At 58.1% G+C, this 56,844-nt stretch carries 57 protein-coding genes and 1 tRNA gene (1 of these 58 only partly in view); 32 read left to right on the plus strand and 26 right to left on the minus strand.

Features of this window, described 5'->3' with window-relative positions:
* Positions 1-186: 186 nt before the first annotated feature.
* The 5 genes from KORM41_RS11705 to istA form a co-directional block, all read right to left on the minus strand.
* On the minus strand, positions 187-399 hold the full coding sequence (locus KORM41_RS11705) for a hypothetical protein (protein ID WP_068147794.1): 213 nt from the start codon (positions 397-399) through the stop codon (positions 187-189).
* Between the two features lie 59 nt (positions 400-458).
* On the minus strand, positions 459-668 hold the full coding sequence (locus tag KORM41_RS11710; RefSeq protein ID WP_068147979.1) for a hypothetical protein: 210 nt from the start codon (positions 666-668) through the stop codon (positions 459-461).
* 13 nt (positions 669-681) lie between these two features.
* Positions 682-903 carry a DUF2188 domain-containing protein gene (locus KORM41_RS21565; protein ID WP_082719886.1) on the minus strand — a complete coding sequence of 74 codons (222 nt, stop codon included), beginning with the start codon at positions 901-903 and terminating at the stop codon, positions 682-684.
* A 116-nt stretch (positions 904-1,019) separates the two neighbouring features.
* On the minus strand, positions 1,020-1,778 hold the full coding sequence (istB, locus tag KORM41_RS11715) for an IS21-like element helper ATPase IstB (protein WP_068147981.1): 759 nt from the start codon (positions 1,776-1,778) through the stop codon (positions 1,020-1,022).
* Positions 1,775-3,271 (minus strand): IS21 family transposase, encoded by a 1,497-nt coding sequence (istA, locus tag KORM41_RS11720; protein WP_156431962.1) that lies wholly within the window; start codon positions 3,269-3,271, stop codon positions 1,775-1,777. The genes istB and istA overlap by 4 nt, the downstream gene beginning before the upstream one ends.
* A 391-nt stretch (positions 3,272-3,662) precedes the next feature.
* Here istA and KORM41_RS11725 point away from each other — a divergent pair, with 391 nt between their 5' ends.
* Positions 3,663-4,781, plus strand: coding sequence for a THUMP domain-containing class I SAM-dependent RNA methyltransferase (locus KORM41_RS11725; RefSeq protein WP_068147987.1), 1,119 nt, complete (start codon positions 3,663-3,665; stop codon positions 4,779-4,781).
* Between the two features lie 3 nt (positions 4,782-4,784).
* Here KORM41_RS11725 and KORM41_RS11730 read toward each other — a convergent pair whose 3' ends face one another.
* Positions 4,785-5,753, minus strand: coding sequence for an oxidoreductase (locus KORM41_RS11730; protein ID WP_068147990.1), 969 nt, complete (start codon positions 5,751-5,753; stop codon positions 4,785-4,787).
* A gap of 89 nt (positions 5,754-5,842) precedes the next feature.
* On the minus strand, positions 5,843-6,634 hold the full coding sequence (locus KORM41_RS11735; protein WP_197421087.1) for a thioesterase family protein: 792 nt from the start codon (positions 6,632-6,634) through the stop codon (positions 5,843-5,845).
* A 262-nt stretch (positions 6,635-6,896) separates the two neighbouring features.
* Here KORM41_RS11735 and KORM41_RS11740 point away from each other — a divergent pair, with 262 nt between their 5' ends.
* From KORM41_RS11740 to KORM41_RS11775, 8 genes are all read left to right on the plus strand, one after another.
* Positions 6,897-7,508, plus strand: a complete 612-nt coding sequence (locus tag KORM41_RS11740) for a ribonuclease D (RefSeq protein ID WP_068147994.1) — start codon at positions 6,897-6,899, stop codon at positions 7,506-7,508.
* 17 nt (positions 7,509-7,525) lie between these two features.
* The gene (locus KORM41_RS11745; RefSeq protein ID WP_068147997.1) at positions 7,526-8,254 is read left to right on the plus strand and encodes a hypothetical protein; all 729 of its coding nucleotides are present in this window, start codon (positions 7,526-7,528) and stop codon (positions 8,252-8,254) included.
* Positions 8,251-8,778: an LptA/OstA family protein gene (locus KORM41_RS11750; RefSeq protein ID WP_068148000.1), complete on the plus strand. Its 528-nt coding sequence runs from the start codon at positions 8,251-8,253 to the stop codon at positions 8,776-8,778. The genes KORM41_RS11745 and KORM41_RS11750 overlap by 4 nt, the downstream gene beginning before the upstream one ends.
* A 204-nt stretch (positions 8,779-8,982) precedes the next feature.
* Positions 8,983-9,762, plus strand: coding sequence for an LPS export ABC transporter ATP-binding protein (lptB, locus tag KORM41_RS11755; protein ID WP_068148003.1), 780 nt, complete (start codon positions 8,983-8,985; stop codon positions 9,760-9,762).
* 11 nt (positions 9,763-9,773) lie between these two features.
* Positions 9,774-11,357, plus strand: a complete 1,584-nt coding sequence (rpoN, locus tag KORM41_RS11760) for an RNA polymerase factor sigma-54 (RefSeq protein WP_068148006.1) — start codon at positions 9,774-9,776, stop codon at positions 11,355-11,357.
* Between the two features lie 305 nt (positions 11,358-11,662).
* Entirely contained in the window at positions 11,663-12,247 is a 585-nt protein-coding gene (hpf, locus tag KORM41_RS11765) for a ribosome hibernation-promoting factor, HPF/YfiA family (protein WP_068148009.1), read from the plus strand.
* A gap of 74 nt (positions 12,248-12,321) precedes the next feature.
* Positions 12,322-12,783: a PTS IIA-like nitrogen regulatory protein PtsN gene (ptsN, locus tag KORM41_RS11770; protein WP_068148011.1), complete on the plus strand. Its 462-nt coding sequence runs from the start codon at positions 12,322-12,324 to the stop codon at positions 12,781-12,783.
* Positions 12,784-12,917: 134 nt separating this feature from the next.
* Entirely contained in the window at positions 12,918-13,709 is a 792-nt protein-coding gene (locus KORM41_RS11775) for a CPBP family intramembrane glutamic endopeptidase (protein WP_068148014.1), read from the plus strand.
* Here the strand turns inward: KORM41_RS11775 and truA are convergent.
* The 5 genes from truA to KORM41_RS11800 all read right to left on the minus strand — a co-directional run bounded on the left by truA (position 13,706) and on the right by KORM41_RS11800 (position 16,738).
* Entirely contained in the window at positions 13,706-14,449 is a 744-nt protein-coding gene (gene truA, locus KORM41_RS11780; RefSeq protein WP_068148019.1) for a tRNA pseudouridine(38-40) synthase TruA, read from the minus strand. The two genes, KORM41_RS11775 and truA, sit on opposite strands and share 4 nt — an antisense overlap.
* 9 nt (positions 14,450-14,458) lie before the next feature.
* Complete coding sequence (gene fmt, locus KORM41_RS11785; protein ID WP_068148022.1) at positions 14,459-15,373, minus strand: methionyl-tRNA formyltransferase; 915 nt, start codon at positions 15,371-15,373, stop codon at positions 14,459-14,461.
* 13 nt (positions 15,374-15,386) lie between these two features.
* Complete coding sequence (def, locus tag KORM41_RS11790) at positions 15,387-15,905, minus strand: peptide deformylase (protein ID WP_068148025.1); 519 nt, start codon at positions 15,903-15,905, stop codon at positions 15,387-15,389.
* A gap of 89 nt (positions 15,906-15,994) precedes the next feature.
* Positions 15,995-16,336 (minus strand): DUF1491 family protein, encoded by a 342-nt coding sequence (locus KORM41_RS11795; protein WP_156431963.1) that lies wholly within the window; start codon positions 16,334-16,336, stop codon positions 15,995-15,997.
* 57 nt (positions 16,337-16,393) lie between these two features.
* Positions 16,394-16,738: a PilZ domain-containing protein gene (locus KORM41_RS11800; protein ID WP_231727247.1), complete on the minus strand. Its 345-nt coding sequence runs from the start codon at positions 16,736-16,738 to the stop codon at positions 16,394-16,396.
* A gap of 254 nt (positions 16,739-16,992) precedes the next feature.
* Here KORM41_RS11800 and KORM41_RS11805 point away from each other — a divergent pair, with 254 nt between their 5' ends.
* Positions 16,993-18,408 (plus strand): sigma-54-dependent transcriptional regulator, encoded by a 1,416-nt coding sequence (locus KORM41_RS11805; protein ID WP_068148033.1) that lies wholly within the window; start codon positions 16,993-16,995, stop codon positions 18,406-18,408.
* Positions 18,409-18,442: 34 nt separating this feature from the next.
* Here the strand turns inward: KORM41_RS11805 and KORM41_RS22385 are convergent, their stop codons facing one another.
* Positions 18,443-20,749 carry an NADP-dependent malic enzyme gene (locus tag KORM41_RS22385; protein WP_068148036.1) on the minus strand — a complete coding sequence of 769 codons (2,307 nt, stop codon included), beginning with the start codon at positions 20,747-20,749 and terminating at the stop codon, positions 18,443-18,445.
* Positions 20,750-21,027: 278 nt separating this feature from the next.
* Between KORM41_RS22385 and mutS the strand changes: the two genes are divergently transcribed.
* The 7 genes from mutS to KORM41_RS11845 all read left to right on the plus strand — a co-directional run bounded on the left by mutS (position 21,028) and on the right by KORM41_RS11845 (position 31,120).
* Positions 21,028-23,661 carry a DNA mismatch repair protein MutS gene (mutS, locus tag KORM41_RS11815; protein WP_068148593.1) on the plus strand — a complete coding sequence of 878 codons (2,634 nt, stop codon included), beginning with the start codon at positions 21,028-21,030 and terminating at the stop codon, positions 23,659-23,661.
* 23 nt (positions 23,662-23,684) lie between these two features.
* Positions 23,685-26,447 carry a [protein-PII] uridylyltransferase gene (locus KORM41_RS11820; RefSeq protein ID WP_068148038.1) on the plus strand — a complete coding sequence of 921 codons (2,763 nt, stop codon included), beginning with the start codon at positions 23,685-23,687 and terminating at the stop codon, positions 26,445-26,447.
* Complete coding sequence (murJ, locus tag KORM41_RS11825; RefSeq protein ID WP_068148039.1) at positions 26,444-28,000, plus strand: murein biosynthesis integral membrane protein MurJ; 1,557 nt, start codon at positions 26,444-26,446, stop codon at positions 27,998-28,000. Before KORM41_RS11820 ends, murJ begins: the two co-directional genes overlap by 4 nt.
* Before the next feature lie 97 nt (positions 28,001-28,097).
* Positions 28,098-29,096 carry a tryptophan--tRNA ligase gene (trpS, locus tag KORM41_RS11830; protein ID WP_082719889.1) on the plus strand — a complete coding sequence of 333 codons (999 nt, stop codon included), beginning with the start codon at positions 28,098-28,100 and terminating at the stop codon, positions 29,094-29,096.
* A gap of 222 nt (positions 29,097-29,318) precedes the next feature.
* On the plus strand, positions 29,319-29,945 hold the full coding sequence (locus tag KORM41_RS11835) for a DUF4136 domain-containing protein (RefSeq protein WP_068148042.1): 627 nt from the start codon (positions 29,319-29,321) through the stop codon (positions 29,943-29,945).
* A gap of 114 nt (positions 29,946-30,059) precedes the next feature.
* The gene (locus KORM41_RS11840; RefSeq protein ID WP_068148044.1) at positions 30,060-30,581 is read left to right on the plus strand and encodes a hypothetical protein; all 522 of its coding nucleotides are present in this window, start codon (positions 30,060-30,062) and stop codon (positions 30,579-30,581) included.
* 44 nt (positions 30,582-30,625) lie between these two features.
* A complete protein-coding gene (locus tag KORM41_RS11845; RefSeq protein WP_197421090.1) occupies positions 30,626-31,120 on the plus strand; it encodes a hypothetical protein in 495 nt (164 codons plus the stop codon).
* Positions 31,121-31,339: 219 nt separating this feature from the next.
* Here the strand turns inward: KORM41_RS11845 and KORM41_RS11850 are convergent, their stop codons facing one another.
* Positions 31,340-32,233 carry an MBL fold metallo-hydrolase gene (locus KORM41_RS11850; RefSeq protein WP_068148051.1) on the minus strand — a complete coding sequence of 298 codons (894 nt, stop codon included), beginning with the start codon at positions 32,231-32,233 and terminating at the stop codon, positions 31,340-31,342.
* Positions 32,234-32,510: 277 nt separating this feature from the next.
* Here KORM41_RS11850 and KORM41_RS11855 point away from each other — a divergent pair, with 277 nt between their 5' ends.
* Genes KORM41_RS11855 through KORM41_RS11865 form a run of 3 tightly spaced genes read left to right on the plus strand, consistent with a single transcriptional unit; the run spans position 32,511 to position 36,259 of the window.
* Positions 32,511-33,740, plus strand: coding sequence for a D-alanine--D-alanine ligase (locus KORM41_RS11855; RefSeq protein ID WP_068148054.1), 1,230 nt, complete (start codon positions 32,511-32,513; stop codon positions 33,738-33,740).
* 13 nt (positions 33,741-33,753) lie between these two features.
* Positions 33,754-34,536, plus strand: coding sequence for an alpha/beta fold hydrolase (locus KORM41_RS11860; RefSeq protein WP_068148056.1), 783 nt, complete (start codon positions 33,754-33,756; stop codon positions 34,534-34,536).
* Complete coding sequence (locus KORM41_RS11865) at positions 34,529-36,259, plus strand: Mur ligase family protein (RefSeq protein WP_068148058.1); 1,731 nt, start codon at positions 34,529-34,531, stop codon at positions 36,257-36,259. The genes KORM41_RS11860 and KORM41_RS11865 overlap by 8 nt, the downstream gene beginning before the upstream one ends.
* On the opposite strand, the gene KORM41_RS11870 is transcribed toward KORM41_RS11865, so the two are convergent.
* Positions 36,256-37,098, minus strand: coding sequence for a tetratricopeptide repeat protein (locus KORM41_RS11870; RefSeq protein WP_231727248.1), 843 nt, complete (start codon positions 37,096-37,098; stop codon positions 36,256-36,258). The two genes, KORM41_RS11865 and KORM41_RS11870, sit on opposite strands and share 4 nt — an antisense overlap.
* 53 nt (positions 37,099-37,151) lie before the next feature.
* Here KORM41_RS11870 and KORM41_RS11875 point away from each other — a divergent pair, with 53 nt between their 5' ends.
* The gene (locus KORM41_RS11875; protein ID WP_068148066.1) at positions 37,152-38,018 is read left to right on the plus strand and encodes an SDR family oxidoreductase; all 867 of its coding nucleotides are present in this window, start codon (positions 37,152-37,154) and stop codon (positions 38,016-38,018) included.
* 10 nt (positions 38,019-38,028) lie between these two features.
* Here KORM41_RS11875 and KORM41_RS11880 read toward each other — a convergent pair whose 3' ends face one another.
* Positions 38,029-38,532 (minus strand): universal stress protein, encoded by a 504-nt coding sequence (locus KORM41_RS11880; RefSeq protein WP_068148068.1) that lies wholly within the window; start codon positions 38,530-38,532, stop codon positions 38,029-38,031.
* 58 nt (positions 38,533-38,590) lie between these two features.
* Complete coding sequence (locus tag KORM41_RS11885) at positions 38,591-39,613, minus strand: DUF2333 family protein (protein WP_068148071.1); 1,023 nt, start codon at positions 39,611-39,613, stop codon at positions 38,591-38,593.
* A gap of 156 nt (positions 39,614-39,769) precedes the next feature.
* Between KORM41_RS11885 and KORM41_RS11890 the strand changes: the two genes are divergently transcribed.
* The 3 genes from KORM41_RS11890 to KORM41_RS11900 are packed head-to-tail and all read left to right on the plus strand — an operon-like array spanning position 39,770 to position 41,634.
* A complete protein-coding gene (locus KORM41_RS11890) occupies positions 39,770-40,150 on the plus strand; it encodes a DUF6491 family protein (RefSeq protein ID WP_068148076.1) in 381 nt (126 codons plus the stop codon).
* Between the two features lie 58 nt (positions 40,151-40,208).
* Positions 40,209-40,571, plus strand: a complete 363-nt coding sequence (locus tag KORM41_RS11895; RefSeq protein WP_197421092.1) for a DUF952 domain-containing protein — start codon at positions 40,209-40,211, stop codon at positions 40,569-40,571.
* Positions 40,564-41,634, plus strand: coding sequence for a quinone-dependent dihydroorotate dehydrogenase (locus tag KORM41_RS11900; protein WP_068148079.1), 1,071 nt, complete (start codon positions 40,564-40,566; stop codon positions 41,632-41,634). The genes KORM41_RS11895 and KORM41_RS11900 overlap by 8 nt, the downstream gene beginning before the upstream one ends.
* A 4-nt stretch (positions 41,635-41,638) precedes the next feature.
* Here the strand turns inward: KORM41_RS11900 and KORM41_RS11905 are convergent, their stop codons facing one another.
* The 4 genes from KORM41_RS11905 to KORM41_RS11920 form a co-directional block, all read right to left on the minus strand.
* Complete coding sequence (locus KORM41_RS11905) at positions 41,639-42,535, minus strand: putative metalloprotease CJM1_0395 family protein (protein WP_231727249.1); 897 nt, start codon at positions 42,533-42,535, stop codon at positions 41,639-41,641.
* A gap of 68 nt (positions 42,536-42,603) precedes the next feature.
* Positions 42,604-43,185, minus strand: coding sequence for a periplasmic heavy metal sensor (locus KORM41_RS11910; protein ID WP_068148084.1), 582 nt, complete (start codon positions 43,183-43,185; stop codon positions 42,604-42,606).
* 3 nt (positions 43,186-43,188) lie between these two features.
* Positions 43,189-43,668, minus strand: coding sequence for a hypothetical protein (locus KORM41_RS11915; RefSeq protein ID WP_068148089.1), 480 nt, complete (start codon positions 43,666-43,668; stop codon positions 43,189-43,191).
* 10 nt (positions 43,669-43,678) lie between these two features.
* Positions 43,679-44,254, minus strand: coding sequence for a sigma-70 family RNA polymerase sigma factor (locus KORM41_RS11920; protein ID WP_068148091.1), 576 nt, complete (start codon positions 44,252-44,254; stop codon positions 43,679-43,681).
* A gap of 196 nt (positions 44,255-44,450) precedes the next feature.
* On the opposite strand from KORM41_RS11920, the gene KORM41_RS11925 reads away from it, so the two are divergent.
* The 3 genes from KORM41_RS11925 to KORM41_RS11935 all read left to right on the plus strand — a co-directional run bounded on the left by KORM41_RS11925 (position 44,451) and on the right by KORM41_RS11935 (position 47,813).
* On the plus strand, positions 44,451-45,761 hold the full coding sequence (locus KORM41_RS11925) for a UDP-glucose dehydrogenase family protein (RefSeq protein ID WP_068148093.1): 1,311 nt from the start codon (positions 44,451-44,453) through the stop codon (positions 45,759-45,761).
* A gap of 97 nt (positions 45,762-45,858) precedes the next feature.
* Entirely contained in the window at positions 45,859-47,199 is a 1,341-nt protein-coding gene (locus KORM41_RS11930) for an MATE family efflux transporter (RefSeq protein ID WP_068148095.1), read from the plus strand.
* Positions 47,196-47,813 (plus strand): LysE family translocator, encoded by a 618-nt coding sequence (locus tag KORM41_RS11935; RefSeq protein ID WP_068148097.1) that lies wholly within the window; start codon positions 47,196-47,198, stop codon positions 47,811-47,813. The genes KORM41_RS11930 and KORM41_RS11935 overlap by 4 nt, the downstream gene beginning before the upstream one ends.
* A 67-nt stretch (positions 47,814-47,880) precedes the next feature.
* On the opposite strand, the gene arsC is transcribed toward KORM41_RS11935, so the two are convergent.
* A complete protein-coding gene (gene arsC, locus KORM41_RS11940; protein ID WP_068148100.1) occupies positions 47,881-48,228 on the minus strand; it encodes an arsenate reductase (glutaredoxin) in 348 nt (115 codons plus the stop codon).
* Between the two features lie 15 nt (positions 48,229-48,243).
* Between arsC and KORM41_RS11945 the strand changes: the two genes are divergently transcribed.
* Positions 48,244-48,684 (plus strand): hypothetical protein, encoded by a 441-nt coding sequence (locus KORM41_RS11945; RefSeq protein ID WP_231727250.1) that lies wholly within the window; start codon positions 48,244-48,246, stop codon positions 48,682-48,684.
* Positions 48,685-48,704: 20 nt separating this feature from the next.
* Here the strand turns inward: KORM41_RS11945 and KORM41_RS11950 are convergent.
* Positions 48,705-48,778, minus strand: a tRNA-Gly gene (locus KORM41_RS11950).
* A 176-nt stretch (positions 48,779-48,954) separates the two neighbouring features.
* Here KORM41_RS11950 and metZ point away from each other — a divergent pair.
* The 4 genes from metZ to KORM41_RS11970 are packed head-to-tail and all read left to right on the plus strand — an operon-like array spanning position 48,955 to position 52,968.
* Positions 48,955-50,163: an O-succinylhomoserine sulfhydrylase gene (metZ, locus tag KORM41_RS11955; protein WP_068148105.1), complete on the plus strand. Its 1,209-nt coding sequence runs from the start codon at positions 48,955-48,957 to the stop codon at positions 50,161-50,163.
* Positions 50,164-50,182: 19 nt separating this feature from the next.
* Positions 50,183-50,611: a Co2+/Mg2+ efflux protein ApaG gene (gene apaG / locus KORM41_RS11960; RefSeq protein WP_068148108.1), complete on the plus strand. Its 429-nt coding sequence runs from the start codon at positions 50,183-50,185 to the stop codon at positions 50,609-50,611.
* A 50-nt stretch (positions 50,612-50,661) separates the two neighbouring features.
* Complete coding sequence (locus tag KORM41_RS11965; protein ID WP_068148111.1) at positions 50,662-52,107, plus strand: TrkH family potassium uptake protein; 1,446 nt, start codon at positions 50,662-50,664, stop codon at positions 52,105-52,107.
* Between the two features lie 60 nt (positions 52,108-52,167).
* A complete protein-coding gene (locus KORM41_RS11970; RefSeq protein ID WP_156431967.1) occupies positions 52,168-52,968 on the plus strand; it encodes a PIN domain-containing protein in 801 nt (266 codons plus the stop codon).
* A 91-nt stretch (positions 52,969-53,059) separates the two neighbouring features.
* Here KORM41_RS11970 and KORM41_RS11975 read toward each other — a convergent pair whose 3' ends face one another.
* The 3 genes from KORM41_RS11975 to KORM41_RS11985 all read right to left on the minus strand — a co-directional run.
* Positions 53,060-53,473 (minus strand): tellurite resistance TerB family protein, encoded by a 414-nt coding sequence (locus tag KORM41_RS11975; RefSeq protein WP_068148119.1) that lies wholly within the window; start codon positions 53,471-53,473, stop codon positions 53,060-53,062.
* Positions 53,474-53,548: 75 nt separating this feature from the next.
* Positions 53,549-54,493, minus strand: coding sequence for a DUF6492 family protein (locus KORM41_RS11980; RefSeq protein ID WP_068148122.1), 945 nt, complete (start codon positions 54,491-54,493; stop codon positions 53,549-53,551).
* 69 nt (positions 54,494-54,562) lie between these two features.
* Positions 54,563-56,844 carry the 3' portion of an ATP-dependent DNA helicase gene (locus KORM41_RS11985; RefSeq protein ID WP_082719894.1) on the minus strand. Its footprint extends 493 nt past the window's final position, so only the last 2,282 of its 2,775 coding nucleotides appear in the window; its start codon lies off the right edge, out of view; the stop codon is at positions 54,563-54,565.

Consider the following 56,844-nt stretch of genomic DNA (forward strand, 5'->3'; position numbering starts at 1 on the left):
ATAGGCGTTTATGTCAGAAAAATTGGCCACTTTATTGGCCTATGAATTATAAGACAGCTCTATGCTTTTAGCATCGCCCAAAGGACGAGAGATCCCTAGCTACATTATGCCATGAAAACAGACAGCCGGTGAGGATGGTTGACAAGAACACCCACATCAAAAAGAGCGATTTAGTAAACAGGCGGTTTAACGCCGCCTGTTTACATTATCCTTGGTGGAACGATCCGGATTGTCGCGCGCATACTCACGGCCGTTGATTTTGACAACATGTGCATCTGGATGTTCGCCGCGTTTGATTTCAGCGACAACATTCCTGCGCGGTACATCTTTTCGTGCACCAATATCATAGTGTTCATTACGACCTCCAGGGCCGTCATTTTTGCCAACAATTTTTGTCATTTTGACTTCTCCTGCTATTTGGCTTTCTATCAGTTAAGTGAATTGATCACACGCCCGACCTAACGCAAGCGCCGTTTCATCCGTTCGATCTGTTCGGGAGAGCCTTCAGCGTCAAAGCCATTCCGGGTTTTCTTCATTCTAACGCCCGGACCCGCAGCCCTACGGATTCCCTGCTCAATCGTTTTTTCAAACGATCGTTTCATTTCGCGTTCAAGCTGCTGCGAGCTTGTAATGCGTTTACCGTTAAACTTCATATCAATGCGTACCATGTCAGGCCTCCTATTATCCTTTGGGTGGAAAAGGGTCATTGCCGTATGAGTCGCGAGCGCGAATGCGTCCATCGCTACCATGAATCAGCAATTCACTTTGATGGTTACGGGCAATTTCGCGGGCGGCATCAATAGCTTCAGCCTGCGTGTCGTGAATGGATGTTGCCCGGGAGTTTCCTTCGCCCTGGACAGCCCATTGGCCTTGCCTTGGCGTAACATGTTGATTCTTTGACATTTTACTTTGTCAAGGGCGGAGTAAAATTAGGCCAGAGGGCGGCGTAAAAGTGAGCCACTCTGGATATGATGGATAGGATAGCCGGGGGCATGCCCCCGGCTATTCTATCTGGGCGATTATTTTGGGTGTGTTTTTGACCGGCTTTGAGTGAGACGGTAGCTTTCGCCGTTCATCTCCAGGATGTGAACATGGTGGGTCAGCCGGTCGAGGAGTGCCCCGGTGAGACGTTCCGAGCCGAAGGTCTCCGTCCATTCATCGAACGGCAGGTTGCTGGTGATGATGGTGGAACCGCTCTCATAGCGCTCGGAGAAGACCTCGAACAACAGTTCGGCACCGGTCTTTGAGAGCGGCACAAAGCCCAGTTCGTCAACAATCAGCAGCCGGTATTTGGCCAGCTTTTTCTTGTAGCGCAGCAGGGACTTCTCATCCCTCGCCTCCATCAGTTCATGCACCAGGACGCTGGCCGTGGTGAAGCCGACGCTGATGCCCTTCTGGCAGGCGGCCAGCCCGAGACCGAGGGCGACATGGGTCTTGCCGGTGCCACTGGGGCCAAGGGCGATGATATTCTCATAACGGTCCACATACTCTGAGCGTGCGAGCGTGAGCACTAGCATCTTGTTCAGCTCGGGAATGGCCTTGAAGTCAAAGCTGTCGAGGCTCTTGACCGCCGGGAACTTCGCCAACCGGATCCGCCGCTCGATCATCCGCCTTTCCCGGTCGATCAGTTCCAGCTCGGTGAGCCTGGCAAGATAACCGGTATGGTCAACGCCTTCGGACGCACACTGGCGGGCCACCTTGTCATAGTCCCTGAGGAAGGTGGGCAGACGCAGCTTCTTCAGATGGTGGGATAGCAGTATCTGTGGTGCTTCACTCATGACGCAACTCCCACCAGGCACATATAGGTGGATGGCGACGTGGTGCCCACATTGGCCCTCGGGAGGTAGGGGTAAAGTGTCAGGTCAAGCCGGGCCGGGCGGCGCTCAATCCGGCACAATACCAGATGCTTCACTGCATCATAGCCAATAGCCCCCAGGTTCAGGGCATCCTTCACGGCCGCCGAGAGCGTTGCCATATCCACTGTATCCAATAGCCGCAGCACCTGGACATATTCCCGCTTGCCGGCCTTGCCCATGCGGGCTTCCAGAAGCCGCCGCAGCTTGTGTATCTCTTCCGGCAGGTCCCAGCCATCAAGCGGGGCTGCCTGGTCAAGGCTCATGATCTTGCGCTCAATCAGCGGCAGGTAATGCAATGGATTGAAGATCATATCCGCCTCGTCATAGGAGCGCTCGTGGCGGGCGATGATCTCCCCGGCACAGCCAATGACCACCTCGCCGACATAGCCCCGGACCCAGACCTCCCGGTGGGCAAAGGCAACAGGCACCGAATAATCATTGCCCTTGTAACGCACCAGCGACAGGGACGTGACCCGACCGGCCTGCTTGTGGCAGGCATCGAAGAACGCCCCCGGCAAGGGGCGCATTGCCGCCAGATCAGCCTGCAGCCGGTCCCCGATGCTCACCTTGTGCCCTGACAGGATGTCTGACTGCCGCCTGATACAAGCGTCCTCCAGATATGCATTGAAGGCGTCAAAGCTGGCGAAGGACGGAATGGGGACCATGAAGTTGCGCCGAGTATAGCCGACCATGCCTTCAACCTTGCCTTTGTCGTTGCCCTTGCCGGGACGGCCATAGCGGTCTTTTACCAGATAGTGGGACAGAAAGGCCGAGAAGCTGTCGGTCCGCTTGCGCGTGCCGTCCGGCATGATCCGAGCTACCAGGCAGCGATCGTTGTCGTACACTATCGACTGCGGCACAGCGCCAAAGAAGGCAAAGGCGTGGTTATGGCCATCCAACCACGCTTCCGTTGTCGCCCGGGGATAGGCCCTGACATAACAGGCATCGCTGTGCGGTAGGTCCAGCACAAAAAAGTGTGCCTTCTGCTGGACGCCGCCGATGACCACCTGGGCTTCGCCGAAGTCCGCCTGACCGTGGCCCGGGGTATGGCTGAGCGGGACATACACTTCCCGGCTGACACGCTTCTGCTCCCGCACATAATCCTTGATGATCGTATAGCCGCCATCAAAGCCATACTCAGAGCGCAGGCGCTCAAAGATCCGTTTCGCTGTATGGCGCTGCTTGCGCCCGACCTGACGGTCACCCTCAAGAATAGTGTCGATGATCTCTGTAAAACCGTCGAGCTTTGGGCGCTTGACCGGTTCTGTGCGCTGGTAACCCGGCGGCTCTGAATGGTGCAGCATCTTCGATATGCTGGCTCGGGATACGCCAAAACGGCGCGAAGCTTCTCTCTGGCTCAAACCCTCAACATGGCAGGCAAGCCGGACACGTCTGTATAAGTCCACGGTGAATATCCTCTGGCCCTCCCAGAAAATGGAAAAGCCTCAAACTGGCAAACTTTTAGTCCGCCCGCAGCAACACTTTGTCGCCGCTTCCGTGGTTCACTTTTGCACCGCCCTATACACAACATACCTAAATTTACATCAGGTGTTACACCCTGTGATAGAGTCTAACTATTTAATATATATAATTAAATAGGATTGATATACATTTACGTAAATTTATGTACTAGCTTAGGTATAAGCTTCAGGTGCTAGTGTCCGTATGGACGTGGAGGTTCGAGTCCTCTTCTGGGCACCATTCAAAACCCGCCTTTACCGTTTTCGGTCAGGCGGGTTTTTGCGTTTCGGGGTTAGCTGGCTCGAAACAGTCGACGCCTCAGCCCAAACAGGATACCTATAACGCATGACGCAAAATGAGCCCCTTGAGATTTTTCTGGTGACCGTGCCCGGCCTTGAAGCCGCGCTGTGTGATGAAGCGCGCGCGTGCGGGTTTGTGGATGCGAAGCTGGACAAGGGCGGCGTGACGGTAATGGGCAGCTGGGCCGACGTGTGGCGCGCCAACCTTTTACTGCGCGGCGCAAGCCATGTGCTGGTGCGGCTGGGCGCTTTCCGGGTGATGCACCTGGCCAAGCTGGATAAAGCCGCGCGCAAGTTCCCGTGGGGCGACACGCTGCGGCCTGACGTGCCGGTGCGCGTGGAAGTGACCTGCAAAAAGTCCCGCATCTATCACCATAAGGCAGCAGCGGAACGGTTCGAGACTGCCATCGTTGACGAGTTCGGCGGCACGATTTCGCCGGACGCAGGCGTATGCATCAAGGTGCGCATCTTTGATGATATGTGCACCATCAGCATCGATACCTCCGGCGAAAGCCTGCACAAGCGCGGCTACAAGGAAGCCGTGAACAAGGCCCCCATGCGCGAAAACCTGGCAGCGCTTCTGCTGCGCGACTGCGGCTTTAAGGGCGATGAGCCGGTGGTGGACCCCATGTGCGGGTCTGGCACTTTTGTGATTGAGGCCGCGGAAATGGCCACAGGCATGGTGCCGGGCCGGGCGCGGGCCTTCGCGTTCGAGCAGCTGGCGACGTTTGATCTTGAGGCGTTCGTAAACCTGAAGGAAGCGCTGCCGAGTGCCGCTGACACCAGCGCCCGTTTCTTCGGCTTTGACCGCGATGGTGGCGCCATCAAGATGAGCATGGCCAACGCAGACCGCGCGGGCGTGGCGGCGATCACCGCTTTCGAGCGAAAAACCATCAGCGAGCTTGTGGCGCCCGAGGGTGAGCCGGGCCTCGTGATCATCAACCCGCCCTACGGCATGCGGATCGGCGAGGTGAAGAAGCTTCGGAACCTGTATCAGGCGCTTGGCGCGACTCTCACCGCAAACTTCAAGGGCTGGCGTGTTGGCATTGTCACCAACAATGACGAGCTGGCGCGAGCTACCGGCCTCAAGTTCAAGAAAGCCAAGACGCGCTTTTCCCATGGCGGCATCCCGGTAACGCTCTACCAAACACCGCCAATCAAATAGCCATCAGACAGTAGCCAGCATCTCTTCGCTCAGCGCCCACAGCATGTCGGCGTTCGCTTCATCACACGCCCAGGCGCGGACATGTTCCCACCGCTGGCTATCCTCAGTGCCAAGCTGGGCGATGTCACAGTCTTCGCAATACAGCCCGCCCATGCCGTCAAGCTTCGGGCTTGTCGCAGCCCATACGGCTGTCGATGCGCCCTGCTCAGGCGTTTTGAACATGGCCTTCACGCGCTCAGGCACCGTGCCGTCAGCGTTTTTCCACCCCAGCGCGACCATTTCCTCATCTGGCAGGAACCGCTGAAGGTCCGTGAAAATGCCGCCGGGGTGCACGGAAAAGGCGCGGATGCCGTTTGCCGCCTCGCGCCGGTCCAGCGCGTTGGCGAACAGGGCGTCGGCTGTTTTGGATTGGCCGTAGGCTTTCCATTTATCGTATTCGGTGCGCTCGAAATGAATGTCGTCCCAGAGCACATCTGTGAAGATATGGGCCGTGGACGAAAGGGCAATGACCCGCGCCCCGTTCGCACGCCTCAGCGCCGGCAACAGCCCCTTTGTGAGCGCCATATGCCCCAGGTGATTGACGCCGAACTGGGCTTCCCAGCCCGGCCCCACGCGGGTTTCCGGGCAGGCCATGATGCCCGCATTATTGATCAGGATATGAAGCGGCTTGCCCGTGGCTTCATAGTCTGCGGCAAAGGCGCGGACGGAGGCGATATCTGCCAGGTCTATCGCCGCGACCGTCACGCCGGAAGTGCCCGCAAGCGCCTCAGTCGCGGCCTCAGGCCGCCGGGCGGGCACGGTGACAGCAGCACCCGCATTCACCAGCGCGCGCACCATTTCAAGCCCGATGCCGCTATAGCCGCCGGTCACAACGGCGTTCTTGCCCGCGAGGTCTATGCCTTCAAGCACCTCCGCGGCTGTTGATTTTGCGTGAAATCCCGACGCGATCGGTTTCTGGTCTTCGGCTGCCATATCCTGTCCCCTTAATTATCTGTTCCCACATGAGGTAAGGGGCCTTTGCCCCAAGGCAAGGCGGCCCACCTTTTCGTGACCGGAGCCGATTATTCGAAATAGGTCATGCACTGACGCGAAAGCGCCACCAGGTCGCCGTCTTCCGTGAAAATCCGGCCCGACTGCTGGCAGTAGCCGCCTGCGGCAGCGTCCAGGTCATAGTCCAGATAGAACCAGTCGCTTGCCACCTCATGCGCGGGGCGGACAAATTCAAGCGACCAACTGAGCGAGCTGGCCAGCACCCGCTGGTCATAATGAGCCAGGATGATCGGTGGCGGGATATCGGCGATGGCGACAATCTTCTCCAGCGGGAAGACGCTCATGTCCGTCTTGTTACGCACCCACTGCCCAAGCCGCCGGGCGCCGGTGTTGGACATGGGAATGCCGCCGCCGGTCCAGTGAACATCGAAATTGCTGATAAAGGGCGGTACAGGCGCGCGCACGGCCTCGACCGAGGGAACACTGTCGCGCGGCTCCGCGTTGAACTCTGCCGTGGGGGCAGCTGATTTGGTGTCGCGCGCGTCGCCAAAGGCCGCGGCGGCCTGCAGGCACACGGCATCACCCGCCATGATGCGCACGGTTGCCTGGGTGACATTCTTGCCCTCACGCAGCAGTTCTGACCGCACGGTGACATCTTCGGCCGGAATAGGGCCAACGAAGGATACCATCAGCGACCGCATGGGCTTTTCCTCAGCCAGCAGCGTGCGCATGCCCTTGGCCGCCATGGCCGCACCAAGCCCGCCAAAGGCCGCCCGGCCCTGCATCCACACAGGCGACACCCGGGTTGTGGCAACGGGGCTATCAATGTCGGCCAATATTTCGGCCAGCGTTCTGTCTGTCATCTGTCTCAGCCTCACAAAATGCTGCGCGCGCGCCCACAGGGCGCCAATAGCGCCGTACGCACAGGAAACTATGTCGCAATCGTGATAGAGCAAGCTTTCATTCGTGCATGGCACCCATACCCGACCCCATTCAAACCTTTCCGCCATATAGTTCTTTTTTCTGCCACAAGGCTCTTTATAATGTGCAGATGACATGACAAAAGGTGGCAGCAGGGCGCCATGAAGGCACCCCGGCAACCAACCACCATATTCAGGAGCGCATATGGCCATTCACTTTTACGAAGGCGACCTGCCGGACGGGCTGGATTTCGGGTCTTCCGTAGCCATCGACAGCGAAACCATGGGCCTTCTGCCGCACAGGGACCGGCTGTGTGTGGTGCAGCTTTCAAGCGGGGATGGCGACGCCCATCTGGTGCGCTTCAAGAAAGGCACTTACGACGCGCCGAACCTGAAAGCGCTGCTTGCTGACCCGAAAGTCCTGAAGATTTTCCATTTCGCCCGCTTTGATGTGGCTGTGATGAAGCACTATCTGGGGGTCGACACGGCGCCCATCTATTGCACCAAGATCGCTTCCAAGCTGGCGCGCACCTACACCGACCGCCATGGCCTGAAGGACCTGTGCCGCGAACTGGCGGGTGTGGAGCTGGATAAGCAGCAGCAGTCAAGCGACTGGGGCGCAGATGACATCACCGACGCGCAGAAAGAATATGCGGCGTCTGATGTTCTGTATCTGCACAAGGCAAAAGAAAAGCTGGACATGATGCTGGCGCGCGAAGGGCGAACCGCGATGGCCCAGGCGGCCTTCGCCTTCCTGCCGACCCGCGCCGACATGGACCTGGCGGGCTTCGAGCCCATGGACATTTTCTCGCATTGACGGATAGGGGGCGGTTCGTGACCAAAGCCACACGCGATCACTATACAAGCCCCGGCCTGGCCCGCGAGGAAGCCATGGCCGCCTTGTCGCCTGTGGTCATGGGGCCGTCGAACCCCTTTTGGGACAAATTCATCCATACCATGCGGATTGCGCTTCCCATCCTGGCCATTGTGCTTGGCGGGATCACGCTACTCTGGCCCATCCTCAATGAAACGGAAGTGAGCTTCACCCTGTCGAAAGATGAGGTCGCCAAATCGGACGGCGTGATCCGCATGACCAACCTTTCATACGCCGGTACAGACGGCCTTGACCGGCTTTTCCGGGTTGAGGCCGCGTCCGGCCTGCAGGAAAACCCAAGCGCCCCGCGCGTACGCCTGACGGATATCCGCGCGGAAATGGAACTGGACCCCGGCCTGCCCGCGACCGTTGAGGCCCGCACCGGCATTTACCGCATGAAGGAAGGGACGCTGTCGCTTGTGGGCGGTGTCCATGTCAATACATCGAACGGCTACCGCCTGGATATGGCCGGGGCGGAAGTGGACCTCAAGGGCCATAAAGCCACCGGACAAGGCTCCATCACCGGGGTCTCTGATCTTGGTACCCTAGAGGCCGGCCGTATGGAAATTCTGGTGGATGAGCGCGAAGGCCTGTTTGACGGCGGCGTGAAACTTTCCATCACACCTAAGCGCCCAAAAGGCGACCGCACCAAAGAAACACCAGCCGCAAACAGTGAGGCGAAATCATGATGTCAAAAACCTTCAAAGCCGCCATGCTGGCGACAATGCTGCTTGGTGCACCCGGTGCGCTGGCGCAATCGGTTCTCAAGAATCATGATACCTACCAGCCGCTGGATATCTCAGCCGAACGGCTTGAGATGAAACAGCGCGAAGGCCGGGCCATTTTCCGCGGCGCCGTGAATGTAAAACAGGGCAAGATGACCCTGACATCCGACACCTTGACTGTGTTTTACGAAACCGAAGACGGCATCGAGAACCCCAGCATCGACCGGCTTGACGCCCAGGGCAAGGTAACCCTGACATCAGAATCCGAGACCCTGTCTGGCGACTGGGCCGTATATGATGTGGACCGCCGCCTGGTCACCATCGGTGGCAATGTGGTTTTCACCCAGGGCGATAATAGCCTGCGCGGAGAACGCTTGGAGTTTGACCTGGTATCCGGCCTTGCAAAACTGGACGGGGAAGCAAGCAATGAAGGCCGCGTACGCGGCACCTTCAATGTGCCCCCGAAGAAAGACGGCGAGCCCAAATAGCCCGGCCAAACGGGATTTCAAGTCACGTTTCACAGAGATTTCTTTGCCCGCTCTTTTAGGAATTTTCCTACCTAATGGGCTGGCGTAAACATCTTATTCATGATTTATTGACAATGCTTATGCATGAAATGAGCCAACACCCAGGTCGGCTTTAGCAAAGCATGGGGGATGGCCCGGGTTTCGGGCCACATCGAGAGGCAGTTTATGAGTGCAGACACAGACATCAAGGCAGGTAGCGCCCACCCTCTGACAGGCGGGACTGCAGAAGGCCTTATCATCGACGGTATCGGAAAGTCCTATAGTGGCCGCCCGATCCTGCGCGATGTGTCCCTGTCTGTTCACCGCGGCGAAGTAGTCGGGCTTCTGGGCCCCAACGGCGCGGGCAAAACCACCTGTTTCTATTCCATCACCGGGCTGATCGCACCAGACCATGGCCGCGTGATGCTGGACGGCACCGAGATCACCCACCTGCCCATGTACCGCCGGGCGCGGCTTGGCATCGGTTACCTGCCGCAGGAAACATCGATTTTTCGCGGCATGACCGTGGAGGACAATATCCGTGCCGTGCTTGAAGTGGTGGAGACAGACCGCAAGCTTCGCGACGCGATGCTCGACAAGCTGCTGGAAGAATTTTCGATCACGCATCTCAGGAACACGCCTGCGCTTGCGCTTTCGGGCGGTGAACGCCGCCGCTGCGAGATTGCCCGGGCCCTGGCGGCGCGCCCCAGCTTCGTGCTGTTGGACGAACCGTTCGCCGGCATCGACCCGATTGCCATCGCCGATATTCGGGAGCTGACGGCCCACCTGAAAGACCGCGGCATCGGCGTGCTGATCACAGATCACAACGTGCGCGAGACCCTAGATATCATCGATCGGGCCTACATCATCTATGAAGGTCACGTTCTGTTTGAAGGCAACGCAGAAGCCGTCCTGAAAGACCCGGATGTCCGCCGGGTGTACCTGGGCGAAAGCTTCAGCCTGTAGGAGGTGGAGACGTGGCGCTAACGCCAAGACTTGATCTCAGACAAAGTCAACAGCTGGTGATGACTCCCCAGCTGCAGCAGGCGATCAAGCTTTTGCAACTCTCCAACCTGGAACTGGCCGACTATGTCTCGACCGAGGTCGAGCGCAACCCGCTTCTGGAAATGGGCGAGCCCGGTGAGGGCGGCAGCGGCGACGAAGGCGGCAACCCCGGCGAGAGCGATTTCAGCGACTCCAATTTGCGCGAAGGCGGCGACGCCCGCGACGGCAGCGACGGCATCGTTGCAGCCGACAAAAGCATGGATAGCGATTTCGATACGTCATCGGGTTCCGACGGCGCACTGGACGCCAACTTCGAGACCAACATCTACAATAACGACGCAGTCTCCGACCGCGTTCCCCAGGAAGGCGGTGCCGGCAGCGGGTCGCTTTCCTATGAAGGCGGTGGTGCCATCAAGGGTGGCGGCGGTTTCTCAGACGAACGCAGCCTGGACCAAACCCTTGAGGGCGAGGAAAACCTGCATGATTTCCTGATGCGCCAGATGGCCGTGTTGCTGCAGGAACCGGCAGACCGGCTGATCGCGACCCACCTGATCGACCTGGTGGACGAATCCGGCTATGTGAATGCGGACGACGCGAGTGAAGTGGGTGAACAACTGGGAGCCTCCAAGCAAGACATCGAGCGGGTTCTTGAGGCCCTGCAAACCCTCGAACCTTCAGGCTGCTTTGCCCGTAGCCTGTCCGAATGTCTCGCAATCCAGCTCAAGGAGTTGGACCGGTATGACCCCGCGATGCAGGCGCTCGTTGAAAACCTGGAACTTTTGGCCAAGCGCGACATGGCGGCCTTGAAGCGGCTTTGCGGCGTTGACCAGAACGACCTGGCGGACATGATCAAGGAAATCCGCCTGCTGAACCCGAAACCGGGCCTCGCTTACGGCGGGCAGGCGGTACAGCCTGTGGTGCCTGACATTTTCGTGCAAAAAAGCCGTGCTGGCACCTGGGTGGTGGAGCTGAATACCGATACCCTGCCAAAGGTGCTGGTGAACCAGCAGTATCTGACCGAACTGGGCGACGTGGGTGGCGGCAAGGAAGCCAAAGCTTTCGTTTCCGACTGCCTGTCGAACGCCAACTGGTTGGTGAAAGCGCTGGATCAGCGGGCACGAACCATTCTCAAGGTCGCGACCGCGCTGGTGAAAACCCAGAGCCAGTTTTTCGAGCATGGTGTCAGGTTCCTGAAGCCGCTGACGCTGAAGGACATCGCCGACGAGATCGAGATGCACGAATCTACCGTCTCACGCGTAACCAACAACAAGTTCATGTCCTGCCCACGCGGCATGTTCGAGCTGAAATATTTCTTCACATCGGCAATTTCCGCGGGCGATGGCGGTGATGCGCATTCGTCCGAGTCGGTCAAATTCCGTCTCAAGGAGCTGATCGACGACGAGGATCCGAAGAAGATTCTGTCCGACGACAAGCTGGTGATCATGATGAAGGCTGAGGGCATCGACATCGCACGCCGCACGGTTGCAAAGTACCGCGAAGCCATGAAGATCCCATCTTCCGTTCAGCGCCGCCGCCTGAAAAACATGGGCAGCTAGAAAGCCGCAAGGACAGCCCCTTGGAAAACCGCATGCTGAGTCGTTTTCAGCCCTTGCAAAACCGGCCGTTGATCCACACATAAAAACTTGTGGAGATTCAAAAATTTGACACAAATCAAGGTGGATTAACCACACTTAAACCATCTTTTGTGGTAGGCTGAAACTTCCAGCCGCAATGGGTGGAAAGCGGTGCCAGTGTCGGACGGGGACAGACGCTGGAACTCAACGCCGCAGCCGGGCCGCGACGGCCCGTGGTATAGTAGCGGTAGCCTCCCCGGCTACCTGAGAAAGGATGATTGGCTCCTATGGATATCAATGTTACTGGACGGAAAATGAATGTTGGTGAATCTCTGACCCAGCATGTCGAAGAACGCCTCGAAACTGTCGCAGAAAAGTTCTTTAGCCGCACCATTGATGCAAACGCCACTTTTGTCAAAGAAGGACACTTATACCGAGTTGATGTATCGCTTCACGCCAACCAGGGCATCAATATGCAGGCCCACGCGGAAGCGGATGACCCCTATGCTGCATTCGAACTTGCAGCCGATAAAATAGAAAAACAGTTGCGTCGATACAAACGACGCCTTAAGAACCACCACCACGTACCACAGCGCGAGATTGCAGTAGAGGTCGCAAGCGACCTGATACTCGCGCCGGAAGAAGAAGATGCCGAGGGCATGCTGAACGGCGATAGCGCCGAAAGCCAACCGTTAATCATTGCGGAGAACAAGAAAGAGATCCCCCACGTGAGTGTGCGGGACGCCGTGATGTTGATGGACTTGGCCGATGCCAGCGTCTTCATGTTCCGTAATCGCAAGGGCGATACGCTGGACGTGGTTTACCGTAGGCCGGATGGCAACATCGGGTGGATCAGCCCAAGTGCCGCCTAACGCGTAAACAGGTTGGAAACTGACAAGAGGGTAAACCGGGCCCGCCGCTTGTGGGCCCGGATGAGAGAGAGATCATGGAGATCGAAGATCTGCTTTCAGCAGAGAACGTACTTGGTGACTTCAAAGCATCAAGCAAGAAACAGACATTGCAATCCCTGTCCCGCAAGCTCGCTGACTTTGCCGGGGTGGATAGCCGTCTTGTATTCGACAAGCTTCTCGAACGCGAAAAACTGGGCAGCACCGGCGTTGGTAAAGGTGTGGCCATTCCGCACGCCCGCGTCGAAGGCCTGGACGAGATCAAGGGGCTGTTCGCGCGGCTCGCGAGCCCGATTGACTTTGATTCCGTTGATGACCAGCCGGTAGACATCGTCTTCATGCTGCTCGCGCCCACAGACGCGGGCGCAGATCACCTGAAGGCGCTTGCCCGTGTGTCGCGCCTGTTGCGCGACGAAGCCACACTGAAGAAGCTGCGGGCGACATCGGACGACAGCGCGCTTTATGCCATGCTCGCCCAACCTGCCAGCAACGCTGCCTGAGCCCTCGCCCAACAGGGCGTATCACGATCTTGCTGCAAACATCACCCCCAGGCACGCGGTGCTCTTGGGACTGGTATCGCTGTCCTCTATATCTGCTTTCAGAGCTAGAAAAATATAGAGACAGCGAGACCCCAATGAACAACCTGAAAACCTTCCTTCTGAAGCGACCAGTCGTCGGATCGGCATGCCTGATCGCCATCAGCTTGCTGCTTGTCCTTGGCATTCCCTATCTGTTGGGCAGCCAGCCTGAGCTGAAACTGATCGCTAAAACCTCAACCCGCCTGCTGGCCGCAATCGCCGCAGCTTATCTCCTTTGGAAAATGAACTGGGCGTGGGACGCGGGCCTCACGCGGCGGCCATGGCGCAGGCGTTGGTGGATTGCCCCCCTGCCCATGCTTGCCATCGTTGGCATCAACCTTCTGGGCGTGAACTGGTCGAAACTTGCTTTCACACCCACCGCCACAGCCGGCTGGCTGGGCTATAACCTCTCGGTCGGGCTATTTGAGGAACTCCTGCTGCGGGGTGTGTGTTTCTGCCTGCTGGCCACAGCGTGGCGCCAGCGCAAGAACGGCTTGCTTCTAGCGGCCGTCACCCAAGGCGCCATCTTCGGCCTTCTGCACCTGATCAATCTCGTGCACGCGCCTGTGCTGGATACCGTCAGCCAGACTGTCTATGCCACCCTGCTGGGCATCGGGTTCGCGGGCATGACCGTATTCTGCCGTAGCATCTGGCCAGCAGTCATGGTGCACACCGCCATCAATCTGGCGGGCTCGATGAACAGCGACCTGGTGCCGGGCGCCATCCAGGCTGAAGGCTCGCTGGAAGGATATATTGTGGCGACGGTGGTAATTTTGCTGGTGTCGGCCCTGCCGGGCGTGTGGCAGCTCAGAAAAGAACAGCGAGCGCTCGTGGGCGCTTCTGCCTAATACTCTACGCGCTTGAAATAAAGACCGTCCGGCGGGGCATTGAGCCCAAGCGCCTGGCGGTCACGCGCCTCAAGTGCCGCCTTCACGTCATCCTTTGTCCAGTTGCCTTCGCCCACCAGCTTCAGCGTGCCTATGATGGACCTGATCTGGTGATGGAGGAACGACCTTGCGCCAGCAAGCAGCCGCACCTCGTCGCCTTCGCGCTCAACCGTCAGATAGTCCATGGTCTTGATCGGGCTTTTCGCCTGGCAAGCCACATGCCGGAAGGTGGTAAAGTCGTGCTGGCCTACTAGAACCTGCGCCGCCTCGTGCATGGCATCGGCGTCCAGCGGCGTTTTCACATGCCACTTGAGACCAGCATCGAACGTGAGCGGCGCGCGACGGTTGGCAATGCGGTACACATAGTGACGCTTGAGGGCGTCAAAACGGGCATTGAACTCAGCATCCACAGCCTCAACCTTCACAATAGCGACCGTGTTCCTGGGCTGCATATGGTAGTTCAGCGCCCCTTGAACCTGATCCGGTGTCATCTCACGCTCAAGATCAAAATGGGCGATCTGCCCCAACGCATGCACGCCCGCGTCTGTCCGGCCCGAACCGGTCACCCGGACATTTTCATTCGGCGCGAATTTTTTGATCGCATCCTCAATGGTGGCCTGCACTGACGCACCATTGTCCTGACGCTGCCAACCCACAAAGGGGCGGCCATCATATTCAATTGTCAGCTTGAAGCGCTGCATGATGGCTCCTCAGTCGAACCGCGTGCCCTTGGGCACGCTGAAACCGCGCAGCAATTCTTCGCGGTCCATTGCCGCCTTACCCGCACGCTGACCACGGTCGATCCTGTAAGCACCCTGGCCGCACGCGACCAGAAGCCTGTCATCAAGGGCCGTACCCGCGTCACCCGAAGCATCTTCCACGCTTCCCGCAAGGATTTTCAGCCGCTCGCCATCCACCATGGTCCAGGCCCCGGGGAAGGGAAACAGGCCGCGCACCTGCCGGTCAACCGCGTCCGCGCCCAAAGTCCAGTCCACCTTGGCTTCGGCCTTGTCGATCTTGTGGGCGTAGGTCACGCCTTCTTCCGTCTGCGGCTCCGCCGTGTGCGACCCGTCAGCCAGGCCCTCGATCGCCTCCACGATCAGCTCGCCGCCCATGGCCGCCAGCCTGTCATGCAGGCTCAGCGTCGTGTCATTCGGCGCGATGTCGGTTTCCGCGCGCATCAGCACGGGACCCGTATCAAGCCCGGCTTCCATCTGCATGATGCAAACGCCGGTCTTTTCGTCCCCTGCCATAACCGCCCGGTGGATGGGCGCGGCCCCGCGCCAGCGCGGCAAAAGGCTCGCGTGCACGTTGACGCAGCCATGCTTTGGCGCGTCCAGCACCGCCTGCGGCAATATCTGGCCATATGCCACGACAACCGCAACATCGAGACCAAGCGCGGCGAACTCTGCCTGCGTAGCCGTGTCGCGCATCGACTTCGGTGTATAGACCGGAATGCCCTGACTTTCCGCCCAGGCATGAACGGGCGACGGCCGCTCTTTCTTGCCGCGCCCGGCGGGGGCAGGCGGCTGGCTATAGACAGCCACCACGTCATGTGAGGAGGCTGCAAGCGCCTTCAAGGTTGGCAGGGCGAAATCGGGGGTGCCCATAAAGGCAATGCGCATGGGAAGCTCTCCCTTAAAGGACCTTGGTGTCCTTGGTTGCCTTCTGGACTTTCTTGATGATCATATTGCGCTTCAGGCGCGACAGATAATCAATGAATACAACACCGTTCAGGTGGTCGATCTCATGCTGCACGCAGGTGGCCATCAGACCTTCCATCAGCTCATGCTGCTCTTTGCCGTCATAGTCCAGGTATTTAACCTTCACGGCTGCCGGGCGCTCCACCTCGGCATAATGCTCGGGCACCGACAGGCAGCCTTCATTATAAACATTGAATTCTGGCGACTCCCAGGTAATCTCCGGGTTCACCAGGAAAATCGGCTGGCGATCTTCCTCATCCCCTTCGGTATCCAGAACAATCACCCGCTTCGGTACCGCTACCTGAATGGCAGCCAGGCCAATGCCCGGCGCGTCATACATGGTCTCCAGCATGTCGTCCATCAGGCGCCGCAGGTCGTCATCCACCTGACCGACAGGGTCAGACAGGGTTTTCAGAAGCGGGTCTGGCACATTCACGATTTGCAGTTTCGACATGCTCGGTTTCCTTAAAGGATCAATACTCAGTACTTTTCTTATGGGCTTTACCTATGGTTGGCGCCCTTCTCCGTCAAGCTGAAAGCGGCCTAAAACTCCGAAATCGGGGCATCAGGCACATATTTGCTGGTGCTGTCTTCAATCTCGATCACCCAGAGGTCCGGGTCGAAACCGCGTTTCTTGGCGATAAGCGCATCCGCCGCCTGTTCATCCTGGCCTTCAGCCGCACCCAAGCGCCGCCAGATGCGATTGCCGTCGAAATCCAGAGACTGCTCGAAAAGGAGCACACCGTCCTTGAAGCGGTTTACCTTCAGGATAACCCCGCCGCGCTCCGCATCGCCCTTGGCAACCACAAAAGACGGCATGTCTGCGCCAAAACAAGTGCGCAGATGGGCATCAATCCAAAACTTTGTTGAAAGGCGTGCAGTCATGGAAAGGATATGCGCCAAGGAGCGCAGCCCGGTCAAGGGAGAAGAAAAGAGGGTGACTTAATCGTCTTCACTGAGACCAAGCACGTGCAGGCGGTCTTCGAACATGCGCTTGATCACATCCGGGCCCACATTGAAGGCGACCCCCAGAAGCTCACCCTTGGCCCAGGCAACCGTTGCCGGGATTTCACCGCGACCGGTCATGACCAGCTCAATCTCGACACCGTCCTGAAGCGGCAGGTCCACCCGTACCCGGGCACCGCCGAGCGACAGGTTCCATATCTGGCAGGAAAGCTCATGCTTGCCCACCCTGATTTTGGCAGGCCAAAGCACGGACCGACGTTTAAAGCGCCGGCTGTCCAATCCTTCGGCTTGGGCCTCTTCAGCCTCTGCCGTCTTATTCAAAGTGTCTTTTGCCACGTCTTGCGCCACGCCACCAATGAACGATACCTGCAGGTTTGCACAGGTATGCTACCACAATTCCGCATTCAGACTATAGCCTTAACCGGTAAACCAAAAATGACCAAATCCATAGAATTTTCCTAAATTGCCCCGAAGCGCCCACCCGAAGAACCCATACGGGTGGTGGTGCAAGGAGATGCTTGTTTATGGGTACGCCATTCGGTACCAATAGAGAACCGGGGGGTAAGGAGCGCTCTATGGCGTCAAAGGAATTGTCTGAAACAGCTGGGGCTGCGGACCAGCCTCCGATCTTGATCGTTGAGGACAGCCCGACGCTGGCGCTGACCTATCGCGAATATCTGCGCCGTGCAGGCATGGACGCCATCATTGCCGAAACCGGGGCTGCGGCGCTTGAGGCAATCAGCAAGTCAAAGCCCGCGATTATCCTTCTGGATTTGCGCCTGCCTGACATGGACGGACTTGATATCCTCAAGAAGCTCAATGCGGAAAACAACAGCGCGCGCACCATCGTGATCACCGCTCATGGGTCGGTGAAGGTCGCTGTTGAGGCCATGCAGGAAGGGGCGTCCGACTTCCTGCTGAAACCCTTTGCAGCCGAACGGCTGGTAACTACCGTTAACAACAACCTTGAGATCACGCGCCTCGCAGGCCTGGTGCAGCAATATGCCGGCGGCCAGAAGAAGAAATTCGGCCGCTTTATCGGCGTCAGCCCGGCCATGCAGGCGGTCTATCATATGATCGAAGACTGCGCGTCATCGAAGGCGTCTGTCTTCATCATGGGCCAGTCGGGCACGGGCAAGGAACTGTGCGCCGAATCGATCCACAACCAAAGCCCCAGGAAAGACCGGCGCTTTGTGGCCCTAAACTGTGCGGCCATCCCGTCGAACCTGATCGAAAGCGAGATTTTCGGCCACAAGAAAGGCGCCTTCACCGGCGCCACGTCAGACCGGGAAGGTGCAGCCGTGGCGGCAGACGGCGGCACGCTGTTCCTGGACGAAATCTGTGAGATGCCGCTGGATCTCCAAGCCAAGTTACTGCGCTTCATCCAGACAGGTGAAGTGGTGCCTGTGGGCAGCAACACCCCCATCCAGGTGAATGTGCGTTTTGTTTGCGCCACCAACCGCACACCTTGGGAAGAGGTGGAGGCCGGGCGCTTCCGGGAAGACCTTTACTACCGGCTTCATGTGGTTCCCATTCACCTGCCGCCACTTGCGGAACGGGACCAGGACGTACTGATCATCGCACGCCATATGCTGGAAAGTTTCGCCAAGGAAGAGGGCAAGGAATTCACGGGTATCAGGGCGGACGCGGAAAACCGTCTGCTGGCCCACAGCTGGCCCGGCAACGTGCGGGAACTGGGCAATGTGATCCAAAGCGCTGTCGTACTGAACGAGGGCCCAGAACTGACGGGTGAGATGCTTGACCGGCTGATGGGCCCGACACGCAGGCAGGCGCTGAGGCAACCAGCCAGCCCAATCTTGCCTGACGGCATGACATCCACGGGCGCCATAGAGCCGCTTGCAGCAGCCGAACGCCGGATCATCGAACGGGCGATTGAGATTTGTGGTGGGAAAGTCAGGCTTGCAGCCAAGCGGCTTGAGGTAAACCCCTCCACGCTTTACCGCAAGCTCAAGGAATGGGAGGCGGACTAACCGCCCCCGCGTCTATTCAGCCCTTATTCGGCGCTTATTCAGCGTCCTCGTGGCCCAGCTCTTCCCGCGCCTGCTCCAGCGCGAAGGCCGTACTGGCCGCAAGACCGGCCATATTCACAAGGTCGGATGCACTGGCCGTCATGCGCGCCACCTGGATGGAATGTTCCATGCCCAGAAGCATCGGACCGATAATGCGCGCGCCGCCAAGCTCGGTCAGCAGCTTGTAACCGATGTTGGCGCTATGGAGCGCCGGCATCACCAGAACGTTCGCCGGGCCCGAGAGGCGCATGAACGGATATTGTTCCATCAGGTCCCGGTTCAGGGCCACATCCGCCTGCATTTCGCCGTCATATTCGAAGTCCACATCGCGCTCATCCAGAATGCTCACAGCCTTCTGGATATGCTGGGTCTTGTCAGACGGCGGGTTGCCGAAGTTTGAGAAAGAAAGGAACGCGATGCGTGGTTCGTGGCCAAGCCTTTTCACAAAATAGGCCGCGCTTTCCGCGATATCTGCCAGTTCTTCTGCGTTCGGACGTTCGTTCACCGTGGTGTCTGCCATGAAGACGGTGCGGCCTTTGGTCACGACAATCGACATACCGAACGGGCGGTGGCCCGGGATCGGGTCAATCACCCGGCGGATGTTCTTGAGCGCCCGCCAATAGTGGCGCGTCACGCCCGTGATCATGCCGTCCGCATCTCCCGTCGCCACCATGCAGGCGGAGAAAACGTTCCTGTCCCGCTTCACCAGGCGCTGCACGTCCCTGAGCAGGAAACCCCGGCGGTTCAGCCGCTCATAGATATAATCGATATAGTCGCTGGTGCGCTTGGTATTGGCCGCATTCCAGATTTCAAACTGGTCGTCGTCCACGCCCATTTCACGCAGCTTCTCGCGGATCGGCGCCTCATAGCCCACAAGGATCGGGATACCGTAGCCTGCGTTCTTAAAGCCCACAGCCGCGCGCAGAACCTTTTCTTCCTCTGCTTCCGCAAACACGATGCGTTTTGGCTCGCGGCGCTTGAGGTCTTCGAACATGGTCGACAGCGTATCGGCTGTCGGATCAAGCCGGGCGCTGAGCTCCTGCTCGTAAGCTTCCATGTCCTCAATCGGCTTTCTGGCCACGCCTGTGTCCATCGCGGCCTGCGCCACCTTCACCGGAATACGGCGGATAAGGCGCGGGTCGAACGGTGCCGGGATGATATAGTCCGGGCCATAATGCGGCTGCTTGCCGCCATAGGCTGCGGCCACTTCTTCCGGCACGTCTTCGCGCGCCAGTTCCGCAAGCGCAGTCGCCGCCGCAATTTTCATTTCTTCATTGATGGTGCGGGCCCGCACATCCAGTGCGCCGCGGAAGATATAGGGGAAACCAAGAACATTATTCACCTGGTTCGGATAGTCCGACCGGCCGGTGGCTATGATGGCGTCAGGGCGTGCTTCGCGCGCGTCCTCCGGCGTAATCTCAGGGTCAGGGTTTGCCATGGCAAAGATGATCGGCTTGTCGGCCATCTTCTTGACCATCTCTTTACTGATCGCGCCCGCAGCCGCCAGGCCGATCACCGCATCCGCGCCCACAAGGGCCTCTTCAAGCGTGCGCGCGTCGGTCTCAATCGCATGCGCCGATTTCCACTGGTTCATGCCTTCAGTGCGGCCAGCGTAGATCACGCCCGTGCGGTCAACCATGGTCACATTTTCATGCGGCAGGCCCATGGCCTTGATAAGTTCGATACAGGCGATGCAGGCAGCGCCCGCACCCAATGCAACAACCTTGGTATCTTTGAGTTCACGCCCCGTCAGGTCGAGCGCGTTGATAAAGCCGGCGGCGGTAATGATCGCCGTGCCGTGCTGGTCATCATGGAACACTGGAATGTCCATCAGTTCGCGCAAGCGCTGTTCGATGATGAAGCATTCAGGGGCTGCGATGTCCTCAAGGTTGATGCCGCCGAAGGATGGACCCAGCAGCTTCACGCAGTTGACGAACTCGTCAATGTCTTCGCTGTCCACCTCAAGGTCGATGCTGTCCACGTCCGCAAAGCGCTTGAAAAGAACCGACTTCCCTTCCATCACAGGCTTCGAGGCCGCTGCACCCAGGTTCCCAAGCCCCAGGATGGCTGTTCCGTTCGAGATCACCCCCACCAGATTGCCTTTGGTGGTATAGTCATATGCCGTGTCGATATCTTCCGCGATCGCTTTCACCGGCACCGCAACGCCGGGGCTGTACGCGAGCGACAGGTCGCGCTGGGTCGCCATTGGCTTTGACGGGGTGATTTCAAGCTTGCCGGGGCGACCGGCGGAATGGAACCTGAGGGCCTCCGCATCCGTAAATTTGGATGAATTACTCGGCATGGGGAATCCTTTGTTCTTATGACTGATGTCTTATGGTAGCAGTCCGGGCCAGAATGCTCTAAAAGCGTTTTATGCTATGCGGCATACTATGGCATAAAGCGGCTGACAATTGAAATCGGGAAGTTAACCGGGAGTTAGTTAAAAAAATGGAAGGACGCGCTGTTTTGGGCCCTGAAACAGAAGAAAATTTGTCATCTGACGCCCAAAAAGAAACAAAATATCAAAATGGCGCAGAAAACAAGTGGGCGCGAGCGGCCAAGGCCCCCGGCGTGACCCCCATGATGGCTCAATTCCTCGAGATTAAGTCCAACTATCCCGATTGCCTGCTGTTTTACCGCATGGGCGACTTCTATGAACTCTTCTTCGAAGACGCAGAAAAAGCCGCTGGTGCGCTTGATATCACGCTGACGAAACGCGGCAAGCACGACGGCGAAGATATCCCCATGTGTGGGGTGCCTGTGCATTCATCCGAAATGTACCTCTCCCGCCTGATCCGCAAGTCCTTCAAGGTGGCAGTGTGCGAGCAAACCGAAGACCCGGCAGAAGCCAAGAAGCGGGGCTCAAAATCCGTGGTACGGCGCGAGGTCGTGCGGCTTGTCACCCCCGGCACCATCACGGAAGAAAACCTGCTGGACGCCCGGTCAAGCAACTATCTGGTGTCGCTCGGCCGCGCGCAGACTGATTTCTCGCTCGCAGTTGTTGAAATCTCCACCGGTGACTTTTTCATCCTGCCCACCAAGGTCGGACGGCTGGACGCTGACCTCGCGCGCCTCAATCCGGGCGAGATTATCATCCCTGAAGGCCTGATGGATGACGACAAGATCGGCCGCGCGCTGTTTGACTGGCGCAGCGTCATCAGCCCCTTGAATGCGGGCAGCTTCGACAGCAGTTTCGGCGCGCGCCGCCTTGAGGACATTTTCGATGTCGCCACGCTGGACGGCTTCGCCTCGCTGACCCGCGCGGACCTGGCGGCGGCTGGCGCGCTCGTTGACTATCTGGACGACACGCAAAAGGGCAAGATGCCGCGGCTTTATCCGCCCAAGCGCCTGTCCGCCGACGGCACGATGATGATCGATGCCGCCACGCGCCGCAGCCTGGAGCTAACGCGCACGCAAAATGGCGAAACGTCAGGCAGCCTCCTGTCCGTGATCGACTGCACGCTCACGGGCGCGGGCGCACGGCTCCTGACCAAACGCCTGTCCGCACCGCTCACGGACCCGATACGCATCAACGAGCGCCTCGACGCCGTTGAATATATGCTGGAGCGCCCAAGCCTGCGCACGGACCTGCGCACCGCACTTAAAGCCGCGCCGGATATGGAGCGCGCGCTGGCGCGTCTCTCGCTTGGCCGCGGCGGCCCGCGCGACCTGATGGCCATCCGGGTGGGCCTTGAGGCCGCCCGCACCATTGAGCATTATCTGACGGCCCCCAAGGGCGCACTTGAAGATATGGCGGAGCTGGTGGCCGACGCAGTCAGCGACCTTGGCGAACATGAAGCCCTGATCACGGAGCTTGAACGCGCGCTTGTTGACGAGCCGCCGCTGATCACCCGCGACGGCGGCTTTATCCGGCCAGCCTACAATGAAGCGCTGGACGAATACCGGATGCTGAAGGACGAAAGCCGCCGCTTGATCGCCGGGCTTGAGGCTGACTATCAGGCGCTGACGGAAGTGAACTCGCTCAAGATCAAGCATAATAATGTCATTGGCTATCATGTGGACGTAACGGCCAAGCATTCCGAAAAGCTGTTATCCGCGCCACTGAATGAAACCTTCATCCACCGCCAGACGCTGGCGAATTCGGTCCGCTTTTCAACCTCTGAGCTTTCGAAGCTTGCAGGCAAGATATCTGAAGCGGGCGACCGGGCGCTGGCGCTGGAGCAGGAGCTCTTTGGCGCGCTTGTGACAGCAGTGCTGGAAAAAGCAGGCGATATCTCGGTCGCGGCTGAAGCGCTGGCGAACCTTGATGTGGCCGCTGCTCTTGCAACACTCGCGGAAAACGAACGCTGGACCCGCCCTGAGGTGGATGACAGCCTGGCGTTTGAGGTCACCGGCGGGCGTCACCCTGTGGTGGAAAAGGCACTTCGGGCAGAGAACGATACACCGTTCGTCGCCAATGACTGTGACCTGGGCCCGGACGACCGCCTGTGGCTGATTACCGGCCCCAACATGGCGGGTAAAAGTACCTTCCTTCGGCAAAACGCGCTAATCGCGGTGCTGGCGCAGATGGGCGCTTTCGTGCCTGCCGACCGCGCCCATGTGGGCGTTGTGGACCGGCTCTTTAGCCGCGTTGGCGCCTCAGACGATCTGGCCCATGGCCGCTCCACCTTCATGGTTGAAATGGTCGAAACCGCCGCGATCCTAAACCAGGCGGGGCCACGGTCGATGGTGATTTTGGACGAGATCGGGCGCGGCACAGCCACCTATGACGGCCTGTCGATCGCCTGGGCCGCCGTAGAGAACCTGCATAACATCAACCAGTCTCGCGCCCTTTTCGCCACCCACTATCATGAGCTGACAGCGCTCAAGGAAACCCTTGATGCCGTATCGCTGCGGTCCATGAAGGTGCGGGAATGGAAAGGCGAAGTTGTCTTTTTGCACGAAGTTGGCTCAGGCGCCGCTGACCGGTCCTACGGTATTCAGGTTGCCAAGCTGGCTGGCCTTCCGCCCCGCGTGATTGAGCGCGCGCGCCAGGTTCTTGATCATCTGGAAAACAGCGACAAGGGCGACAAGTCCACAGGGCTCGTCAATGATTTGCCGCTTTTCCAATCTACACCATCTTACCATGCACCGGCACCAAGTGGGCCGTCGGAACTCGAGGAAAAGCTGACCGATATAAACCCGGACCAGCTGACGCCAAAAGAAGCGCTCGACCTGATATACGCCCTGAAGGACATGTTGCCTCAAGACTGACGTTTATCGCTTAAGGACACTACATGAGCCCCATCCGCAATCGCCGCGCCATCATCAACCGCAAGAAGCTTGTGGTTGCCTTGAACGAGCTTGCCGAAAATAAGAACCCGGCCGATTGCCAGCAGGATGTTGTGAAAATCCTCAAAGAGGCCCACACGGCGGGCTGGAACGAGGTCAAGCGGCGCTTTGATGAAGAAGCCGAAAACGGGCGCACGGCGGCCAAGTCGCTTTGCTTCCTGATGGATCAGCTGCTGCGTACGCTCTATGATTTTGCGACCGAGCATGTTTATCCGCTTGCGAACCCTACGGCATCAGAGCAGCTCTGCCTCGTGGCCACAGGCGGCTACGGCCGCGGCGAGCTGGCACCCTTTTCCGACGTCGATCTCCTGTTCCTGATCCCCTACAAATCCACGCCGTGGGCTGAAAATGTCGTGGAATATATGCTCTATGTGCTGTGGGACCTGGGCATCAAGGTGGGCCACGCAACAAGGACACCAGAGGAATGCTCGCGGCTGGCCAAGGAAGACCTGACGATCCGCACGTCCCTACTGGAAAGCCGCTATCTGTGGGGCGAAGAAGCCCTGTTCCAGGCAGCCGCCAAGCGCTTTATCCGCCGCGTGGTGGCCACAACCGGCCCAGAGTTTATTGAACTGAAGCTTGAGGAACGCGACAAACGCCACCAGAAAATGGGCGACAGCCGCTATGTGGTCGAACCCAACATCAAGGACGGCAAGGGTGGCCTTCGCGACCTGCAGACCATGTGGTGGATCGCGCGCTATCTCTATGGCGGCATCTCACGCGACAAGATGATCGGCGACGACATGCTGACGATCCATGAAAACCGCCAATTCAAGAAGGCCGAAAGCTTCCTGTGGACCGTGCGCGTGGCCATGCATTTCATCGCGGGCCGCGCCGAAGAACGGCTGACGTTCGACATGCAGCGCCTGCTGGCTGAAAAGCTGCACTATAAAGACCACCCTGGGGCGTCTGGCGTTGAACGCTTCATGAAACACTATTTCCTGGTGGCCAAACAGGTGGGTGACCTGACGCGCATTTTCTGCGCGGTTCTTGAGGAACGCCAGCAAAAGAGCACCTTTCTGGCGCGCTTCCGGCGCACCAAGAAAGTGCAGGAATTTGCCGTGGAAAACGGTCGCCTGACATTTGTTGCGCCAGACGACATTAAAGAAAACCCGGTCCTGATGCTGAAGATCTTCGCTGTGGCAGACGACAAGGGGTTCGATATCCACCCCGATGCGCTTCGGCTGATCAAGCTCAACCTCAGCCGCATCACAGACAAGGTGCGCCGCGACCCTGAGGCAAATGAGTATTTCCTGTCGGTGCTCACCAGCACCAAGGAAGGCGAGATCAATCTCCGCCGCATGAATGAGGCGGGTGTGTTCGGTCGCTTCATCCCGGATTTCGGCCGGGTTGTCGCGCAGATGCAATATGACATGTATCACCACTATACGGTGGACGAACATACCATCCGCGCCATCGGGCTTTTGCCCCGCATTGAAAGCGGCGAACTGAAGGACGACCATCCGCTGTCGACTGACGTGATCCAGAAAGTGATCTCGCGCCGGGTCCTTTATGTGGCGGTGCTCCTCCATGACATCGCCAAAGGCCGCGGCGGGGACCATTCGGTCCTGGGGGCAGAGGTCTGCGAAAAGCTGTGTCCACGCATGGGGCTGACGGCGGCTGAGACGGAAACCGTGGCCTGGCTGGTACGCTGGCACCTGCTGATGAGCAACACGGCCTTCAAGCGCGACCTTTCCGACCACAAGACAATCCTGGATTTCTGCGAGCTGGTGAAAAGCCCCGAGCGCCTGCGCCTTCTCTTGGTGCTGACAGTTGTGGACATCCGCGCGGTCGGCCCGGGCGTGTGGAACGGCTGGAAAGGCCAACTGCTGCGTGAGCTATATTATTCGGCTGAAGAAGTGCTGCTGGCGGGTCACGCCACCAAGGGCCGCAGCGAGCGCGTGAAGGCCAAGCAGGATGAACTGCGCGATACGCTCAAGAATTGGACGAAGAAAGAGTTCGAAGCCCACGTAAAGCGCATGAACGACGCCTACTGGATCGCCGAAGGGCCGCGCACGCTGGCGCAGAACGCCCGCCTGATGAAACGCACGGACGAAACAGGCTCCGCCCTTGGCGTCACGGCGCGGGTCGAGCAGTTCCAGGACATGACCAAAGTGTCTGTCTATACGCAGGACCACCCTGGCCTGTTCGCCCGCATCGTCGGGGCGCTGGGCGTCGCAGGCGCGGCCATCATGGGCGCCAAGATCCATACCTCACGCGACGGCCTGGCGATGGATAATTTCGCGGTGCAGGATCTGGAAGGCAACGCGTTCGACAGCCGCCGCCAGCTGGACAAGCTTGAGGACACCATCCTGGAGACCCTGAAGGGCAACGTGAAGCTGAAGGAGCGGCTGCAGGAAAGACGCGTTTTCGGCGCCAAGGACGGCGCGTTCGAGGTTGAGCCCGTCGTGCTGGTCGACAACAAGGCCTCCAACTGGTCCACGGTCATTGAAGTGAACGCCAAGGACCGACCAGGCCTACTTTATGACCTTGCCTATGCGCTTTACCGGCTGAAGCTGTCGCTGGTGTCTGCCCACGTGGCCACCTATGGCGAGCGGGCCATTGACGTTTTCTATGTACGCGACCTGGTGGGCCAGAAGGTGACCAACAAGATCAGGCTTCGGAATATTGAAGACAAGCTTCTGAAGGCCGCGAAGGGCGAGCCCATCTTTACCCGCAAGAACAAGCATACGGAGACGGCGGCGTGAGCCTGGCGAAACGCATCTCGACCGTCGGCGGCTTCACGCTGCTGAGCCGAATTTTCGGCTTTGTCCGTGACGTGCTGATGGCCCGCTACCTGGGGGCCGGCATGGCGTCAGATGCCTTCTTCATCGCCTTCAAGCTGCCGAACTTTTTCCGCCGCCTGTTCGCCGAGGGTGCCTTTTCCGTTGGCTTTGTGCCGCTGTTTGCGCGCGCACTTGGCAAGGACATAACGCCTGAGAGCCAGCAGGCGGCGCTTGATTTCGCCAGCCGCGTCTTTGCCTGGCTGTTGCCGATCTTGCTTGTATTCCTCGTTATCATGGAAGCCGCGATGGTACCGGTGATGCTGGGGCTCACTGGCGGGTTCGAGGGTGACGCAACCAAATTCGACCTTGTGGTCGAGCTGGGGCGCTACACCTTCCCTTATCTGGCGCTGATATCGTTGGTGACATTTTACGCCGGCATGCTCAATGCCATGGAGCGCTATTCCGCCGCCGCTTTTGCGCCTGTCATTTTGAACATCTTCATGATCGGCGCGCTGATCACCTTCGGTGAGAGCGAAATTGGCGCGGCCCGCGCGCTCGCGGCTGCTGTGTCGCTTTCCGGGATCGCCCAGTTCCTGTGGCTGGTGCGAGCGGCGCACCGGGCCGGGCTCAAGGTCCGGCCGGCACTACCGAAACCCAGCGAAGACGTTCGCGAGCTGATGCGCGTGATTGCGCCCGCAGCCATCGGTGCTGGCATCATCCAGATTAACCTGCTGATCGATGTCCTCTTGGCCGCGCGCTTCCTGCCGGAGGGGTCTGTGTCCTGGCTTTTCTATGCTGACCGGCTCAACCAACTGCCGCTTGGGGTGATTGGCGTGGCAGTGGGTACTGTGCTTTTGCCCAGCATCTCGCGCCTGCTGGCGGGCGGCGATAAGGCCGGGGCAATGAGGCAACAGAATAAGGCGATCGAATTTTCGCTGCTGCTGACCTTGCCCGCGGCCGTTGCGCTGGCGACCATACCGGGGCCGATCATTGCCACGCTATTCGAGCGGGGCGCATTCACGGCACACGAAACCGCACAGACAGCCGCGGCGCTTATGGCCTATGCTTTGGGCTTGCCCGCCTACGTGATCGCCAAGGCGCTTACACCCGGCTATTTCGCCCGCAAGGATACCAAAACGCCGGTGAAGTTCGCGACTGCGTCGCTTGTGGTCAATCTGGTGCTGAACCTGATCCTGATCCAAACTCTAGCGCATGTGGGGCTCGCGCTCGCCACCGCCATCGCCGCCTGGTTCAATGTGCTCTTGCTGTATATCGGCTTGAAACGCAGCCATGGCTTTCACTTTTACCGCGAAACACTGGTGCGGCTGGCGAAAATGCTGGTCGCCAGCGCCCTGATGGCCGGGGGCATTTACCTGTTGGTAGGCCGCTTATCCACTGCCTTCGCAAACGGTGGGATGGAGCGCATCGGTGCGCTTACGCTCCTTGTGGCCGCCGGGGCCGCCCTCTATTTTGCTGCCCTCATCCTGCAGCGGACACTGCCAATGGGCGAAATCCGACGCTTTGTGAAGCGCTAGGCCGCCTGCGCGCTTGACCACCCAGTCTCCGCTTGCCATAAGGTTTGCGCTCGGCGGCCCGTCCAAAGGTGCCGCCTCAATTTATGGAGACAGACAAGTGACCAATCGTGTTTTTTCGGGCGCCCAGCCCAGCGGCAATATGCATCTCGGCAACTATCTTGGTGCCTTCCGCAACTGGGCCCATCTGCAGGACGACTATGAATGCATTTACTGCGTCGTTGACATGCACGCGATCACTGTCTGGCAAGACCCGGAAAGCCTCAAGGACCAGGTGCGCGAAGCGGCCGCCGCTTATATTGCCTCTGGCGTGGACCCTTCGAAATCGATCCTTTTCAACCAGAGCCGCGTGCCCGGCCACGCGGAGCTCGCGTGGATTTTCAACTGTGTGGCACGGATTGGCTGGCTGAACCGCATGACCCAGTTCAAGGACAAGGCAGGCAAGAACCGCGAGAATGCGTCCGTAGGGCTTTATGTTTACCCGAACCTGATGGCGGCGGATATTCTTCTGTATAAAGCCACGCACGTGCCGGTGGGCGAAGACCAGAAACAGCACCTGGAGCTGACCCGTGATATCGCACAGAAGTTCAACAACGACTTCGGAATCGAGCTGTTTCCGCTGACAGAGCCTGTGATCATGGGCGAAGGCGCGCGGGTGATGAGCCTGCGGGACGGCACCAAGAAGATGTCCAAGTCAGACCCGTCTGAGTACAGCCGCATCAACCTGAACGATGACGCCGACACGCTGGCGCTAAAGATCCGCAAGGCGAAAACGGACGCAGAGCTGCTGCCTGCGCTGTCGAAAGACCTTGAGGGCCGCCCTGAGGCCCAGAACCTTGTGGGCATTTATGCGGCGCTGATGGACATGAGCCGCGACGCGGTCTGTGGCCAGTTTGAAGGCAAGGGCTTTGGCGACTTCAAGAAGGCGCTCACTGAAGTGGTGGTCGACAAAGTCGCGCCCATCACCAACGAGATGACACGCCTGATGAACGACCCGGCTTACATCGACAGCATCCTCAAAGAGGGTGGCGAAAAGGCGCAGGCCATCGCAGAGCCGATCCTTGCGGACGTCAAGAAGGCAGTCGGCTTCCTTGCTTAGGATACCCTCCTCGTGACTTGCCACCTGATAGGCGAGTCCACCGCCTGCAACAGCATGAAATATAGATTCGCCGGTCAAACCGGCGAATGACGAAAGCGAGGACGCGCACAGCGTTCAGTTTCCGTTCAGCCAGCCTCTGGTAAAACTGCACCAAGACCTGAGCTCTGTCCTTGCGAACACAGCAAGGCCTGCTAGAGTGACGGTAATTGGAGAGAGAGGCTTATGACTGCATTCATGTCCCGATTGAAACCTGTTCTGGCCGGCGCGATGGCGCTCGCCGTGGCAGCCTGCACCAATACCTTCCGAAGCGACGTGGCCACCTTCCACGAACTTCCGGCCCCGAGCGGAGAAAAGGTTTCCATCCTGCCAATGGACGAGGCGAAGCAGGACAGCCTGGAGTTTCGCCAGTATGCCGCGATTCTTGGCAATCACCTGCGCCTTGAAGGTTATGAGCAAGCCGGCAATGGCAAGCCCGACCTGATCGTGGGCTTCGATGTCATGATCAACGATGGCCGCGAAAAGCTGGACACTCGCATGGGTTTTTCGGGTCCTCGCCCCTTCTATTGGCGCAGCTATTGGCACTATGGCTATTTCTGGGACCCGTATGACCCCTTCTACCGCCACAACACCGAAGTGGTGGCGCGCACGGTTTATACCGCCACGCTGGTGATGGAAGTCCGGAAACCCGACGGCACGCTGCTGTTCGAAGGCCGCGCGGAAACCGAAACCCGCACCAAAGCCGTGCCTGAGGTCGTGCCGCTGCTCGCCGAAGCCCTGTTCGTGGAGTTCCCCGGACCATCAGGCGTGACCCGGCATATCCGGGTCGACCTGGACGATACGGGCAAATAAACCCCGCCAAATGAGATGTCAGAGCCCCGGTCCACCGCCGGGGCTTTTTATTGCCAGGGCTAAAAATACTTTTTAAACAGGTGGGTAGCGAAAGAGGCCAAGGGAACACTCCGCATGGAGCGAAAATCACATTTCTTTCCACTTCAAAGGCCGACATTTTTGGCTTTCAACTGCTTTCTTATCATGTTGGGCATTCTTGCAGTGGCTGCATCCATTCACGCCGGAGTGACTTGGTATGAGCAGGGCACCGAAAGCCTGAACAGGTTCGGACGCTTGTTTCCTATTTCTTTGGCTGGTGGCTTACTCCTCCTTTACATCATTGCAAAGCCACTAACGACGAGTAACGCTGGGCTTTTCGTCTCCGAAGCAATCTTTGGATTTCAAGGCGCGGCGTTTCAAAAACAAAATGTCTACAAAATCGGCGACATAGAAGCGTTGGAAGTGCGATCCCTGAAGCTGATTCCATTTCTTATGTGGACCGACAATCTCCTTAGTGTGACATTGAGGACGAACGGCAAGAGACGGATACTCAATCTCAACTGCGACCAATTCGGCTGCAAGAGTGCAGAAGTTCTGGCTTTGCTGGAAGAAAGCCGCTCACAATTGGCTCCAGCGTCGGGCTTTTTAGGGGAATAAGATTGAAATGAGTTTTGATTCTTCAGAAGACAGATGTGGATTTAATGAGCAAGCAAGAACACTTTTTTAAACTGCGAAAATTGGCATTTATCAGGTTTAATATAATCGTGTACGCGGCAGGCTTTCTGATGTTGGTTGTGTCCTTGGAGACGCTGTTGAAATGGCAAGAAATTGGGTTTTTCAATCTGACGCCGCTAGAGCGCTTAGTGCCTGTGGTTTTGATCGCTGGCGCAGTTTTTCTTTACATATTCGTGAGACCTTTGGTCTGGGGCAATCCGGGATACTGGATCGGCGAGAATGAGTTTGGGTTTAAGGGTGTTGGCTCGCAAAAGTATAATATTCATACTTACCCTGAAATCGAAGGACTGGAGCTATCGTATACTAAATTGGTTCCCTTCTTGATTTGGACAGAAAACGTCTTGCGGATAACCTTAAAGAAAAACGGCAGACGGACGACCATAAACCTAAATTGCGATTACTTTGGCTGCCGTAGTTCAGACCTTCTGAGGCTTCTGAAAGAAAGATGCTCCAAGCAATAGAGTCTATAGCCCCGGGAAATCCGGGGACATAATACTTAATTAGTTTGCGCGGTTAAAAGGGCACATTTTGGGCCCTATGGGTGTGCCCTTTGTGTGCCCTTTTTCCCTATCGAGTGCCCAAAATTCTCACGTTATTTCAGGCTGAAATGCCTTCCTGCAAAAAATGGCCAGGCCGCCCCGTGAGGCGGCCTTTTCAAATGATGTCACACAAAACCCGGCTTACAGGCTTTTATAGATAAAACCCGCAACCTTGCTGGCCCAGCCGTCGCTGAACTGGATCAGGTCATAGTCCTTGAAGGGGTCCATGGCTTCAACTTCCTCAAGCGTTTTGCCGTCCGCCTTCAGCTTCGCCACAATCTCCCTCAGTTCGCCCATCGTCTGGCGGTAGGTCACCAGCCCCGCCTTGTCCGTCACCTGGCCGTGGCCCGGGATCACGATCGTTTCGTCATCCGCAGCTGCGATGGCCATGTCGAGCCCTGCCAGCACGCCGTCGATATCGCCGCCGTTATCGACATCAATGAAAGGGAACATGCCGTTAAACATGATATCCCCCATATGGATCACGTTCGAGCTTTGGAAATGGATGATGCTGTCGCCGTCCGTGTGGGCGTTCTTGACAAAAATGATCCGCGCATCGTCGCCATTCATATGCAGCGACATCTCTGAATTAAAGGTGATGGAGGGCAGCGCCACCTTGGGCTGGGGGTCCATCTTCATGCCAAATGATTTGATAAAGGCGCCTTCGCTCAGGCGCTGGCGAACATTGTCATGCGCCACAATCACTGCCGCATCGCCCAGATTTTCGTTGCCGCCTGTATGATCCCCGTGAAAGTGGGTGTTGATCACATAGCGGATTGGCGCGTCAGAGATTGCCGCGATCGCCGCCTTAATCTTGCCCGTGAGCGGAGCGTACTGGTCATCGATCAGGATGATGCCGTCCTCGCCCACCGACAGGCCAAGGTTTCCCCCTTGACCATAAAGGGCATAAAGTCCGCCACGGAGTGGCTGTGTCTTGATTTCAACCTTGTCCCAGTCCTGTGCAAAGGCACCGCCGGTCAGGCCCGCAAGCAGTGCCCCGCCCACCAGGGCTTTGGCCCAGATCGATTTCTTCATCTCATGCTCCCAAAACTTGTCTAAGTTTGATCTATATCCGTTGGCGGGAAGTTTAGGGTTTTTGCGCCTGTCGTCAATTGACAGCTTGGTGAATGCCGCTGCCCAATCCCAAGTCAGCGCCCCATCCCTGCCATCAAAGTGCCAAGCTTTGCGCTTTTAGTGGCCGCGGGCTTGGATTAGCCTTTGCCCAAAAGCCACTAATTGGCTACATGAATAAGGAGCCCGGTGGCTGATGGCTAGCCGGGCACAGTTTTGGTTTCATCAAGGGGGAGCGCCCGTGGCCCAGAAGAAGGTCATTGCAGTCATTTTTGGCGGAAGAAGCGTGGAGCATGATGTCAGCGTGCTCACAGGCTTGCAGTTTCTTGAGGCGCTTGATCCCGGACAGTATGACGGCCTGCCCATCTATGTGGACCCGCTGGGCCAGTGGTGGACGGGAGATGCGCTCACCAAGCGGGCGCACTATCCGCTCAAAAGCGACAAACACAAGGACCTGCGGCAAGTGATGCTGGACCTGGCAACACCCGCAAACGGTCGGCCGCAGCTGGTGTCCTTCACCAAGGGCCTGATGGGCGAGAAACGCACCGTGGTCCCGTTCGACCTGATGGTGCCTGCGATCCACGGATCAAACGGCGAAGACGGCTCGCTGCAGGGGATGCTTGAGTTTGCCGATATCCCGTTCGCGGGCTGCCGGTCTTTGGGGGCTGCAGCCACGATGGACAAGGTATTCGCCAAATCGGTGGCGCGCGCAGGGGGCATCAACGTACTGCCGGAGCTTGCTCTCACACGCCCGGCGAAGGGTACCTTCCTTGACCCCGATATCCTTGAAGGCCAGCTCAAGGGCGCCTTTGGCGATATCGCTTTCCCCTATATCGTCAAACCCTGCAACCTGGGCTCAAGCGTTGGTGTGGGCAAGGCCGACGATATGGACGGTCTCATCGCCGCACTCATGTCCGCCTTTAGGCTCGACAGCCGCGTGATCGTCGAACCCTTCGTCGCCAACCTGACAGAATATAATATCGCAGCGCGCCGGGAAGCTTCGGGCGCTATTGTTACTTCGGCGATCGAGCGCCCCCTGCGGGAGGCCGAGCTGCTTGATTTCAAGAACAAGTATCTGGCGGGCGGCGAGCCGGGTGGCCCGAAGCTCGACACAGGCCCAAGCGAAGGCATGGCCTCCCTCAATCGGGAGCTGAACCCTGCAGATCTCAAACCCGAGCAGGAGCGCTTCATCCGCGACAGCGCAAGCCGCATGTTCGACCTTCTGTCGCTGGGTGGCAGTGTGCGCATAGATTTCCTCTCGAACAGCGAAAGCGGCGAATTGTGGCTCAATGAGGTGAACACCATCCCCGGTTCCTTCGCCTATTTCCTTTGGGAAGCAGCAGCTGAGCCCATGACCTTCCTCGAGCTCACGTCGGCAATCGTGGAAGAAGGCTTTCGCCTGTCTGCCGACAGGCTTGGCAGCACAGACAAGGGCCTGGGCGGCGCCACGATTTTCATGAGCAAGGACTGACACAGGTACCCGCATGACCGCGAACACCCCAAAGTGGCATTATCAAGAGGTCGGCACAGAAGTGACAGACGGCGAGGGACAGTCCTTCGTATGGCTTCATGGCTGGGGTCAGGATGGCGCGTCCATGATGCGGCTCGCTGACCTGTTCAAGACCGAAGGACGCCACCGGATCTACGACCAGCCGGGTTTCGGCCAGACAGACCGGCTTCCGGACGGTGCTGGGACGGAAGATTATGCGGATGCCCTGGCGCTTGAACTTGAGAAGATCGGTCCTCAGCAACATATTTTTATCGGCCATAGTTTTGGTGGTCGGGTTTCTGTCCAGATGGCCGCAAGGCACCCGCACCTGGTGAAAGCCATCGTGCTGATTGGCGGTGCTGGCCTAAAGCGCCGGCGCTCTCTGGCTTTTCGGCTGCGAGCCGCAACACTTAAACTCATTGGTCGTCTGGCCCGATTTTCCGACAAACTGTTTGGCACCAGTTTCCGTGAAGCCTATGCGAAACATTTTGGCAGCGCAGACTATAAGAACGCAGGCCCCTTGCGCCCAACCTTTGTGAAGGTGGTGAATGAAAACCTGATACAGGAAGCCAAGGCCGTGCGTTGTCCTGCTCTTTTGATCTATGGGTCTGACGATACGGAAGCCCCACCCGAAATCGGGCGCAAGTATGAACAGTTGATGCCCATCGCCCGCTTCACCGAAGTGAAGGGCTTCAACCATTGGGATATCCTGACCCGCGGTGCCTACCAATGTCAGGCACTGATCAAATCCTTCCTAAAGGATGTGCGAGATGATTGACGCGATTATGCCATACCTCTGGCCTGCACTTGCGGCCCTCACAGCGCTCTATTTTGCTTATGAGCGCGGCCTGGCGCTTATGATGTTCTTCCAGCAGGAAGAATATGACGCACCGCGTTTTTTCAACTGGCTTCGTGACAACAAAGCATATGACCGGCGTACGAGTGCATGGCTGGTTCTGGCTGTTCTTGCTGGTATAGTGCCACATCTGCCTGTCCTGTCGGAGATGACGGACCTTGCCACAATCCTGCTGGCAATCGGCTGGGTTCCGATTTTCCTGGGCTTTGGCCACGGTGTTCTGCGCTCCCGCGCTATCCGCACGCAATCCAAAAAGCCGTTGGTGCAGACTGCGCGGGTCAAGCGCATCCTTACGGTCTATATGGGGCTTTCTGCTGCTTTGTTGGTGATTATTGTGCTGGCGGCGCAACTGGCGCCGCAAGGCACCAATTATGCCCTTCAACTGGACCGGTCCGGCATCGGCTTTGCGGCCATGACTTTCAACTGGGAAGCTGTCCTGCTGGCCGTGCTTCTTCTCGGTTTCGTGCAGGCGCCGCCCATGATGCTGGTGCTTGCCAACAAGCTTTTGGAGCCCGCCGAAGAACGTGTCAAAGCCAAATTCAGGCAGGAGGCGATTGATAAGTTTGCTGAGCTGCAACCCAAAGTGATTGCCATCACCGGGTCGTTTGGCAAGACATCCACCAAGCATATTCTGAACCATATTCTGGCAGCGGCCGCCCCAACGCTTGCGACCCCCGGCAGTGTCAACACAGACATGGGCATCACGCGGGTGATCCGCGAACAGCTAAAGCCGGAGCACCAGTTTTTCATCGTTGAAATGGGCGCTTATGGCCCCGGTTCCATTGCGCGGCTGTGCACGCTGACGCCGCCGGATGTATCGCTGATTACGGCTGTGGGTGCCGCGCATTATGAACGCTTCAAGTCGCTTGAGACTGTGGCCCGCGCCAAATTCGAGATTGCCGAAGCAGCTTTCGCGCGGGGCGGCAAGGTTGTGGTGAATTGCGCCGGTATCGAAGACCGTCTGCTGGACGAACGCATGTCGGCTGTCAAAGGCGCCTATACACTGGTGGGTGAGGGCAAGGATGTCTCCTTTGACGGCTTCGACGCCACCAAAGACGGACTTACTGTGCATGTCACTGAAGGCGGTGAAAAACATGCTCTCAAGGTGCCCCTTTATGGGCGCCACCAAGCGGGCAACATTGCCCTTGCAGCCGCGACCGCACGGGCCCTGGGCCTGCCGTGGGCAGCCATCAAAGGCGGGCTGGCAAGCATGCCGCAAATCAGACACCGGCTGGAAGTAAGCCGCAGCACAGGCCAGCCGACGATTATCAACGACGCCTACAACTCAAACCCTGTGGGTTTCGCAGCAGCCCTTGAAACGCTTGATGTACTGGTGGATGAGGGCGGCAGGCGCATCCTTGTGACCCCGGGCATGGTAGAACTGGGCGACAAGCACGAAGAAGAACACGCCCATTTGGGCGCGCTGGCGGCAAGGCACTGCGATATCGTTGCAGTCGTGACGCCGGACCGCATCCCCACCTTTGTGAAAGCGCTGGAGAAAGCCAATGACGGGCATGTCACGGTCATGACTTTCGCAAAACAGGAAGATGCCGAAACATGGGTGCGCAGCCACTGGAAAGCCGGGGACGCAGTTCTGTTTGAGAATAACCTGCCGGACCTCTATGAGGCGAAAGTGAGCTTCTAACCTGCCGGCGTGTCCGCTGCCTGCACATCCATTTTTTCGATATTGGCGCGCGCAGCATCGGCGCTCGGCCCCTGATCCTCAAGAAGCAATACCTTGAGCCACGCCTGCCGGGCGGCTTTCCTGTCAGCCTCCGCGTGCCTCAGGTTTCCGAGTTCCAGATAGCCCGATGCGTTATTCGGGAATACCGCCTGAAAGGCTTCAAGGGCCTGGTTGGCGCGGCCATAATCACCCACGCCACGAGCAGCAGCAGCCACCAGCACCAGAATGTCCTTCCTGCCCGGATCACCCTTCAAGACATAGTCAAGGTCCCTGAGCGCGAGCTGGAAATCCTCGTCCGCAGCTGCAATGCGTGCCCGGTCCAATACCAGTTCATACTCCTGGGGCGTGTTTTTGGGCGCAAGTGTTAGCGCGAGATCAATCGCATCTTCGGCGCGGACCAGTTCGTCCGCGAGCAACCAGGCGTTCGCGGCCTGGCCATACATGTCAGCAAGCATCGGCGCACTGGCAACAATGCGTTTACCCATCCGGATCGGCATGTCGCGGCCAATGCGCATGTCTTCCGCGATTTTCAGGAACCGGGCCGCAGCTTCCGCATGTTCTCCCAAGCGTGCAAGGCCATAGGCTTCACAGTGGCGCGCCGGTACCCCGCCGCCATCGGCAATCCAGGCCAATGCCAGATTGATGCCCTTGTCGGGTGACCGGTCTGCCATATCCATACAATTGGCGTATCGGTCTTCATCCTTGACTGCGGACCGGGCGGCCGCTGCACCTGTCAAAGACGTGATTGCAACCGTACTGGCAACCAGGAGGAAAATGGTTATGCTGGCTTTTGTTTTCATGGCAGGGAAAATGCGCAAAGCGCGTGGCAATTTCAAGGCAGTAAGTGATCCTCATGTCGAATAATCCGCACCTAATGATCTTTGGGCCAGGCTTCAGCGCCCGAGCCATTGCAAAAAAGGCACAGGATGCCGGCTGGACAGTGAGCGGCACCTACCGAAACCCTGACAAGGTGGAAGAGCTCAAGGCACTCAGCATCGCGCCTGTTGCGTTTAACGCTGATGACCTCAAATCGGCGCTTGAAGGTGTGACCCACTGGCTGGTGTCCACCGCACCGGATGCGGAAGGGGACCCTGTCCTGCGGTTACTTAAAAATCACCTGGGCCAACTTAATGCGCCCAAATGGATCGGCTATCTTTCCAGCACAAATGTTTACGGCGATCATGGCGGCGCCTGGGTGGATGAAGACACACCACCAGCCCCCAGCCTGGATCGCGGCAAGCGACGGGTGGAAGCGGAAAACAGCTGGCGGCAGGTCGCAGACACGCTTGGCGCATCACTTCACATCTTCCGCCTGGCGGGCATCTATGGCCCAGGGCGTAACGCCGTACGCTCGCTTCTTGACGGCAAGGCAAGGCGCATTGTCAAACCGGGGCAGAAGTTCAGCCGTATTCATGTGGCTGATATCGCCCAGACCGTTTGGGCTGCCATGAACCGCGCCTGCCCAACCGGCATCTTCAATCTGGCTGATGACACACCATGTGCGCCGCAGGATGTCATCCTGGAGGCAGCGACTGCAATGGGCATCACCCCACCGCCGGAAATCCCACTGGAACAGGCGGATATGAGCCCGATGGCGCGAAGCTTTTATGCGGAAAGCAAGCTGGTAAGAAACGACCGCATCAAAAAAGACCTGGGCATCAATCTGATTTACCCAAGCTTTTCGGATGCCCTGCCGGACCTGATAAAATCGGAAAAATAGAGTTTGAAGCCTAGGCCATGGCGTCGACTTGCTCGTACGTCATATTGCCTGGAATGAGAAACAGCGGGCACGGCAGCTGGCTTGCGAGCTCATTGGTGAAATAGTCCACCAGAGGCCCCGGCCCACCTTCCGAGCCCACGCCCAGCACCAAACCGAAGATATCCTTCTGTTCATCGATGCTTTTCTTGATTTCTTCCTGAGGCTCGCCTTCGGCAATGATGATCTCGGGCGTCACGCCGCAATAAGCATGCAGGCGTTCGGAGACTTCCGCCAAAAGGGCTTCGGCCTCCTCATACGCTTCCTCGCGCATGCGGTCCGCCACAGCCATCCAGTGCTGGAATTCGCCTGGGCGAATGCAGTGAAAGAGGATCAACTCGCCGCCAGTGATGTGGGCAGCACGCGCAGCCGCAAAGCGGATGGCGACCTTGGATTCAGGCGATCCATCCACCACAACCATCAGTTTTCGAACCCGTTTCGTGACTGGCCGTATTGGCCCATGGATTTCTTCTGTCACTCTGCCAGTCCCCCTTTTTTCGTACTCCAGAGTGGCTTATGACCGGTCTATCCGCAAGTTATTTGAGCAAGATATTGCTGACTTCCCTCAGTTGCGTGCGGGCCCGAAGAAGATAAAACCCCTGAACAGACAGATGGTTAGCGATAAAGCCGTCGGCAGCACCATTTGTCACCAGCATGGGATCAAGCGTCGCCGCCGCTGTCATGGACGCAAGCAGCTCATCATACAGCGAACCAAGCTCTCGGCTTTCAATCACATTCGGGAAATCCTGCCTCAGCGCCTTCAGGATCATCAGATAGCCATAAACCTGGCCTTTCACCTGATAAAAGAGATCATCTGCGCCAAAGTCCGGCAGAACGCCGCCGGCATTTTCGCCAACATATTGCTCAAGTGCTGCGGACGATGCGCCAAGGTCGAGCGCAATGCGGTCAAGGGTCGCCAGGAAATTGTCGGACCGGCGTTCGAACACAGCCTCTCCTGAAACCAGTCTGGCGTTATAGGCGTCAAGTTCCTTGATCGCTTCCCTATAGTAGGTATGAGACGGCGTTGTGGGCAGAAGCGACGTGGAAAAATCAATCACCCAGCGGTCAGGTTCCTTGGACAGATCACCCGCAGCTTTCTCCAAATTCTCATCAACCGCGCTGGAGCCGCGCGTGCGCCCGAGCTGGTCTCGAAGCTCAAACGAAAACCGCGCAAGCGCTCCCATCATGCCCTTCTGGTAGTTCGGCGTATTATCAAGCCACCAACCTGGCAAGAAAGCAGGGTCATTTGGTGTCCAGTTATTATCGACCACCTCGCGCCGCACGAGATAAGACACCGTATTCACCACATGCGAGCCACCGGGCGCGACATTTGGGCCGCCGTCAAGGCTGTCATCCACACGGTGAACCACCATCATGCCGATAACGATATAGAGGAAGAACAGGACAGGCACAGCGACAGCGACCTTGCGCCAGGTGCTGCCCGATACGGTCGACAGCCAGCCAGCAAGATAACGCCACAGCTTCTTGAGCCAGCGACCAAGGCCGCCGACCGCCTTGCCTGCCAATTCCTTGAGCCAGAGCCATATCTCTTTTGCCATCCGGTTGCCTCCCTGACGGAAATTCGTTGCCTGAACCCTTAATGTCGTCACTAATTGGGGTCAAAACAAGTGCTATCTGGCGAAAGACTGTGTAAATTCATGATCGGTTCAGCTTGAATTTCACAGCATGAACCAAGCCTGAATCCGAGGAACGCGATGCCTGACGTTAGCCGACTGTCTTTGTTTTTCCCAATCGCCGGTGTGTTGGCCCTAGTGTCGTTTACTGTTGCACAAGCGCAGGAAACCACTGATGCCAAGCCTATTGATGACAAGCAATGCATCAACGCTGATAAAATAAGTGGCTACCGCGTCGTGTCGGACGAACTGGTACGTCTTGAGATGCAAGGCCAGAAAGACATTCTTTTGCGGCTGAAAAGACATTGCCCGCAACTCTACTATCACAAATATATGTCCTTCACCCCGGTGAACGGTAAGCTTTGCGCCCGGTTTGATGATATCATCACCCGGAGCGGCACTCCTTGCCGCATCGAGTCTTTCTCGGATGTTTCAAAGGAAACCACAGAACGCGCCAAGTAGCGCGTTCTGGTGCGACTATTCGCTTGAAAGCCGCCGTCGAAGCGCCTATTCAAACCACATGTCAGCCATGATTTTTAAAATTCTGCGCCCAGGCGAATGGCAAGAAGCCGAGCATGCCGACACCTTCTGCGGCGCGCCGATCGACCATGAGGACGGATATATTCACTTGTCGTCCGACACCCAGGTCGCAGAAACCGCCGCGCGGTATTTTTCGGATGAAACAATCATTCACGTGCTTGCTGTTGACCCGGAACGCCTACCCAAAGGTGAGTTGAAGTGGGAAACGTCACGCGGCGGCGACTTGTTTCCCCACTTATACGGCCGTCTGCCTATGGCTGCTGTAGCAAAGGCTTGGCCCCTAGAGAAGTCTGCTGACGGGTTTGATTTTAGCCCCATATTCAAGGACTTGCGCAATGATTAACCTATTCCCGCTTGCACGCCCGTTCATCCACGCGCTGGATCCTGAAAAAGCCCATAACCTGACCATTAGCGCGCTCAAAGCAGGCATCACCGGCTGTTTCGGCAGTGCGGCCGATGACCCAGTCTTGGCAACGGAAGCCTTTGGCCTCAAGTTTTCCAACCCCGTTGGCCTTGCTGCCGGTTTTGACAAAAATGCAGACGCCGTTATGGGTGCACAGAAAATGGGGTTCGGCTTCACCGAGGCCGGTACGGTTACGCCAAAACCCCAAGCAGGCAACGACAAACCGCGGCTGTTCCGCCTTTCCGAAGACAGAGCAGTGATCAACAGGTTTGGCTTCAATAACGAGGGCCTCGACTATTTCGAAAAGCAACTGAAAGCTTTGCCAGCAACACGTCAGCCTGTCGGCGCCAACGTGGGCGCCAACAAAGACGCCGAAGACCGAACCGCAGACTATGTCACAGGCATCAATCGGCTTTATGGTCTCAGCGACTATTTTACCGTCAATATCTCAAGCCCGAATACGCCGGGCCTTAGGGCGCTTCAGTCAAAGGCCGCGCTTGAGGACCTGATCGGCCGTGTGCTTGAAGCCCGCGCCACGCAAATAAAGGGCGGCAAGCCTTATATCCCGATGCTGGTCAAGATCGCGCCAGACCTTCTTGAGGCGGACATCGCAGACATCGCAGACATCGCGCTGAACACAGAGATCGATGGTTTGATTGTCTCCAACACAACGATCACCCGCCCTGACACGCTTGTCTCAAGCCAAAAGGGCGAAACCGGCGGCCTTTCCGGTGCCCCACTAATGAGCCTATCCACCGAAACCTTAAGCGCCATGTATCAGGCGACAGATGGAAAAGTGCCGCTTGTCGGCGTTGGTGGGATCGCAAGCGGGCGGGATGCCTATGCCAAAATCAAGGCTGGCGCGTCACTGGTGCAGCTTTATTCCATGCTTGTCTATGAAGGCCCGGCGCTGGTGCATCGGGTGAAAAAAGATCTGGCAGCGCTTTTGAAAGCCGACGGGTTCAATTCTGTTGGAGAGGCCGTTGGCTCAAGCCACCGCTGAAGTATCAGGCGATCAAGTCAATGCTGATTGCGGTTGGTTGCTGAACCTCTGGCCGCGGCGCATTGACGCCAAATGCTGGGCCTTCGGGCGCCAACCCAGCCTCAGTTTCATTCTGTTCGGCTAAACCAAAAGCGTCAGCTGGGGCCTCGCCCGGCCCATCACTGCCTTCAAGCTGTTCCTGCTGTTCTGCAGCGCGTTGTTCCTGCAGTTCCGCCTGCGCAGCTCTCAGCGACTGCTCGGCCGCGGACGCCACGGCCCTGTCCTGACCAGACGGACGGGCCGGAGCAAGTGCTGCCTGGCGAACGACTTCCATCTTGGCAACAGTGGCTTCCGGGTCATCCGGCACAGTGCTCGTGTCGATACTCACATGGCCGCCAACCGCATACTGAACCCCGTCGGGGCCCCTGACATATTCAAAATTGGGAGAACTGGTGTAGCCGCTGCCCGCGGTGGCGTGTGCTGCTTCATGTGCCCGCACTTCCCTGTCGCGGGCTCTAAGCTCGCGCACATATGCCTTGTCTTCTTCTGAGAGCTCACCAGAGAGCTTGATATCCTGAGACCTTGATTGCTGTTCTTCCAGCTTGGGCGGAGCCACAGGCCTGTTGTTAGCCCCTTGAGCAACAGTCGCGGCAGCTTGCTGGCCTTCCAGCACCTGAAGCGCAACGGCGGAATTGTTGCCTTGGGGTTTTTGGCCCGGCCCTGCAGGGCCTTGCTGAACCCCTGAAGCTGCCTGCCTGGGTTGGGGTTCTGGTGAGGCTTCGGGGGGCGCACGATAAATGGCCGGGCGCGAAAGCTCTTCCGCCCGGGTGGCAATCTTTGGTTTCAAGTCCTCCGGCACATTGGGTCGCCGCATATTCGGCGGCGGTGGACCAACCGAAGGCAACGTGCTAGCGCTTGTCATGCGTGCATTTTAGCATGAAACCCGCACCAGCGCTAATTTTCGTGAATTCTTTACGAAAATGTGACCGGCTAGGCGCCAGGTGGTGGTGGCGGCCTGTCATCGGGTTCGAAGTCTTCATCACCCCGCGGCGGGGGTGGTGGGCGCCTGCCGTCCGGGGAACCACCCATGCCGGGGCGGTGCAGCGGGCGACCTTCCGGGCCAGGCCCACGGCGCTCAAACAGGTCCTCTGCAAGAGCCTTGCGGGTCTCCTGGTCCAGCTTGGCAACAACATTCAGGATGATGTCACGCAGCGGGGCCTTTAGTTCTTCCGCCTTGGCCTGATGGCTCTCAAGCGCGGCTTCAAGGGCAGGCAAATCAACGCTTTCCGCACCCAGAAGGTCCTTGATGCGCTGTTCACTCTGCCGCATATCGCGGAAGTGGGTTCGCAGGCTACGGCGATGATCCTGAAGGATTTCCCTGAGCGCGCCCTGTTCCGATTCCGGCAGATACGCCGCGAGACGCCTGAGGTTGAACTCTACACGCTCACGCGGAGCACCTCTTGGGCCGTCTTCGGCGCGGAACTGGCGCCCAAGGATCACGCCGCCAATGAACAGGTTAACCGCAAGTGAAGCGGCCAGAAGAACCAATATCCATTTCATTTTGCCGGTCATATCTTATTGATCCCCAACGTAAAAATCTGCACTGCTTGAGAAAAGCGTGCTGCTTAGATCAAGCGAGCTTTCTTCATCATAGGGCTGTTGCAGCCCGACAAAAACCCCAACAACCAGAACAAGGGCATAGGCGACACCCTGGGACAAAACCCCAATAGGTGAAAACAGGTTGCGAAAATCTCGGTAAAGGCCTGTGAGCGTGGACAGGAACCCGGCATCACCCCACTCAATCACTTGGGTATGCTGCGCCGGTACGTCCAGCAGGCGATCAAGAAAGGCGTCGGCGCCAGCGTCTGCATCCATCGGCGCAGCCATATCGGCCAACTGGGCATCCAGCGACAACTCGGCAGCCGCGAAAGCCGCGCCTTCCTCTGTTGTCAGGAACTGCCGGGCGCGCTCGGCAAGATCAGCGGGCCATTCGGCCATGTTTGCCCCGTACGCGGCCCTTGCCAACTCAAACTCTTCAATTGTGATGGGCTTCATCTTTGCCCTCCTATCCTAAAACCGCAAGTAAACCGCTCTTGCTGCCTTCTAGCTCGTCCCTGAGCTTCGCCCGTGCCCGCACCAGCAGGCTTTCATAGGCCTTCAACTTCAAATCCATCACCTCTGCGGCCTCTATGTTCGACAGGCCGTCAAAATAGCTCAGCGTAACCGCCACCCTCTGGCGCTCCGGTAAGTTTGAGACCGCGTTCCTCAGCACATGGTTAGCGCTGTCGGTGACCATGATGTCCTCGGCATTGTCAGCCTCATCCTGCTGGTCAAAACCCTCCGGCAACGGGTCAGGGGTGCGCTTGCGCTTTTCGTCCAGGCACCTGTTCACCACAATTCGGTGAAACCAGGTGGTGAACTTGGCCTTCTTCGCATCAAACCTGTCCGCGTGGGTCCATAGTTTGACAAAAGCTTCCTGCACTAGATCTTCCGCCAGCGCCAGGTCGCCCAGCATACGGTAGGCAAGGGCCCTGTACCGGAGACCATGGCGGTGCACCAGCACGGCATAAGCCCCCCTGTCGGCCGCGGCAACATGGGTCACCAGCGTTTCGTCATCCAGTTCTTCACTCTTTTGCCGCAAGCTCTTACTCTTCAGGCAGATCACATTCTCTGATCCAGATACGGATGTGAGGCACGCCACCCTTCGCAAAATTTCGAGGTGACGGATCAACCCTATCACATTAGCGTAATATGGCCACGCTATGGCATGCGCCATTGACGAAGCCGCCGCTAGCTGCAATGAACATCAGCTAAGGCATTGATCCAGGGAACGCATCATGAAAATTGCAGTCATTGGCACCGGCTATGTTGGGCTTGTTTCAGGCACTTGTTTTTCCGAATTCGGTCATACGGTCACCTGTGTGGACAAGGACCCGAAAAAGATAGACGCGCTGAATCAGAATATCATGCCAATTTATGAGCCTGGGCTCGACAGTATGGTTGCCAAGAACCGGGCGGCCGGGCGGCTGCATTTTACCACCGACCTGGGTACCGCCATGAAAGAGGCTGAGGCCGTGTTCATCGCTGTTGGCACCCCAAGTCGCCGCGGCGACGGCCAGGCCGACCTGCAGTATGTCTTTGCCGCAGTCGAAGAAGCGGCTGACCACATCAAGGACTATACGGTGGTGGTCACCAAATCGACAGTTCCGGTAGGCACCGGTGCCCGGATCAAGGACATCCTGTCCGCCAAACTGAACGCCTCCCTGTTTGACGTGGCATCAAACCCGGAGTTCCTGCGTGAAGGCGCCGCGATTGAAGATTTCATGCGCCCAAACCGGGTTGTGTGCGGCGCCGACACCGAGCGCGCGCAGGCGGTCCTGAGGGAGCTCTATCGCCCGCTGTTCCTCAACGAAACACCGGTATTGTTCACCAGCCGCGAGACGGCAGAGGTGATCAAATATGCCGCCAATGCTTTCCTGGCCACCAAAATCAGCTTCATCAACGAGATGGCCGACCTGTGCGAAAAAGTAGGCGCGGACGTGCAGGAAGTCGCCAAGGGTATTGGTCTCGACACCCGCATCGGCGGTAAGTTCCTGCACGCGGGTCCGGGCTATGGCGGCAGCTGTTTCCCCAAGGATACCAGAGCCTTGGTGAGCACGGCGGACCAACACAAGGTTCCCATGCGGATCGTGCGGTCCGTGGTTGAGGTGAACGAAGAGCGCAAGCGGGCAATGGCCGACAAGATCATCCGCGCCTGCGGCGGATCAGTTGACGGCAAAAAGATCGCCATCCTCGGCCTGACATTCAAACCCAACACCGACGACATGCGCGAAAGCCCCTCGCTCGACATCATCCCGGCGCTGCAGGCAGCAGGCGCGAGCGTGGCCGCCCATGACCCGAAAGGCATGGAAGAAGCGCGCGAACTGCTTGAAAACATGGAGTTTTGTGACGACCCCTATGACGCCATGACAGATGCCGACGCGCTGGTGATCCTGACAGAATGGAACCAGTACCGCGCGCTTGACCTGGGCCGCGTCAAAGACCTTCTAAAGGCACCCCTGCTGGTTGACCTCAGGAACATCTATGGCCGCGCCAACCTGGCGGACGAAGGCTTCAAATATGTGGGCGTGGGGCGGTGCCCGGAATAGGGGCCGACAGGAAGGGCACACATCCGTTCCCATTGTGCCCTTATGGCACAAAAGGGCACACCCATAGGGCCCAAAATGTGCCCAAAAAGGCTGTCCTATGACAGCGGCTGCGATCAAACACCCGCACAGGCGCATCTGGGAGATCGCCGGACCGGCTATCATCGCCAATTCGTCGGCGCCACTCGTTGGGCTTGTCGACACATGGATCATCGGCCACCTGCCGGCGGCAAAATATCTGGCGGCTGTCAGTGTGGGTGCCCTTCTTTTCAGCTATGTTTACTGGGCGTGCGGTTTCCTGCGCATGAGCACCACGGGGCTGGTGGCGCAGGCGCACGGGCGCGACGACCAGGACCAGGTGGCGCGGGTTCTTCTGCGTGCAACCATGCTGGCAACCATGCTGGGTCTTGTGTTCCTTACGCTGTCCACGCCGTTCCGGATTGCGGCGCTCGCGTTTCTTGACCCTCCCACTGATGTGCTGCCGCTTTTCGACACCTATTTCGACATCCGCCTTTGGGCGATCCCCGCCGCCCTTCTGGGGCTCGGTATCAATGGCTTCCTCATCGGTACAGCGCGGGCGAAGCTGTCGCTCTATCTGCAGCTGACGCTCAATATCGCCAACGCCGCCCTCAGCCTACTGTTCGTGCTGGGGTTCGACATGGGCGTCGCGGGCGTGGCGCTTGGCTCCCTGATCGCGGAATGGCTGGCAGTGGCACTCGGGTTCCTGTTCATCAGCCGCACGCTGGGGCTGCGCAAACTGGCCATGGCCGTGCGAGAGAGCGAAACCTATAACCCGGCCAAGATGAAAAAGCTGATGAGCGTGAACGGCTTCATCTTTGTGCGCACGCTCCTCCTCATCTTTGCCTTTGCCATCTTGACGCGCGAAGCCGCGGCGCTGGGCGAAGTGGCACTGGCGGCGCACCATGTGCTGAATACCTTCATGATGCTGATCGCCCTGGGGCTGGATGGGTTCGCCTACGCCTCCGAAGCACTCGCAGGCGCGGCATATGGCAAAGGTGTGCGGTTTGAATTCCGAGCCTGGGTCAAATACGGCATGGCCTGGTCGGGCGCTATGGCGCTTCTTTATGCCGCCGGTTTCTATTTTGGCGGCGCACCGCTCATTCACGCGCTGACGGACGTGGAAAGCGTGCGCACTGCCGCCACCGCTGTGATCCCGGTGATCACCCTGCTACCGGTGATCGGCGCCTGGTGTTACCAGTATGACGGCATCTATATCGGCGCCACCGCGGGCCGCGCCATGTTCGGCACCATTGCGGTATCCGTAGCCGTTTTCGTACCATCAATCGGGCCGCTCGCGGACCGGTTTGGCTTGGTGGGGCTCTGGATCGCGATGATGGTCTTCCTTGGCATGCGCGGGCTTACGCAGGCCATATGGTATCCGCGGCTTGAGCGCAGGCTGGATGGGGACACAAGGGAATGAACACAGCCCTTTTTTTAGGCTTTCTGGCTGCCACGCTCCTTATCGCCGTCTCGCCGGGGCCGTCTGTTGCGCTTGCCTCAAGCCAGGCGGTTCGTCATGGGCCGAAAGCCGCCTTCATTGCCACGCTGGGCGATGCGCTCGGTACAGTCGTCCATATTCTGGTGGCGGTTCTCAGCCTTGAGGTGCTGGTACGGCTGGCATCGAGCATCCTGCCGTGGCTGCAGATCCTGGGCGGGCTTTATATCCTGTGGCTGGCTGCGCGAAGCCTGAGGGACGCCAAGGCCAACACTCCGGAGAAACCGAAAGCACCAGCCTACCGGTCAGCCTTCCTGAGCGGCTTTCTGGCGTGTGTGAGCAACCCCAAGGCCATCGTATTTTTCATGGCCCTGTTCCCCGGCTTTATCGACACAACGCTTAGCGTAGCCGTGCAGTCGGTGATTTACGGCACCACGTTCGTCCTAATCGATGGGGCTTTCATTTTTGGCTACGCGCTGATCGCACACAGTGCGGCAAAATCTCGACTTGGCGCGCGCCTCAACATGGATACCCTGAGCGGCTTCGGCCTCATTGCCGTGGCGCTTTTGTTGGTGGGTCGGGGCATCCTAACGCTTTAACGAAGAGGTTTCGTTTTCCGGTGGTCACTCGCCGGCTTCGCAAACGGCGAATGACGCTATTGACGTGTCAGAGGATTTCAGTGACACCTTCCGGTGGGCGGCCAATTTTGGCTTTTTCGCCGTTAAACACGATCGGGCGTTCGATCAATTTCGGCGTCGCAGCCATGGCTTTGATGAGCGCATCACCTTCCATGTCGGCGCAGCCGCCAGCTTTATACTCGTCCTCGCCCTTGCGCATCAGCGCGCGCGGGTCATCCATGCCGAGCTTCGCGAGCGCGTCTTTGATCTCTGCTTCCGATGGCGCGTCCTCAAGATACAGCCGCACGGTGGGTGCGAAGCCTTTTTCCTCCAGAATCGCCAGCGTTTGGCGGGATTTGCTGCAGCGCGGATTGTGCCAGATGGTGAGATCCATGATTGCTCCCCTTTATCTTTGAAGTTGCTTTCCGAAGGGTTTAACGATGATATGAAAGTGGGGCAAGAAATTTGGGGGATTAACATGGGCTATGCAAAACTGGCTTTTGTTTCTCTTGTTATGGGACTCTCGGCGTGCGCGGGGCATTCCAATTTCAAATGGGACGCCGAAAACAGACAAATCAAGTGCGGTCCCAATGTCGTGACGCCTACAGCCCTGTATTTGGAGCGCAAAGAAGATATCGTCAGTTATATGGCTGCCGAGGGAACATATGATCCCACATTCAAGTACCATAGACCTTCAGCCGTAGGGTATAAGCGGGAAAACGATCAACAACTTCTTCGCTATGATTTTGATATCCCAAAAGATGATGCACCACTTGGTTTTGATGGTGGTTCAGCTGTTATCATCGATGCGTGTACCAAGGAACCGGTGTCAACAGCCCTGATTGGTTGGTAATACAAAGTAAATTCTTTGTTTGGAGCGGGTGAAGGGAATCGAACCCTCGTCTTAAGCTTGGGAAGCTTCTGCTCTACCATTGAGCTACACCCGCGCGTACCATGGCTGGTGAAAACACCATTAACGACAGCTTCTCTGAAAAGCAAGAAATGATAGACTGCCGTCACATGCTTTGTCTTGACGCGTCCAAAATGGCAGCGCATCAAAGGCTCGCATGCTTTTATGCAGCTATATTCAATCCCTGAAGTAAGCACTCTCTGGAGACGACAGATGAAAAAAGGCACCGGCACAGACCGCAGCAAAACCAGCAAATGGGCACGCCAGACCCAGATGGTACGCGCGGGATCGATGCGGTCTGACTTCGGGGAAATGTCCGAGGCCATGTTCATGACATCGGCCTTCACTTATGAAACAGCCGAAGTGGCCGAAGCCCGCTTCGATGGCCGCGCCGAAGGCTTTACCTACAGCCGCCAGACCAACCCAACCGTTGCCATGTTCGAAGAGCGCATGGCGCTTCTTGAAGGCGCAGACGTGGGGCGGGCCACCGGCACCGGCATGGCGGCGATGACCGCATCCCTGATGGCCAGCCTGAAGGCAGGCGACCATGTGTTGGCCGCGCGGGCCTTGTTTGGTTCCTGCCGCTGGCTTCTTGACACCTATCTGCCCAGGTTCGGCATCGAGACCACGGTAGTGGACGGCACGGACCTTGAAGCATGGAAAGCGAACATCAAACCAAACACGAAAATCCTGTTCACCGAAACGCCAGCCAACCCGACGCTTGAGATTGTGGATATCCGCGCGCTGGCGGACCTGGCGCACGAAAACGGCGCGCTTCTGGTGGTGGATAACGTGTTCGCAACGCCTGTGTTGCAGCGCCCGATGGAACTTGGCGCCGACATCGTGGCCTATTCAACCACCAAGCATATCGACGGGCAGGGGCGTTGCCTGGGCGGTATCGTGCTCTGCAGCAAGGAATTCGACGAGGAGCATCTCTATGCCTATTACCGGCACACGGGCTGCGCCATGTCGCCCTTCAACGCGTGGGTAAACCTGAAGGGTCTGGAAACGCTTTCCCTTCGGGTGCACGGCATGTGCGACAATGCCGAGAAGCTGGCCAAAGCGATTGCCGAACGTGTGGTGGATACCCGCCATCCAGACCTGCCGAATTTCAAGCAGCAAAACCTGGCCCGCGCCCAGATGGAGCGCGGCGGCACCATGGTGGTGTTCGAGCTGCCGGGCGGGCGCGAGCAGGCCTTCACCTTCATGAACAGCCTTGAAATCGCCGATATCTCCAACAACCTTGGGGACAGCCGGTCGATCGCCACGCACCCATGGTCCACGACCCACAAGGCGCTGGCTGAGGAAGACCGGCTTGAGCTTGGCATCACGCCCGGGCTGATCCGTTTCTCGGTTGGCCTTGAGAACGGGGACGATCTGGTTCAGGATGTGATGCAGGCGCTCGACAAAGCGGGCGTGTGAGGGTCTAACAGGAGACATTATGGACAGCGATGACGATCTGATTGATGGCGTACTGACGTTTGAAGCGGAAACGGAAGGTGTGCATGTCGCTGTCCAGAGCTATTTCCTGAATGAACAGTCAGAGCCTGAAGAGGGCCAGTATGTCTGGGCCTACAGGATCAAGATCACCAACAAGAGCGATACCCCGGTCAAGCTTCTGAGCAGACACTGGATCATCACCGACGGCGTTGGCGGCATCCATGAAGTGCGCGGCGAGGGTGTTGTGGGCGAACAACCGCTCATCAGCCCCGGCGACAGTTTCATCTATACAAGCGGCACGCCGCTTTCCACGCCGTCCGGCTTCATGGGCGGTTCTTACGAGATGCGCCGCACCGACGGCCATACCTTTGATGTTGAAATTCCTGCCTTTTCGCTGGATAGTCCCCATACGTCGCTTGATATCAATTAGACATTGATATCGTTTAAGCCACAGTTGGATCAGCGGGAAACCCGGCATACATGGACCTGAGACCTGTTCTTTACACGCTTGGCGCGCTTGTTGTGTTACTGGCCGCAGGCATGATCCTGCCGACCCTGACAGATCTGGTGATGGGCAACCCCGACTGGCAAACCTTCCTGATCGCCCTGTTCCTTACAGCCGTCGTTGGCGGCATGCTAATGCTCTCCACCCGTGACAGCAGCGATACGCTGAACCTCAGGCAGGCTTTCCTTGTGACCACGCTGGCCTGGGCGGTGCTGCCGGGCTTCGCAGCGCTGCCGCTTGCCTTCTCGGAACTGGACCTCAGCTTCACCGACGCCTATTTCGAGGCCATGAGCGGGCTGACGACCACCGGGTCCACCGTCATCAGTGGGCTGGATCATGCACCGCCCGGCATTCTTCTGTGGCGGGCGCTATTGCAGTGGTTCGGCGGAATCGGGATTGTTGTGATGGCTGTCGCCGTGCTGCCGATGCTGCAGGTGGGCGGCATGCAGGTTTTCAGGACCGAAAGCTTCGAAACGGTTGAGAAGATCCTGCCGCGCGCAGCCCAGATTTCAGTTGCCATCAGCGGCATCTATGTGGCTTTCACGGCCCTTTGTATGATGCTTTACATGCTGGCAGGCATGGGCGCGTTTGACGCGCTGGCCCATTCCATGACCACCATCGCCACCGGCGGCTTTTCCACCTATGATGCCTCAATCGGCAAGTTCGACAGCTACGGCGTCGACATGATTGCCCTGGCCTTCATGATCATCGGGTCGATCCCCTTTTTGCTGTTTCTACAGCTCCTCAGGGGCAGGCCGCTCGCGCTCTGGCGGGATGAACAGACCCGGGGGTTCCTGTGGCTTGTTGCCTTTCTGTGCGCCTTTGTCACCGTGTGGTTGGTGATCTGGAAGGATTTCACCGTGGCTGAGGCCTTCCGGTATGGCAGCCTCAATATCATCTCTGTCCTCACGGGCACGGGTTATGCCTCGACGGACTATGGCCAGTGGGGCGCCTTCTCCAGCACGCTTTTCTTCTTTGTCATGTTTATTGGCGGCTGCGCCGGGTCCACCAGCTGCGGTATCAAGATTTTCCGCTTTCAGGTGCTGCTCAAGTCCATGCGAAGCTGGATCAGGCACACACTGCAGCCAAACGGCGTGTTCGTGGCGCGCTATAACGGCCGCCCGATCCCGGACGATGTGCGCGGCTCTGTTATGAGCTTCCTGATGTTCTTCATGGCCATCTTCCTGATCCTGTCGATCCTGGTCGCCAGTACAGGGACAGATATTGTCACCGCCATGTCGGCTGTGGGAACCGCGATGGCGAATGTCGGGCCCGGTATCGGCGATGTGGTTGGCCCCGCTGGCAATTTCTCCAGCCTCACGGACACAGCCAAATGGCTCCTTTCAATCGGTATGCTTATCGGGCGGCTGGAGCTGTTCTCCGTGCTCGTGCTGTTTTCCCCTGTTTTCTGGCGCGCCTGACCATTGGGCATCCGGGCGCATTATACGATTGTTCATAACTGCTCGCTTAAAATGGCGCATATGAGAGTTCTGGTTTTTACGCTTTGTCTCCTTTTCCTTGGCCCGCCGTCAGCGCACGCAGACGTTAACGCAGGCTGGGAGGCCTATCGAGCCGGGGATTACCAGAAAGCCCGAGACCTTTTTGAAGCGGCCGGTGGCGCTGAAGGCTATGCCGCTGCCTGCCGAACCGGACTGGTGCTGGGCGGCTTTTTTGAAAACGGCGAAACCCAGGTGCATACGCTGCACCGCGCGCTTGATGACTGCAATGCGGCGATTGAGCTGGATGGCGACCAACTGGACGCCCGGATCAGCTATGCCGTCGGCCTTGGGTTTGAAGGCAAGCGTTTGAAGAAGGTGAAATACGCAAAAGCATCACGCCGGAAGCTGGAAGACCTTATAGTTGTCTCAGGCGACTACGGCATCCTTCACGCCGCCCTCGGCGGCTGGCATACCACCGTGTATGAAGCCGGTTTCTTTGCCCGGCTGGCGCTCGGGGCCAAGCGCGGCATCGCGCGCCAGCAATTCGAGAAGGCCGTAACGCTTGCACCCAATGACATCGGCGTGCGGTTCGAATTCATCAAATATCTGGCCTATGGCAAGAAGGATGAGCACAAAGAAGCGCTTGAGGAAATCAAACAGGTTTCCGCCCTGCCTGCCCATGACGCCTTTGACCGGTTTCTGGTTGCTCAGGCCAGGACCATTGGCGCCATGATTGTAGCAGGGAGTGAGGACGGCCTCGAAGCCGCGCTGGAAGCCGCCACCCCGTTCGCGAGTATCCGCGATCACAAGAACCTGCCAGCCTATCCGCTAGAAACAGACTAAACCCACATCGGCCCTTTGAAACAGGCCTCGCGCAGGCAAACAAAAAAGGGCGCCAAACGGCACCCTTCCATCTCTACCCTTGGCCAGAAGCTCAGGAGAAGGTTTTCTGCCGCGCGGCCACACCGCGCTCGATCGCCGCAGCCGTCAGCCGGTCGATATCGAAATAGTGACGCATCATCTCAAGAAGGCGCAGCTCTTCCTGGCTCAGCGAGCCGTCAGATGCCGCCACTTCGCATGCCAGACCATAAATCAGGTCCATGTGGCTAGCGGGCACGGCTTCCTCGATCAGGCCAAGTACGGCATCAAGGCCTTCTTCGCTCTGGAGTAGCTCGATACAGGTGTTGGTGTCCGTGCGCAGGCGCTCGATATTATAATTCCGGAAAGCCGGCAGATAGCCAATGATCCCGGTCATCCGGTTCAGTTCGCTATCGGTCATTTCATCATCCGACGCGGACACGGTGACCATGGCGTAAACTAGCGCGGTTTCTGGACTGATTGTCGACATACATAAACTCCTCTCGTCGTGGCTAGAGAGTAGCCGACGGCACAGTCCGGACACAAGAAAAAGGTCTTGAAATCCTCAAAGTGGCAGGAAACGGCGCCACTTGGGGAAGGGCTTGGTGAATGTGGTGAAATAAGCTGCTTCTTTAGGGTCGGTCACCAAACCAAAGCGCGCCCACAGGTCCTTTATCATTTCTATCTGTCCAGCATCGGCCTGCAACAAGACCTCCCGATGAACCCCCATGCAATAAACAGCCGGATTTTCAAACCGTTTGAACAGCTCAATGCTTTCTTCCAGTTTGCCCGCCAATCCAACAAACAGGGTGGCCGTAGGCGACATCCGGTTTTGATAAAGCTGTGAGACATCCCCGAGCCGCGCTAGGATATAGGCGTAATAGAGGTAGAATTCTGTGAAAGCCCGACTTTCCATGAAATAGTCCGGGAAGGGCATGTGTTCGCGCGCTTCAATTTCTGCCATCAACGCCTGCGCCAAATCGCGCTTCATCAAGAAGGGCGTTGAGGTGGGCAGTCCTGTGGTCAGGTCGGGCTCCCCTTCATAGCCGAAATAGGCGCAGGCGCGACGGAAATGGTCCGCAAAACCAGGGTGAATTCGGTACATGTGCGACCTGAGCCTGCCATCCTCAGTGATCAGTGCGTCACTTGTCAGGGGTCGGATCAAATGGTTCTTTGCATCCAGAATCACAAAGTTTTCGGTTTCTACCAGGTTCGCGGCCAAAAGCTTGACCGCTTGCTGGGACCGCCAACCTGTTTTGCTTGTGCCCCCAGGCCACAGTTCGCGGTAATCCCACAGCCTGACCTTCGGGGCAAGCGCACCATATTCCGGCAGCACATCGCGCCGGAAAAGCCGTCCAACTGACTTGAAACAGGCATCATTCACAATGACATGAATTTTTCCGACATTCGATGGGTCGGCAAAACGGGCGAGCGAGCGAGCCTGCAGCTGCAAAAGCCTGAGATCGGCGGAAAAGACAACTGTCACGAAATCAAATCGTGTTTCGTTCATTGAACGCCCCCAAACATAATGTTTCAGGGCTTACCCTGTGTATGGGAAAAACTCAACTTCAACATTTTCTTATTCGCCGGTTTCCGGGAAGAATTCACAGATGGATTTGACAGCGTCTGCAAGGCCCACGCGCTCAATCTCCACGCCTTCCGGCAAGGCTTCAAGAAGGCGGGTTGGGGTCTGGCCGTCCAGCATGACGAACACGCCGCGGTCACCCGCGCGCCGCACCAGCCGCCCGTATGCCTGCGCCAGCTTGAGGCGCGTCAGCATTTCGTCATAACCGCGCCCGCCGAAGGCCGCGCGGCGCGCGCGGTGCAGCAGCGTGGGCCGGGGCCAAGGCACCCGATCAAACACAATCAGGCGCAAACTTTCACCCGGCACGTCCACCCCATCCCTGACTGCGTCCGTACCCAGGAGACAACTGTCCAGCTCGTCGCGGAAAATATCCACAAGGGTTGCTGTATCCACCGGGTCCACATGCTGGGCATATAAGGGGATGTCCATGCTTTCAAGCGGCCCGACAATCTGCTCATAGGTTGACCGGAGGCGGCTGATGGCCGTGAAAAGCCCGAGCGCCCCACCCTTTGACGCCATGAAGAGCGACCGGTAGGCTGACGCCACCTGCACTGGGTCATGCTTGTTAACGTCACCCACAATCAGCACTTTGGTTTGGGCCGCATAATCGAACGGCGACGGCACCCCGAGCCGCTTGGGCGCGATGGTCAGATGCTGCGCGCCCGTGCGCATATCGGCCGTGCGCCAGGCATCATCGCTTTGGGCCTTGTCGCGCAGCGTAGCAGACGTGATCACCACACCGTGGGCGTTTTCCAGCACCACATCGGCGAAGGGTTTGGTGGGGTCAATGAAATGGCGGCACAAGCCCATATCGCGCTCACGCCCGAATGCGCGGTCCAGCATCAGCCACTCAACAAATTGTTCAGGCACCGGTGCGCCGAAGCCTTCAGCCATCTGGGCCCACATCATCACCGTGTCTGCCCGAAGCTTCAGCGACCGCGCGCTGGCTTCAAGCCGTCCGCGCGACGTGCTATCGAGCACTTCAGCGTCTTCATCCAGGCGCCTTACGAGCAACACCGCAAGCGCCCCCATGGGTTTGGCGAGCTGCATCAAGGCTTCGCCCAGCGCGTGGGCGGCGTCCACAAGCCCTTCAATCGGCTCAGATGTAGTGGCTTCAAGGCCGTACGGGCCTTCATTGGCGTCCGACCGCGCCAACACTTGCGCCCGCGCAAGCATCAGGAAGGTCTCAAAACGGGTCATGGCGGCCGCGCCGGTCACGCGCCCCAGCCAATTGTCTGACGGCAAAAGGCTTGCGGCGTCCAGCACCTCTTCCAGAAGTTTCCTGGCGTCCATATCGTCGCTGATCAGTTCCTCAAGCCGGGATTTGAGACCCCGCGCCCTTGTCGTGCCACCCGACTCTTTGCCTCTCAGCCAGCGTCTGAGCTCCGCCCCTTCCATCCCGGTCAGGTGGGCGGAAAAGGCACTGTCGGCCGCTTCAAACACATGATGGCCTTCATCAAACACCAAGCGGCGCGGTAGGTCCGGGTCATCCCCGCGGGTGGCGGCCTGGGTGACCACCAGCGCATGGTTGGCCACCACAAGGTCTGCGTGCTTGGCCTTGCGCGCCGTCTTTTCGACAAAACATTTGCGGAAATGGGCGCAGGCGGAATAGAGGCATTCGCCGCGCCGGTCCGTCAGCCCCGCGATGCGCCCGGCGCCGAAGTGCGCCCCAAGCCAGCTGGGGAAATCGCCGCCGATCATGTCGCCGTCGCGGCTATAGCGCGCCCAGCGGACCACAAGCCCCATCAGGATCTTGTCCCTGTCCATGCCTTTGGATTCATTAACCCCCGCCCGCATCATCACGGCGCGCAGCGTTTCCTCAATGTTCAGAAGGCAGGCATAGTTTTCGCGGCCCTTGCGGATCACGGCTCGTTTGGCTTTCACCTTGGGGTCCGGGTAAAGCTTTGACAGTTCCTGATCCAACTGGCGCTGCAGGTTCTTGGTGTAGGTGGAGAGCCACACGGCCCCGTCGTTTTTCTGCGCCCACATGCTGGCGGGCGCAATATAGCCCAGCGTCTTGCCTGTGCCTGTGCCGGCCTCCAGAAGCTGCAGGTTCGGGCCGTCCTTGAATTCGCGCGGGCGAAAAGCGTGGGTCGCTGCGGCGGCATAGCGCTGCTGGCCTTCCCGCGTTTCAGAGCCTTCACCAAGGAGGTCTGCAAGGCGTGACTGGCTTTCATCCGCCTCCACTGGCTCGTCCCCCGGCGGGGGCGGCGGGGCACCATCTTCCCATTCCGTGAGTGCCGTCCAAACAAGGAGGCCATCTTCACGGCTGTGGT

The sequence above is a fragment of the Kordiimonas lipolytica genome (assembly GCF_001550065.1).

Bases quoted from the DNA above. Each gene is read 5' to 3' on its own strand.
- KORM41_RS11840 (WP_068148044.1), top strand. From the start codon at position 30,060: ATGGAGCGAAAATCACATTTCTTTCCACTTCAAAGGCCGACATTTTTG.
- truA (WP_068148019.1), bottom strand. From the start codon at position 14,449: ATGCAGCGCTTCAAGCTGACAATTGAATATGATGGCCGCCCCTTTGTG.
- KORM41_RS11890 (WP_068148076.1), top strand. From the start codon at position 39,770: ATGCCTGACGTTAGCCGACTGTCTTTGTTTTTCCCAATCGCCGGTGTG.
- KORM41_RS11860 (WP_068148056.1), top strand. From the start codon at position 33,754: ATGACCGCGAACACCCCAAAGTGGCATTATCAAGAGGTCGGCACAGAA.
- KORM41_RS11915 (WP_068148089.1), bottom strand. From the start codon at position 43,668: ATGAAGCCCATCACAATTGAAGAGTTTGAGTTGGCAAGGGCCGCGTAC.
- KORM41_RS22385 (WP_068148036.1), bottom strand. From the start codon at position 20,749: ATGCCGAGTAATTCATCCAAATTTACGGATGCGGAGGCCCTCAGGTTC.
- KORM41_RS11805 (WP_068148033.1), top strand. From the start codon at position 16,993: ATGGCGTCAAAGGAATTGTCTGAAACAGCTGGGGCTGCGGACCAGCCT.
- KORM41_RS11965 (WP_068148111.1), top strand. From the start codon at position 50,662: ATGGACCTGAGACCTGTTCTTTACACGCTTGGCGCGCTTGTTGTGTTA.
- KORM41_RS11710 (WP_068147979.1), bottom strand. From the start codon at position 668: ATGGTACGCATTGATATGAAGTTTAACGGTAAACGCATTACAAGCTCG.
- KORM41_RS11975 (WP_068148119.1), bottom strand. From the start codon at position 53,473: ATGTCGACAATCAGTCCAGAAACCGCGCTAGTTTACGCCATGGTCACC.
- metZ (WP_068148105.1), top strand. From the start codon at position 48,955: ATGAAAAAAGGCACCGGCACAGACCGCAGCAAAACCAGCAAATGGGCA.
- KORM41_RS11705 (WP_068147794.1), bottom strand. From the start codon at position 399: ATGACAAAAATTGTTGGCAAAAATGACGGCCCTGGAGGTCGTAATGAA.
- KORM41_RS11835 (WP_068148042.1), top strand. From the start codon at position 29,319: ATGACTGCATTCATGTCCCGATTGAAACCTGTTCTGGCCGGCGCGATG.
- apaG (WP_068148108.1), top strand. From the start codon at position 50,183: ATGGACAGCGATGACGATCTGATTGATGGCGTACTGACGTTTGAAGCG.
- KORM41_RS11895 (WP_197421092.1), top strand. From the start codon at position 40,209: ATGTCAGCCATGATTTTTAAAATTCTGCGCCCAGGCGAATGGCAAGAA.
- KORM41_RS11845 (WP_197421090.1), top strand. From the start codon at position 30,626: ATGAGCAAGCAAGAACACTTTTTTAAACTGCGAAAATTGGCATTTATC.
- mutS (WP_068148593.1), top strand. From the start codon at position 21,028: ATGATGGCTCAATTCCTCGAGATTAAGTCCAACTATCCCGATTGCCTG.
- KORM41_RS11820 (WP_068148038.1), top strand. From the start codon at position 23,685: ATGAGCCCCATCCGCAATCGCCGCGCCATCATCAACCGCAAGAAGCTT.
- KORM41_RS11740 (WP_068147994.1), top strand. From the start codon at position 6,897: ATGGCCATTCACTTTTACGAAGGCGACCTGCCGGACGGGCTGGATTTC.
- KORM41_RS11885 (WP_068148071.1), bottom strand. From the start codon at position 39,613: ATGGCAAAAGAGATATGGCTCTGGCTCAAGGAATTGGCAGGCAAGGCG.
- KORM41_RS11935 (WP_068148097.1), top strand. From the start codon at position 47,196: ATGAACACAGCCCTTTTTTTAGGCTTTCTGGCTGCCACGCTCCTTATC.
- KORM41_RS21565 (WP_082719886.1), bottom strand. From the start codon at position 903: ATGTCAAAGAATCAACATGTTACGCCAAGGCAAGGCCAATGGGCTGTC.
- ptsN (WP_068148011.1), top strand. From the start codon at position 12,322: ATGGAGATCGAAGATCTGCTTTCAGCAGAGAACGTACTTGGTGACTTC.
- KORM41_RS11795 (WP_156431963.1), bottom strand. From the start codon at position 16,336: ATGACTGCACGCCTTTCAACAAAGTTTTGGATTGATGCCCATCTGCGC.
- KORM41_RS11725 (WP_068147987.1), top strand. From the start codon at position 3,663: ATGACGCAAAATGAGCCCCTTGAGATTTTTCTGGTGACCGTGCCCGGC.
- KORM41_RS11735 (WP_197421087.1), bottom strand. From the start codon at position 6,634: ATGACAGACAGAACGCTGGCCGAAATATTGGCCGACATTGATAGCCCC.
- def (WP_068148025.1), bottom strand. From the start codon at position 15,905: ATGTCGAAACTGCAAATCGTGAATGTGCCAGACCCGCTTCTGAAAACC.
- KORM41_RS11980 (WP_068148122.1), bottom strand. From the start codon at position 54,493: ATGAACGAAACACGATTTGATTTCGTGACAGTTGTCTTTTCCGCCGAT.
- KORM41_RS11870 (WP_231727248.1), bottom strand. From the start codon at position 37,098: ATGAAAACAAAAGCCAGCATAACCATTTTCCTCCTGGTTGCCAGTACG.
- hpf (WP_068148009.1), top strand. From the start codon at position 11,663: ATGGATATCAATGTTACTGGACGGAAAATGAATGTTGGTGAATCTCTG.
- fmt (WP_068148022.1), bottom strand. From the start codon at position 15,373: ATGCGCATTGCCTTTATGGGCACCCCCGATTTCGCCCTGCCAACCTTG.
- KORM41_RS11970 (WP_156431967.1), top strand. From the start codon at position 52,168: ATGAGAGTTCTGGTTTTTACGCTTTGTCTCCTTTTCCTTGGCCCGCCG.
- istB (WP_068147981.1), bottom strand. From the start codon at position 1,778: ATGAGTGAAGCACCACAGATACTGCTATCCCACCATCTGAAGAAGCTG.
- lptB (WP_068148003.1), top strand. From the start codon at position 8,983: ATGAGTGCAGACACAGACATCAAGGCAGGTAGCGCCCACCCTCTGACA.
- KORM41_RS11905 (WP_231727249.1), bottom strand. From the start codon at position 42,535: ATGACAAGCGCTAGCACGTTGCCTTCGGTTGGTCCACCGCCGCCGAAT.
- KORM41_RS11910 (WP_068148084.1), bottom strand. From the start codon at position 43,185: ATGACCGGCAAAATGAAATGGATATTGGTTCTTCTGGCCGCTTCACTT.
- KORM41_RS11850 (WP_068148051.1), bottom strand. From the start codon at position 32,233: ATGAAGAAATCGATCTGGGCCAAAGCCCTGGTGGGCGGGGCACTGCTT.
- KORM41_RS11900 (WP_068148079.1), top strand. From the start codon at position 40,564: ATGATTAACCTATTCCCGCTTGCACGCCCGTTCATCCACGCGCTGGAT.
- KORM41_RS11865 (WP_068148058.1), top strand. From the start codon at position 34,529: ATGATTGACGCGATTATGCCATACCTCTGGCCTGCACTTGCGGCCCTC.
- KORM41_RS11730 (WP_068147990.1), bottom strand. From the start codon at position 5,753: ATGGCAGCCGAAGACCAGAAACCGATCGCGTCGGGATTTCACGCAAAA.
- KORM41_RS11930 (WP_068148095.1), top strand. From the start codon at position 45,859: ATGACAGCGGCTGCGATCAAACACCCGCACAGGCGCATCTGGGAGATC.
- KORM41_RS11775 (WP_068148014.1), top strand. From the start codon at position 12,918: ATGAACAACCTGAAAACCTTCCTTCTGAAGCGACCAGTCGTCGGATCG.
- KORM41_RS11925 (WP_068148093.1), top strand. From the start codon at position 44,451: ATGAAAATTGCAGTCATTGGCACCGGCTATGTTGGGCTTGTTTCAGGC.
- KORM41_RS11875 (WP_068148066.1), top strand. From the start codon at position 37,152: ATGTCGAATAATCCGCACCTAATGATCTTTGGGCCAGGCTTCAGCGCC.
- KORM41_RS11750 (WP_068148000.1), top strand. From the start codon at position 8,251: ATGATGTCAAAAACCTTCAAAGCCGCCATGCTGGCGACAATGCTGCTT.